Source organism: Bacillota bacterium, assembly GCA_040754315.1.
GTDB lineage: Bacteria > Bacillota > Sulfobacillia > DUSP01 > JBFMCS01 > JBFMCS01.
Window position 1 is genome coordinate 1 of the sequence record JBFMCS010000013.1, and the last position, 57,671, is coordinate 57,671.

General features: G+C 61.5%; 60 protein-coding genes and 3 pseudogenes (1 of these 63 running past the window's edge). 14 read left to right on the forward strand and 49 right to left on the reverse strand.

Features of this window, described 5'->3' with window-relative positions; genetic code table 11:
• Positions 1-447: 447 nt before the first annotated feature.
• On the forward strand, positions 448-1,800 hold the full coding sequence (locus tag AB1576_02055) for an amidohydrolase family protein (GenBank protein MEW6080576.1): 1,353 nt from the start codon (positions 448-450) through the stop codon (positions 1,798-1,800).
• 16 nt (positions 1,801-1,816) lie between these two features.
• Here the strand turns inward: AB1576_02055 and AB1576_02060 are convergent, their stop codons facing one another.
• Both AB1576_02060 and AB1576_02065 read right to left on the reverse strand, forming a co-directional pair.
• Positions 1,817-1,954, reverse strand: a complete 138-nt coding sequence (locus AB1576_02060) for an oligopeptide/dipeptide ABC transporter ATP-binding protein (GenBank protein ID MEW6080577.1) — start codon at positions 1,952-1,954, stop codon at positions 1,817-1,819.
• Between the two features lie 37 nt (positions 1,955-1,991).
• Positions 1,992-2,174, reverse strand: a pseudogene (locus AB1576_02065) (ATP-binding cassette domain-containing protein).
• Between the two features lie 330 nt (positions 2,175-2,504).
• Here AB1576_02065 and AB1576_02070 point away from each other — a divergent pair.
• The 5 genes from AB1576_02070 (at position 2,505) to AB1576_02090 (ending at position 7,545) form a co-directional block, all read left to right on the forward strand.
• Complete coding sequence (locus tag AB1576_02070; GenBank protein MEW6080578.1) at positions 2,505-3,221, forward strand: FCD domain-containing protein; 717 nt, start codon at positions 2,505-2,507, stop codon at positions 3,219-3,221.
• A gap of 151 nt (positions 3,222-3,372) precedes the next feature.
• The gene (locus AB1576_02075; protein ID MEW6080579.1) at positions 3,373-3,639 is read left to right on the forward strand and encodes a DUF2619 domain-containing protein; all 267 of its coding nucleotides are present in this window, start codon (positions 3,373-3,375) and stop codon (positions 3,637-3,639) included.
• A gap of 66 nt (positions 3,640-3,705) precedes the next feature.
• A complete protein-coding gene (larA, locus tag AB1576_02080; protein ID MEW6080580.1) occupies positions 3,706-4,995 on the forward strand; it encodes a nickel-dependent lactate racemase in 1,290 nt (429 codons plus the stop codon).
• 5 nt (positions 4,996-5,000) lie between these two features.
• Positions 5,001-6,410 carry an FAD-linked oxidase C-terminal domain-containing protein gene (locus AB1576_02085; protein MEW6080581.1) on the forward strand — a complete coding sequence of 470 codons (1,410 nt, stop codon included), beginning with the start codon at positions 5,001-5,003 and terminating at the stop codon, positions 6,408-6,410.
• 46 nt (positions 6,411-6,456) lie between these two features.
• Positions 6,457-7,545 carry an arginase family protein gene (locus AB1576_02090; protein MEW6080582.1) on the forward strand — a complete coding sequence of 363 codons (1,089 nt, stop codon included), beginning with the start codon at positions 6,457-6,459 and terminating at the stop codon, positions 7,543-7,545.
• Between the two features lie 318 nt (positions 7,546-7,863).
• Here AB1576_02090 and AB1576_02095 read toward each other — a convergent pair whose 3' ends face one another.
• The 9 genes from AB1576_02095 to ytfJ all read right to left on the reverse strand — a co-directional run bounded on the left by AB1576_02095 (position 7,864) and on the right by ytfJ (position 17,129).
• Entirely contained in the window at positions 7,864-8,796 is a 933-nt protein-coding gene (locus AB1576_02095; protein MEW6080583.1) for a site-specific DNA-methyltransferase, read from the reverse strand.
• Between the two features lie 832 nt (positions 8,797-9,628).
• Positions 9,629-10,561 (reverse strand): LysM peptidoglycan-binding domain-containing protein, encoded by a 933-nt coding sequence (locus tag AB1576_02100; protein ID MEW6080584.1) that lies wholly within the window; start codon positions 10,559-10,561, stop codon positions 9,629-9,631.
• Positions 10,562-11,023: 462 nt separating this feature from the next.
• Positions 11,024-11,560, reverse strand: coding sequence for a nucleoside recognition domain-containing protein (locus tag AB1576_02105; protein MEW6080585.1), 537 nt, complete (start codon positions 11,558-11,560; stop codon positions 11,024-11,026).
• Positions 11,554-12,138 carry a nucleoside recognition domain-containing protein gene (locus AB1576_02110; GenBank protein MEW6080586.1) on the reverse strand — a complete coding sequence of 195 codons (585 nt, stop codon included), beginning with the start codon at positions 12,136-12,138 and terminating at the stop codon, positions 11,554-11,556. Before AB1576_02110 ends, AB1576_02105 begins: the two co-directional genes overlap by 7 nt.
• 546 nt (positions 12,139-12,684) lie before the next feature.
• Positions 12,685-14,031 (reverse strand): UDP-N-acetylmuramate--L-alanine ligase, encoded by a 1,347-nt coding sequence (murC, locus tag AB1576_02115; protein ID MEW6080587.1) that lies wholly within the window; start codon positions 14,029-14,031, stop codon positions 12,685-12,687.
• A 42-nt stretch (positions 14,032-14,073) separates the two neighbouring features.
• On the reverse strand, positions 14,074-14,994 hold the full coding sequence (ligD, locus tag AB1576_02120) for a non-homologous end-joining DNA ligase (protein MEW6080588.1): 921 nt from the start codon (positions 14,992-14,994) through the stop codon (positions 14,074-14,076).
• A complete protein-coding gene (gene ligD / locus AB1576_02125) occupies positions 14,995-15,912 on the reverse strand; it encodes a non-homologous end-joining DNA ligase (GenBank protein MEW6080589.1) in 918 nt (305 codons plus the stop codon). It lies immediately after the preceding gene.
• The gene (locus tag AB1576_02130) at positions 15,909-16,691 is read right to left on the reverse strand and encodes a Ku protein (GenBank protein ID MEW6080590.1); all 783 of its coding nucleotides are present in this window, start codon (positions 16,689-16,691) and stop codon (positions 15,909-15,911) included. The genes ligD (AB1576_02125) and AB1576_02130 overlap by 4 nt, the downstream gene beginning before the upstream one ends.
• 27 nt (positions 16,692-16,718) lie before the next feature.
• Positions 16,719-17,129 (reverse strand): GerW family sporulation protein, encoded by a 411-nt coding sequence (ytfJ, locus tag AB1576_02135; protein MEW6080591.1) that lies wholly within the window; start codon positions 17,127-17,129, stop codon positions 16,719-16,721.
• A gap of 211 nt (positions 17,130-17,340) precedes the next feature.
• On the opposite strand from ytfJ, the gene AB1576_02140 reads away from it, so the two are divergent.
• The 3 genes from AB1576_02140 to AB1576_02150 all read left to right on the forward strand — a co-directional run bounded on the left by AB1576_02140 (position 17,341) and on the right by AB1576_02150 (position 20,463).
• Entirely contained in the window at positions 17,341-18,852 is a 1,512-nt protein-coding gene (locus AB1576_02140; protein MEW6080592.1) for a phosphoenolpyruvate carboxykinase (ATP), read from the forward strand.
• 63 nt (positions 18,853-18,915) lie between these two features.
• Entirely contained in the window at positions 18,916-19,380 is a 465-nt protein-coding gene (locus AB1576_02145) for a zinc ribbon domain-containing protein (GenBank protein MEW6080593.1), read from the forward strand.
• Positions 19,381-19,398: 18 nt separating this feature from the next.
• Positions 19,399-20,463, forward strand: coding sequence for a tetraprenyl-beta-curcumene synthase family protein (locus tag AB1576_02150; protein ID MEW6080594.1), 1,065 nt, complete (start codon positions 19,399-19,401; stop codon positions 20,461-20,463).
• Between the two features lie 46 nt (positions 20,464-20,509).
• On the opposite strand, the gene AB1576_02155 is transcribed toward AB1576_02150, so the two are convergent.
• The 4 genes from AB1576_02155 to fliM all read right to left on the reverse strand — a co-directional run bounded on the left by AB1576_02155 (position 20,510) and on the right by fliM (position 23,733).
• The gene (locus tag AB1576_02155) at positions 20,510-21,475 is read right to left on the reverse strand and encodes a polyprenyl synthetase family protein (protein ID MEW6080595.1); all 966 of its coding nucleotides are present in this window, start codon (positions 21,473-21,475) and stop codon (positions 20,510-20,512) included.
• 52 nt (positions 21,476-21,527) lie between these two features.
• Positions 21,528-22,067, reverse strand: a complete 540-nt coding sequence (locus AB1576_02160; GenBank protein ID MEW6080596.1) for a DUF2953 domain-containing protein — start codon at positions 22,065-22,067, stop codon at positions 21,528-21,530.
• Between the two features lie 183 nt (positions 22,068-22,250).
• On the reverse strand, positions 22,251-22,745 hold the full coding sequence (locus tag AB1576_02165) for a FliM/FliN family flagellar motor switch protein (protein MEW6080597.1): 495 nt from the start codon (positions 22,743-22,745) through the stop codon (positions 22,251-22,253).
• Positions 22,738-23,733: a flagellar motor switch protein FliM gene (gene fliM / locus AB1576_02170; GenBank protein MEW6080598.1), complete on the reverse strand. Its 996-nt coding sequence runs from the start codon at positions 23,731-23,733 to the stop codon at positions 22,738-22,740. The genes AB1576_02165 and fliM overlap by 8 nt, the downstream gene beginning before the upstream one ends.
• A 634-nt stretch (positions 23,734-24,367) precedes the next feature.
• Between fliM and AB1576_02175 the strand changes: the two are divergent.
• Together AB1576_02175 and AB1576_02180 are read left to right on the forward strand one after the other, a co-directional pair.
• Positions 24,368-25,029, forward strand: a pseudogene (locus tag AB1576_02175) (ATP-binding protein).
• 251 nt (positions 25,030-25,280) lie between these two features.
• Positions 25,281-25,446, forward strand: a pseudogene (locus tag AB1576_02180) (IS1595 family transposase).
• 394 nt (positions 25,447-25,840) lie between these two features.
• Here AB1576_02180 and scpB read toward each other — a convergent pair.
• The 12 genes from scpB to AB1576_02240 form a co-directional block, all read right to left on the reverse strand.
• Positions 25,841-26,401, reverse strand: a complete 561-nt coding sequence (gene scpB, locus AB1576_02185) for an SMC-Scp complex subunit ScpB (protein ID MEW6080599.1) — start codon at positions 26,399-26,401, stop codon at positions 25,841-25,843.
• Positions 26,373-27,128, reverse strand: coding sequence for a segregation/condensation protein A (locus tag AB1576_02190; protein ID MEW6080600.1), 756 nt, complete (start codon positions 27,126-27,128; stop codon positions 26,373-26,375). The genes scpB and AB1576_02190 overlap by 29 nt, the downstream gene beginning before the upstream one ends.
• A 20-nt stretch (positions 27,129-27,148) precedes the next feature.
• Positions 27,149-28,126, reverse strand: coding sequence for a tryptophan--tRNA ligase (gene trpS / locus AB1576_02195; GenBank protein MEW6080601.1), 978 nt, complete (start codon positions 28,124-28,126; stop codon positions 27,149-27,151).
• Positions 28,127-28,177: 51 nt separating this feature from the next.
• The gene (locus AB1576_02200) at positions 28,178-28,789 is read right to left on the reverse strand and encodes a site-2 protease family protein (GenBank protein ID MEW6080602.1); all 612 of its coding nucleotides are present in this window, start codon (positions 28,787-28,789) and stop codon (positions 28,178-28,180) included.
• A gap of 142 nt (positions 28,790-28,931) precedes the next feature.
• Positions 28,932-30,407, reverse strand: coding sequence for a spore germination protein (locus AB1576_02205; GenBank protein MEW6080603.1), 1,476 nt, complete (start codon positions 30,405-30,407; stop codon positions 28,932-28,934).
• Between the two features lie 4 nt (positions 30,408-30,411).
• Positions 30,412-30,765: a stage V sporulation protein AE gene (gene spoVAE / locus AB1576_02210; GenBank protein MEW6080604.1), complete on the reverse strand. Its 354-nt coding sequence runs from the start codon at positions 30,763-30,765 to the stop codon at positions 30,412-30,414.
• Positions 30,762-31,778 carry a stage V sporulation protein AD gene (gene spoVAD, locus AB1576_02215; GenBank protein ID MEW6080605.1) on the reverse strand — a complete coding sequence of 339 codons (1,017 nt, stop codon included), beginning with the start codon at positions 31,776-31,778 and terminating at the stop codon, positions 30,762-30,764. The genes spoVAE and spoVAD overlap by 4 nt, the downstream gene beginning before the upstream one ends.
• A 103-nt stretch (positions 31,779-31,881) precedes the next feature.
• The gene (locus AB1576_02220) at positions 31,882-32,340 is read right to left on the reverse strand and encodes a SpoVA/SpoVAEb family sporulation membrane protein (GenBank protein MEW6080606.1); all 459 of its coding nucleotides are present in this window, start codon (positions 32,338-32,340) and stop codon (positions 31,882-31,884) included.
• 15 nt (positions 32,341-32,355) lie between these two features.
• Complete coding sequence (locus tag AB1576_02225) at positions 32,356-32,559, reverse strand: dodecin family protein (GenBank protein ID MEW6080607.1); 204 nt, start codon at positions 32,557-32,559, stop codon at positions 32,356-32,358.
• Between the two features lie 6 nt (positions 32,560-32,565).
• Positions 32,566-32,982 (reverse strand): stage V sporulation protein AB, encoded by a 417-nt coding sequence (locus AB1576_02230; GenBank protein ID MEW6080608.1) that lies wholly within the window; start codon positions 32,980-32,982, stop codon positions 32,566-32,568.
• Complete coding sequence (locus tag AB1576_02235; GenBank protein ID MEW6080609.1) at positions 32,979-33,605, reverse strand: stage V sporulation protein AA; 627 nt, start codon at positions 33,603-33,605, stop codon at positions 32,979-32,981. Before AB1576_02235 ends, AB1576_02230 begins: the two co-directional genes overlap by 4 nt.
• Positions 33,592-33,771 (reverse strand): hypothetical protein, encoded by a 180-nt coding sequence (locus AB1576_02240; GenBank protein MEW6080610.1) that lies wholly within the window; start codon positions 33,769-33,771, stop codon positions 33,592-33,594. Before AB1576_02240 ends, AB1576_02235 begins: the two co-directional genes overlap by 14 nt.
• Before the next feature lie 247 nt (positions 33,772-34,018).
• On the opposite strand from AB1576_02240, the gene AB1576_02245 reads away from it, so the two are divergent.
• A complete protein-coding gene (locus tag AB1576_02245; GenBank protein MEW6080611.1) occupies positions 34,019-34,855 on the forward strand; it encodes a DNA adenine methylase in 837 nt (278 codons plus the stop codon).
• Between the two features lie 416 nt (positions 34,856-35,271).
• Here AB1576_02245 and AB1576_02250 read toward each other — a convergent pair whose 3' ends face one another.
• The 22 genes from AB1576_02250 to steA form a co-directional block, all read right to left on the reverse strand.
• Entirely contained in the window at positions 35,272-36,012 is a 741-nt protein-coding gene (locus tag AB1576_02250) for a sigma-70 family RNA polymerase sigma factor (GenBank protein ID MEW6080612.1), read from the reverse strand.
• A gap of 8 nt (positions 36,013-36,020) precedes the next feature.
• Positions 36,021-36,464, reverse strand: a complete 444-nt coding sequence (spoIIAB, locus tag AB1576_02255) for an anti-sigma F factor (GenBank protein MEW6080613.1) — start codon at positions 36,462-36,464, stop codon at positions 36,021-36,023.
• On the reverse strand, positions 36,448-36,807 hold the full coding sequence (locus tag AB1576_02260) for an anti-sigma factor antagonist (GenBank protein ID MEW6080614.1): 360 nt from the start codon (positions 36,805-36,807) through the stop codon (positions 36,448-36,450). The genes spoIIAB and AB1576_02260 overlap by 17 nt, the downstream gene beginning before the upstream one ends.
• Before the next feature lie 69 nt (positions 36,808-36,876).
• Complete coding sequence (locus tag AB1576_02265) at positions 36,877-39,018, reverse strand: acetate--CoA ligase family protein (protein ID MEW6080615.1); 2,142 nt, start codon at positions 39,016-39,018, stop codon at positions 36,877-36,879.
• Between the two features lie 109 nt (positions 39,019-39,127).
• On the reverse strand, positions 39,128-40,270 hold the full coding sequence (locus tag AB1576_02270; GenBank protein ID MEW6080616.1) for a D-alanyl-D-alanine carboxypeptidase family protein: 1,143 nt from the start codon (positions 40,268-40,270) through the stop codon (positions 39,128-39,130).
• 41 nt (positions 40,271-40,311) lie between these two features.
• Positions 40,312-41,607 (reverse strand): thymidine phosphorylase, encoded by a 1,296-nt coding sequence (locus AB1576_02275; protein MEW6080617.1) that lies wholly within the window; start codon positions 41,605-41,607, stop codon positions 40,312-40,314.
• Complete coding sequence (locus AB1576_02280) at positions 41,604-42,785, reverse strand: phosphopentomutase (protein ID MEW6080618.1); 1,182 nt, start codon at positions 42,783-42,785, stop codon at positions 41,604-41,606. Before AB1576_02280 ends, AB1576_02275 begins: the two co-directional genes overlap by 4 nt.
• Positions 42,786-43,328: 543 nt before the next feature.
• Complete coding sequence (locus tag AB1576_02285; protein MEW6080619.1) at positions 43,329-44,351, reverse strand: C45 family peptidase; 1,023 nt, start codon at positions 44,349-44,351, stop codon at positions 43,329-43,331.
• A gap of 401 nt (positions 44,352-44,752) precedes the next feature.
• Positions 44,753-45,640: a site-specific tyrosine recombinase XerD gene (xerD, locus tag AB1576_02290; GenBank protein ID MEW6080620.1), complete on the reverse strand. Its 888-nt coding sequence runs from the start codon at positions 45,638-45,640 to the stop codon at positions 44,753-44,755.
• 225 nt (positions 45,641-45,865) lie between these two features.
• Positions 45,866-46,504: a stage II sporulation protein M gene (gene spoIIM, locus AB1576_02295; protein MEW6080621.1), complete on the reverse strand. Its 639-nt coding sequence runs from the start codon at positions 46,502-46,504 to the stop codon at positions 45,866-45,868.
• A 130-nt stretch (positions 46,505-46,634) separates the two neighbouring features.
• Positions 46,635-47,777: an endonuclease Q family protein gene (locus AB1576_02300; GenBank protein MEW6080622.1), complete on the reverse strand. Its 1,143-nt coding sequence runs from the start codon at positions 47,775-47,777 to the stop codon at positions 46,635-46,637.
• Positions 47,774-48,295: an NUDIX hydrolase gene (locus AB1576_02305; protein MEW6080623.1), complete on the reverse strand. Its 522-nt coding sequence runs from the start codon at positions 48,293-48,295 to the stop codon at positions 47,774-47,776. The genes AB1576_02300 and AB1576_02305 overlap by 4 nt, the downstream gene beginning before the upstream one ends.
• Positions 48,296-48,310: 15 nt before the next feature.
• The gene (locus AB1576_02310) at positions 48,311-49,375 is read right to left on the reverse strand and encodes a DUF3866 family protein (protein MEW6080624.1); all 1,065 of its coding nucleotides are present in this window, start codon (positions 49,373-49,375) and stop codon (positions 48,311-48,313) included.
• 2 nt (positions 49,376-49,377) lie between these two features.
• Positions 49,378-50,088 (reverse strand): hypothetical protein, encoded by a 711-nt coding sequence (locus AB1576_02315; GenBank protein MEW6080625.1) that lies wholly within the window; start codon positions 50,086-50,088, stop codon positions 49,378-49,380.
• Positions 50,089-50,105: 17 nt separating this feature from the next.
• Entirely contained in the window at positions 50,106-50,654 is a 549-nt protein-coding gene (locus tag AB1576_02320; GenBank protein ID MEW6080626.1) for a 2-oxoacid:acceptor oxidoreductase family protein, read from the reverse strand.
• Entirely contained in the window at positions 50,651-51,400 is a 750-nt protein-coding gene (locus tag AB1576_02325) for a thiamine pyrophosphate-dependent enzyme (protein ID MEW6080627.1), read from the reverse strand. The genes AB1576_02320 and AB1576_02325 overlap by 4 nt, the downstream gene beginning before the upstream one ends.
• Positions 51,393-52,469, reverse strand: coding sequence for a 3-methyl-2-oxobutanoate dehydrogenase subunit VorB (locus AB1576_02330; protein ID MEW6080628.1), 1,077 nt, complete (start codon positions 52,467-52,469; stop codon positions 51,393-51,395). The genes AB1576_02325 and AB1576_02330 overlap by 8 nt, the downstream gene beginning before the upstream one ends.
• 16 nt (positions 52,470-52,485) lie before the next feature.
• Positions 52,486-52,707: a ferredoxin family protein gene (locus tag AB1576_02335; GenBank protein ID MEW6080629.1), complete on the reverse strand. Its 222-nt coding sequence runs from the start codon at positions 52,705-52,707 to the stop codon at positions 52,486-52,488.
• 259 nt (positions 52,708-52,966) lie between these two features.
• A complete protein-coding gene (locus tag AB1576_02340) occupies positions 52,967-53,818 on the reverse strand; it encodes a hypothetical protein (protein MEW6080630.1) in 852 nt (283 codons plus the stop codon).
• Positions 53,803-54,480: a glycosyltransferase gene (locus AB1576_02345; GenBank protein MEW6080631.1), complete on the reverse strand. Its 678-nt coding sequence runs from the start codon at positions 54,478-54,480 to the stop codon at positions 53,803-53,805. The genes AB1576_02340 and AB1576_02345 overlap by 16 nt, the downstream gene beginning before the upstream one ends.
• Positions 54,477-55,280: a copper transporter gene (locus tag AB1576_02350; protein MEW6080632.1), complete on the reverse strand. Its 804-nt coding sequence runs from the start codon at positions 55,278-55,280 to the stop codon at positions 54,477-54,479. Before AB1576_02350 ends, AB1576_02345 begins: the two co-directional genes overlap by 4 nt.
• 10 nt (positions 55,281-55,290) lie before the next feature.
• A complete protein-coding gene (steA, locus tag AB1576_02355) occupies positions 55,291-56,415 on the reverse strand; it encodes a putative cytokinetic ring protein SteA (GenBank protein ID MEW6080633.1) in 1,125 nt (374 codons plus the stop codon).
• Positions 56,416-56,562: 147 nt separating this feature from the next.
• On the opposite strand from steA, the gene AB1576_02360 reads away from it, so the two are divergent.
• The gene (locus tag AB1576_02360; protein ID MEW6080634.1) at positions 56,563-57,198 is read left to right on the forward strand and encodes a hypothetical protein; all 636 of its coding nucleotides are present in this window, start codon (positions 56,563-56,565) and stop codon (positions 57,196-57,198) included.
• Between the two features lie 4 nt (positions 57,199-57,202).
• Positions 57,203-57,671, forward strand: the 5' portion of a protein-coding gene (locus AB1576_02365) for a 4Fe-4S binding protein (GenBank protein ID MEW6080635.1). 257 nt of this gene lie beyond the right edge of the window; 469 of the gene's 726 nt are visible here — the first part of the coding sequence; it begins with the start codon at positions 57,203-57,205; its stop codon lies off the right edge, out of view.

Below are 57,671 nucleotides of genomic sequence, written 5' to 3' on the forward strand. Positions count from 1 at the left end.
CTTTTGATGCCCTCACCCCCCAAGAAACACTCTATTGGAGGATTTGACATCCATCCTTTATAATCCTGGTTCCGAAGATTCCGACCATGTCCCTGGATACCCCTCTTCTCATGTGCGGAAAATGGGTGAGTAAGAGTGGGTCGCCTGTGGTCCCTGCGCACCTTGGGTGTTTTCCACCAGCTGGCCAAAGGTGAAGTAGAACTCCTGCACCCACCACCCGGTTGTGATGCGAGAGGCTTTAGCGGGAACGGCTTTTCGTAAGAAGTCCAGTATCCGGCGACCTGCCACCAGGCTGGGCATTGCCACCAGCACCAGGGTCTGTATGACCTAGATTCTTATCTTGCGGATAGCATTTCCCTGGCTCCCACAGGCCGGGGAAAAAGGATTCGGGCCATGTCACCCGAATCCTCAGCTAGCCAAGGGTTGCATAACGGGGGGGTGATCAAGATGCGCACTGTTTTGAAGAATGGCAGGGTTATTGACCCGTCGTCGGGCCTGGATGAGGTGTTGGACCTGGCCATGGAGGATCATCGCGTGGTGGAACTTGGGAAGGGCTTGGCCGCGCACACTGAGGTGGATGTATCCGGGCTGAGCGTTACACCGGGCTTCATCGATGTTCACACGCACGAGGATGAGTCCTACGACGAGGCTATCTACCCTCATACCCAGCGCCAGATGGCCCTCATGGGAGTCACCACCATGGTGGCGGGTAACTGTGGCCTCGGCGTGCGGGACATACCCAGGTACCTGAACCTGATGGAGGGCAAGTGCCTGGTGAACCTGGCCATGCTTGTCCCGTACAACTCCCTCAGGCGTTACCTCGGTTACAAAAGCCCCTATGAACCCACTCCCCCTGGGGAGTTTGCCCGCTTGAGGGGCCTAATGGCCCAGGGCCTCAAGGCGGGGGCCTTTGGATTCTCCTTCGGCCCTGAGTATGATCCAGGGATAACCGATGATGAGATGGTGGACCAGTGCTCGGCGCTCCGAGATCATCCTGGCTCTATGGTAGCCGTCCACTACCGGCTTGACGGTGAGCTGGTGCTAGACTCCATTGTCGCCGTGGGACGGATAGGGGCGGCCAACGGCGTAACCTGCCAGTTCTCTCACATAGGATCGGGTGCCGCGTTCGGCTGGATGAGCCAAGCCCTGGATGTCCTGGAAAAGACCAGGCAGCAGGGTGTCAATATCCTGGCGGACTGCTACCCCTATGACGCCTGGTGCACCTACGCCGGTTCCACCTGCTATGAAGAGCAGAACCTGGAACGGATGGGGCTTGGTCACGACCGCCTGCTGGCTGTATCCGGCAAGTACCGGGGCCAGCGGATGACCAGGGAAACCCTGGCGGACCTCAGGGAGCATGACCCCGAGGTGCGCATCGTAGGGTTCGGCTTGAACGAGCACGAGGTGCTGGACGCCCTAAGGCACCCCCTGGTGATGGTGGCCAGCGATGGCGGCGTTAGGGATGATACGGGACACCCCAGGGTCACAGGAACCTTCCCCAAGGCGCTGGGAAGATACGTGAGGGCGGGAATGCTGGATTTCCACGAGACCCTCAGGAAGATGACCTGTGGGCCCGCCGACCACGTGGGCCTTCGAGGCAAGGGAAGGATTACCCCAGGTTCGGACGCAGACATTTGCGTGTTCGATCCCGATAGCCTGGAGGACAGGGCCACATTCTCCGAACCCCTGCTGGCACCTGCGGGGATCCACCACGTGCTGGTAGACGGCAGGTTCGCGGTGAGGGAAGGCCGCATAACCGAAGAAAGGGCTGGGAGGGTGCTCCGCCTTGCTGCGCGCTGATACCGCAGGGGAAGGCTCACGGCCCTGGGGCCGTGAGGTGGCAGGAAACGAAGTGCTGGGTCCCAATGGACCTGCTCTCAGGCTCCCGGATGGAACAGGTATCCGTCCGGTAAGGACAGCGGGTGTGAAAACGGCACCCTGGAGGTACCTGCATGGGACTGGGAGTGTCTCCGGTCAGCACAATGCGCTCCGCCAAGCGTGCTCTTGCCGGAACCCGACTCCCCCACGATGCCCAGGGTCTCCCTGCGGCGGATTTCGAAACTGACGCCGTCCACGGCCCTGACCCGTCCTAACACCCTGCTGAATACCCCTCCGGTCACCGGGAAGTGCTTGGCCAGGTCCTTTATCACGAAGATGTTCTCGGGCGTCTTCATAAACCGCCTCTCCTATAAGGTCCGGCCCGCCAGCAGCTCACGCGACGCCCATCAGCGCGCACTTCCCTTCCCTGCTAATGGGCAGTGAGATCCAGTGCCTGTCGCTCTTTAGGAAGGGTAGAGCCCCTCCTTCCCATGGCAGATTTCAGGCCTGCCAGCTTCCATCTTGCCTCGCCCCCCCAGTCCTACCAGGGCCCAACGTCCAACTGTAACGGAGCCCCGTGCTCCCTAGACTGAAGGATTCCAGGTTAACCCCCTAGAAGGATACTAGCGCCGTGCGTTTACTTCCACATGGCGCCACGGCCCACGGCATCATACTGGAGGGACTCCATGGACAACCCTGAACTTGAATATACGGTGATGGACATCATATCTCGTGCCGCCGAGCCTGTGGGCTCTTCCGCCCTGGCGCGGGAACTGGCAAGGGTGGGCCACAATGTTAGCGAGGCAACCGCAGGGAGGCTCCTGAGGAACCTTGACGAGCGCGGGCTCACTGAACGCTTCGGCTTCAGGGGTAGACGACTGACACCGCTGGGGCACGCCCGCCGTGAGGAGCTCATGGTGACCCTGGAACAGATCTCCTACGGAAACGAGCTCTTGAACACCCTCAAGAGCACAGATCGGAAGGAACTTGTGGATGTTCTCATTACCCGCAGGGCGGTGGAGGGAGAAAGCGCGAGGCTAGCAGCGGTACACGCGAGCCCTGCGGAAATCCAGCAGATGCTGTCTCTCATCGAGCACCACCAGCAGACCGCCAGCCGGGGCCTGGCTTCCAGCGATGATGTGGAGTTCCACCGCCTCGTTGCACTGGCATCTCGGAACCGCGTGCTCCTGGCTGTCCTTGACCTCATACGCCGGGATGGCCTGCAAGCCCCTGTCCTGGAGTTCATTCGCAAGGAGGTTGGGAGCAGGGTCGTCTCCGACCATACCACAGTGTATCAAGCCATTGCCGCTCGAGACCCCGAGGGGGCGAAGGCAGCCATGGTACAACACATCGATAATGTAATCAGGGATGTTGAGAGATACTGGGCCAAGGTGAGCGAATGACCCTTGGTGTCCCGGTCACTAGATGACCAGATTCCCAAGCCCTCGCCTGCACCCGGTCCGCCCGGGAGACCCTTGGGCCACCATGGGGCCGCCGCGACCATAGACTGAACGGGGTACCCTTGTGAAGCCGGTACCCAAGGGGGGATTACGTGTGCGCTTTGACCACCTCGTACTCGCCATGGCTGGCTTGCGGGTACTCTTTGGCATGATGGGGCTAGGCGGGGCTGCGCTGATGCTCTGGTATAACGACGTGTCGGTAGCTGTCAGGATCAATGCCGTTCTTGGCTCGGTGGGTCCCTTCGTCTTTCTTGGGGTGAGTCTCCTGGGCATCGCTGGCATGGCCGGGGAGATACCCGTGCAACGCCTGGTCCTGGTGGCCGCGGGTGGTACCCTGGTGCTGCTGGGTACCCGCTGGTAGTTGCAGGAACAGCCCTAGGTGCCCACAGGGGGGGGGGCACCTAGGGCTTAAGAGGTGATTACCGTGATGACCCGCCTGCCCTATGGCACCTTCTTCCTAGACCTCGAGGTCCCTCCTTCCTGGAGGGTCATTGAGCCCTTGATGGCGCCAGGGCTTTCCGCCGAGGGTGAGGCCCTGCGTGACGCCCTCCTGGATCCGCTGGGAACACCCAGCCTGCCTTTTGTCCTCCAGGACTCTTCTGACCTGTGCATCGTCATCCCAGACATCACCAGACCCGCGCCGGCGGGAACAATAGTCCGCTCCATCCTTGGGTTTGTTCCTCCCTCGATGAACACATCCATCCTGGTGGGCACCGGCTGTCACCGGGCATGCACGAGTGAAGAACTCGATCTCATGCTGGGAACGGATATTACCGGGAGGTACCAGGTGATTAACCACGATGCATTTGATCCGGGGGGACTCAAAATGGTTGGCCAGACCCCATCGGGCCTCAAAGTGTGGCTCAACAAAGCATACGCCCAGGCTTCCCGCAGGATCTCGGTAAGCCTCATAGAGCCCCACTTCTTCGCGGGCTTCTCCGGAGGTCCCAAGGCTGTTGTTCCCGGTGTGGCCGGCATAGAGACCATCCTGGGCGTTCACTCCGCGCCGCTAATAGGTCACCCGGGATCCACCTGGGGATGCCTGGTGAAAAACCCGGTTTACGCTGCCATCAGTGAGGCTTGCGGCCTTGTACCCCCACACCTGTCCGTGAATGTTACCACCAACAAGAACAGGGAGATAACCGGGGTGTTCGCCGGCGAGGTGTACCAGGCCCACTGGGAGGGCAGTGCCTCCGCTAAGAGGGTTGCCATGCGGCCGGTTACAGACCCCTTCGACATTGTGATCACCACCAATGGCGGGTGGCCCCTGGACCAGAACCTCTACCAGACAGTCAAGGGGCTCTCGGCAGCCCTGCAAATCCTGAAACCCGGGGGGTCCATCGTCTGTGTCTCAGAGTGCCGCTTCGGGCTGCCTGCCGGCGGGAACTTCGAGGCGCTCTTGAAGGCGTCATCCTCCCTGCGACACCTCAGGGCACTCGTGGAGAATGCCGCGGTTACTCAGGTGGATCAGTGGGAGGCCCAGGTCCTGTACGAGATCCTGGAGCGGGCCACAGTATACCTGAAGTCCCGGCTGTCCCCGGGGGAGGCCGCGGCCGCCTTCCTGCATCCCGTGGAGTGCGTGGAGGAGGGGATCGCCCTTGCCCTGCAATCCGCTGGGCCGGATCCTGCCGTGGCCGTGCTGCCGCAAGGGCCCTTCACCATTCCCTACGTGGACAAACCTGCACCAGACGCACCAATGGACCCGGCTAGGAGGTGACGGCATTGCGAGCTCTAAGAGGGATACCAAAAGGTCTCCTGCTGAGACTGGAGGCCGAGGTGGGGCCGGAGAACACGCTCATTTCCGAGGAGGAAAAGGAACCCTACGCCCATGATGAGAGCCCGGGGCTCCGGTTCATGCCCGATGCGGTTGTAAAGCCCGGGAGCGCCGGGGAGGTATCGAGGGTGGTTGAGGCAGCCGCCTCCTGGGGGGTGCCAGTTGTGCCCAGGGGGCTTGGCACAGGCCTGAGCGGTGGCGCCCTAGCGGTACACGGCGGTGTAGTGATATCCCTGGAGCGGATGGACTCCATCCTGGAGATAGACGAGGAAAACCTGGTAGCCGTGGTGGAGCCGGGGCTGGTGGTTGGCCATCTCCACCAGGCTGTGGAGGCCCTGGGCCTCTTTTACCCTCCCGACCCTGCCAGCCTGGAGAGTTGCAGCATAGGAGGGAACCTCGCGGAGAACGCTGGAGGCCCCAGGGCCTTCAAGTATGGCGTCACCTCTCACTACGTGTCTGGGGTAGAGGTGGTGCTGCCCAGCGGGCAGATGGTCCGGTGGGGTGGGAAGGTAGTGAAGAACGTCTCGGGCTATGACATCTCTCACCTCTTCGTGGGATCCGAGGGAACCCTGGGGGTGTTCACCAAGGCCTTCCTGCGCCTGCGGCCCCTGCCCCCCACCCGTTGCGACCTGCTGGTCCCCTTCGCCGATATCGGCCAAGCCATGGGCACCGTGACCAAGATCGTAGCCGGCAAGGGCATTGTCCCGGCACTCCTTGAGTTCTCCGATGGGGATAGCTTCCGCATTGCCCATGAAGCCTTGGGCAAGCCGCCATTCTTCCCTGGAGCCGATGCCCTCCTCATCATTGGCATTGACGGTGACGACGAGGAGGAGGTGGAGCGCAGATCGAGCATCGTGGGGGATCTCTGCCTCCAAGAGGGTGCCTGCGACGTGATGGTGGCCACCACCACAACCCAGAAGGAGCGGCTCTGGGAGGTCAGGAGGAAGCTCCTGGACGTCATCAAGGGGGTTTGTGAGAAGGTGGAATTGGAAGACGTGGTGGTCCCCCGGGCTCAGATCCCCCGCTTTGTACAGGCAGTCAAGCAGGCTTCAGTGGCACATGGCATTCCGGTGGCCGCCTGGGGTCACGCAGGCGATGGTAACGTCCACGTCACCCTTCTGAAGAGGGGAGTGGATGATGCTGCCTGGGAGCTGGGTCTTCCTCGCTTGGTGGAGACCGTAATGGATACTGCCGTCTCCCTTGGCGGGGTGATTACCGGTGAGCACGGGGTGGGGATGGCCAAGAAGGCATTCCTGAAGAAGGCGTGTGGCAAGGCGGAGCTCTCATTGATGCGCTCCCTAAAGAGGGCCCTGGATCCTGCGGGAATAATGAACCCTGGGAAGATCCTGCAGGACTAGCATTACTAGACTGGCCACCTGGGGCAAGGAGGAGGTTTCGCCGAACATGGGGTACGAAGAGGCGTGGGAACGGGCCGCCAAGATCGCCCAGGACATGGCCGCTTGCACTGGCCGCCGCATGAAGAGGATCATACGGGGGGATACGCCATCCTTCGCGGAGTGTGACATTGCCCGCCATCCCCAGGATCTGGAGGGGGCAGATGTAGCAATAGTGGGCTTCCCCTACCAGGGGGTGAAGACCCTTGACCCCCATACGCTGTTACCGGATCAAGCCTCGGTTCCTAGGGGGTCAATCTACTGTCGCGGCGGCGCCGAACTGGCTCCCGAGTACGTCAGGAAGTACTCCATCTTCTACTCCCTCTCCGAGGGCGGAGGCCCCGTCCCTGAGGTGGACCGGGGTCTCCGGATAGCGGACTGGCTGGCGGTGAGGGACTACGGTGATGTTGACGTGGTATCAGGAGATGTTGAGGCCACCAACGCCAACACAGTCTCCAGGGTCGGGGAGGTCTTCCGGGCGGGAGCGGTTCCCGTGGTCATTGGGGGGGATCACGAGGTGTCCACCCCCGTATTCCAAGCGCTCACTCGTGCCCGGCAGGGTAGCGTGGGCGTCGTGGTGTTCGACTCCCACTTCGACATGCACTCCGAGCCGCGGTTCTGGGCTGGGTCCCAGTGGGCCAGGGCCTTTGAGACTGGCCGCCTCGAGCCCGGCAACTTCGTCCAGATCGGGATCAGGGGGACCCGTCACCCCTTGTCAGAGCCCATTGTGGCCCAGGAGCTGGGATACAGGTACTTCACCATGTCTGAGGTGGACGAGATGGGCATTACTGCCGTGTGCGAAGAGGCCCTGGAAAGGATGGAGGGAGTGGACTGCCTGTACCTCTCCCTGGACGTTGATATCATTGATCCAGCCTTCTGCCCGGGCCAGCGCTACCCTGATGTGGGTGGCCTGACCTCCAGGGAAATCTTGAAGGCCCTTCGAATCCTCTCACGGTACGGGTTCACGGCCATGGACACGGCTTGCCTTTCTCCCCTTTACGACCTTAACGGCATTTCGTGCCAGCTGGTGGCCCGGTGCGTCATAGAGGTCCTCGCAGGCCTCGCCCAGGCACGACGCCTGGACCGGGTCCGGTTCTAGGCTCCCCACGGGCGTGGCCAGTGGTTGTTTTCCAACTCCGTCCCTATGACCCAAGTCTGGATGATGGCGTGTTTCAGAGCGCAGTCAAAACCTACCGCCTGTACAGCGGGGTTAGCGAGGACGGGTTACCATCGAAGCGCTAACTAGGCTCATACATCTTCGCAAGATACAGGTCATCGCTGTCCCAGCGGACGGCGCTGCTCATGAAGGTGGCGGGTCTTGGACAGCAGCGTGGCTTGCCCGGGTGCCGGGTAGAAGCGAAGGCGACATGCTCGCTGCAGGACTCACTGGACCCGGCCGCAGGTCACGTGGGCGATTCTATGGGCCAGGCTCTGCCCTTCGGATGACCTCAAACTCCCTGCAACCTTCAATGCCTTCCAGGCGGTCCTGGGTGACCTCTATGGCAGCGGGAGAGATGTCCACTCCGACCCACCTCCGCCCTATCCTCTCAGCTACCACCAGCGTGGTGCCGGAACCACAGAAGACATCAGCCACCAGGTCGCCGGCGCTTGACGAAGCAGCAAGGATCCTCTCAAGAAGGTTCTCATTCTTCTGGGTGTCATAGCCAGTCTTCTCTTGGGCAAAACTCATTATCTGTATGGAGGGCATGTCAACCCACACATCGTCTACGCACTTGCCCGGGGCTTTCCCAGGTTCGCCCCTGCGCCGGTAGCCCGGCTCGTGGGGGATGAATATCTTGGTGAAGCGAAATTCCGGGCCCTTTGAGTAAAAGAGGATCACGTCGTGGTTTCTTGCCCAGTTCTTGGCCCTTGTTTTGAACCCCGAGACCCAGCCGATCCTCCAGATGATCTCCCTGATGAACCGCTCCGGGCCGAACACCTCGTCCATGAGCACCTTAACGTAGTGGCTCACGGTGGGATCCAGGTGAATGTAGATGGAGCCCGTATCAGCCAAGAGGTCGCGGCAGAGTTCCAGCCTGGCCCTGATATACTCCAGGTATTCGGGGAGACCCCCGGGCCATGTGTCCCCGTAGGCATACTTCGCCTCGGTCCCCTGCCGGTAGTGCCGGTCCTTCCCGCTGAAGAAAGGGGGATCCCCGTAGATCAGGTCGACCTTGCCATACAGGTCTCCCCGGAGGGCACTCATGACCTCAAGGTTATCCCCATGGATCAGGAGGTTTCGCCAGCCATCCTGGAGGCTCCCCGAGCCATGCACCACGCCTTTGTCCAGGGAGCCAGTTGCGGGTGTCCTGGTGCTCCCCTTGCCCTGGAAGGAAAGGCTAACGCTCACTGGATCTCCCTCCTCGCCTCCTCCGCTTTCTACACCAGTACCAGGGCCCCTTAGACACGCGAACACACATTCTCACATCTTCGCAATTGGTCCGGGTCAACCCAGATCCTCCAGGCCCCCATGCCCATCGCTAGGTGCTCGCACTCCCTGTCGCAGTTCCCTAAAGCGCGCCGCTTCTAAGGATGACCCCTGCAACCCTCTGCAATGGCAATACCTCCCCTATTATAGCATGGGGGAAGTAAAAGGCGACGGGCCCGCAAGGGGGCAGCATGCAGCCTCCCGCAGAAGGTCTAGACTACCCCAGGGCGCATCAGGACATAGCCTCCCTCGAACTCCTGGATGGCCCCCATCTAGATGACGTGCCTGCGATGACACCCACGCAGCTCTCCAGCAGCCAAGACCCTGAAGCGAACTGGAGGCGCGCCTTCGCAAATCGGCCGCACAGAGCCCGAACCAGAACATGAGGGACGTCTCGGAAATTCCGCACTTACCTCAGGGGTTGGGCCGGCTACTACTCCAGGCCCCCCTCGAAGCCGTGGAAGCGAGTGAGAACTCGTATTCACGAACTGTCCCGGCTAGGTCTGGCGGGTTCTGCAGCCTGCGCCTTTGTGCAGACGTCCAGAAGGTCAATTGACGCGTCCCGGGGGCCGCTAGACCGAGCCCTGGGCTCCGCCTACCGGCAGGCCCAGGGCCCAATCAGCCTACTCTCTACGTGCCCCAGTCTCCTTAACCTTGCTAAGCCACCCGGTGTGGACCTGCGTGCCGGGTGGTGTAGGGGAACAGAGGCCACGTGTCCCCTCCCTCGATCCCAGTCACAGTTGAACAGGACTCTCTAGTACCTGAAGAACACGTGGTTTCCTATGACTGTGGTTACCGGGTGTGACCTCACCCAGCGATTGGTGGTCTTGGCAGGGTTATAAAAGCCGTTAGCCCCAAGGGAGGGGTCACGCCCCCCTATGGCCTCCCTCACCGCGGAGAACGCCGCCTGGCTCGCCGGGAGATTTATCCTCCCGTCCAGAACCGGGGAGTACTGGTAGTACCTCCCGTCGGTCACCTCGTACACCACACCAGGGATGGTCTTGGGGTAACGCGGGTCTTTCACCCTGTTTAGAACGGACGCGGCCACCGCCACTTGGCCCTCGTATGGCTCCCCTCCAGCCTCCGCATGGACCAGGCGGGCAAGAATCTCGATATCAGACGCGCTGAAAGCGCCCTGGCTTGGCTGGGAGGGCTCAGAGCCGCTACCTTCAGCAGGTACCTGTATGGTTCTCCCGGCCTTGAGGTAGTCACCCTTTATGCCATTGGCTCGCCGGAGTTCTTCCACAGTAGTTCCAAACCTCCGCGCTATGAGGAAGAGAGAATCTCCTCTTTGCACAGTATACAGCTGCCTGCCCCCAGCGGTGCTGGACAACACAAGCAGCCACCCTGATTCGATATAGTCGCCTGAGACCTCGTTGGCGGTCCTGAGCTGAGGCACGTTCATCCCCGAGCTCCTGGAAATCAGGTATAGGCTCTCTCCTGACTTCACCCTGTGGGTACTAACCCTGCCATCCGGCACCTGGATGACCTGCTTAGGATGTATGGTATCACCCTTCAGGCCGTTGTTCTTCTTGAGTTCCTCCACCGTGCTGCCGAACCGTCTCGCGATCTTAAACAGGGAATCTCCCGGGCGCACCGGGTACGCCGCCGCCAGCACCGTCCCGCAGAGGACAGCCACCAGCCAGAGTGCCAGAACTACCACCATCATTCTATGGTAACGAGTCAACTTTTGCCCCCCTTTGGCCTCCTGGGCCAAGAGCTGGTAGAACTCACCTCACCTTCCGTGCAATGTTATGTTACCAATGAGTCACTAAATTCGACAGGTAGATGCATGTTTTCCTGCTGGCAACACTATTTTCCGTTAATTCCCTGGCTCACCATGGAGCATACCAGGGGGGGGATTCCAGGCTTCATGGCGTCTAGCCGTGCCCGGAGAGGGTTCACGGAGCGTTCAGGATTTGGGTCAGAATAGGAAGAGGGTGGCAGGAGAGCCAGGGCTGTACGCCCTCCTAGTGAGGTGGGTGAGTTGAAGCCTGTCCGTACGGGGTTGATGGGGCTACAGGGCAGGTGCTGTGGAGGGTGTCTTGTCCCTGGAGCCCCGGGGCTCAGGATGCAACCCAGTGACACCCCGCCCGGTTTCCTGCCTTGAGGCGCCTCGGCGGGGCGCAGGCAGCCCGGTTCCAGCTAACTAGATGAACACCGAATGGCACACGGCCACCGCTGCCAGGAAGGCTGCCATGTCCCCTAGGAGGGCAACGGGAAGGGCGTGACGGGTTCTTTTCACGCCCACGGCGCCAAAGTAGAGGGTGATTATGTAGAAGGTGGTATCAGTGCTCCCTTGAAGGGTTGACGCCAGGAACCCCGTGAAGGAATCCGGGCCCCACTTGCGCATGAGCTCGGCTGTGATCCCTAAGGCCCCGCTGCCGGAGATGGGCCTTATGAACATCAGGGGAACCACCTCCGCAGGGATGCCCAAGGGGTCGGTGAAGATGGAAAACCCCGAAACCAGGATGTCCAGGGCGCCGGACGCCCTGAACACCGAAAAGGCCACAAAGATGCCTACCAGGTACGGAAGGATCTTCAGGGCCAGCCAGAAACCATCGATGGCTCCCTCCACAAAGGCCTCGTAGACCTTGACGCCCTTCAAGAGGCCGTAGAGTGGTATGCCCACCAGCATGATGGGAAATGCCCAGTGCGACAGGGAAGCCAGCGCGTCCATCACCATGACCTGAAACCCCTAGCACGGACAAGGCGGTCCAGGAGCAGAACACAGGCAGTGGCCACGAGGGATGCCACGAGGGTGGTGCCCACTATGGCCGTTGGGCTTCTAGAGTCCAGGGAGGCCCGCAGTGCCACTACGGCACCGGGGATCAGGGTCAGGCCAGAGGTGTTCAGCAGCACGAAGGTGCACATGCTGTCGCTAGCCTCGTCAGAGTCGTTGATCTTCTGGAGTTCCTGCATGGCCTGGAGGCCCAGGGGGGTAGCCGCGCTCCCCATGCCCAGCAGGTTGGCGGCAAAGTTCAGCATGATTGCGCCTACGGCAGGGTGCGCGCTGGGGAGCTCGGGGAACAGCATTGAGGCTAGGGGCCTCATGAACCTGGCAATCGTTTCCACCAGACCGGCCTTTTCAGCTATTTTTAAAAGCCCTAGCCAGAGGCACATGATGCCCAGGAACCCGCCGATGGTCTCCACCGCCGAGTTGGCCGCGGAGAGTGCCCCTGCCGTGACTACCTCTATCCTCCCTGTGCAGGCGGCCACCACTACCCCAATGGCCAGGAGGCCAAACCAGATGGCATTGAGCACGTTGTCTCACCCCTTCCGAAGACAGCATATGAAGGCATGAGCACGCCTAGAAGAACATCGCGGGTTTGGCCCCAAGGCACATGGAACGAATTTCATAAATAATTACCGGCCGAAGGACTAACAATAGTAGTGGGTCTACAGCAGCCGAGCCAAGGTCAATCTGGGTTCTGACTAGGAACTCAGATTGGCCGGGCAAAGATCGCTACAGGTTCATAGGCCTCTTGGGAGTCGGTGGTTCCCTTGCCACTGGATCTGTAGCGGTCGGCGTGAAGATCATCATGGGTCTCCGAGGGGTTTCGGGTAGCCGAAGGGCTATCCGGAGCTCCAGGCCTAGATCCATGGTGGTCGAGCTAAGATCGCCAGGGGACTCGGTCCGGTCTGTGGTGGCCGAGAGGTCATCATAGGCCGTCCCCGACAGTACTCCTGGCGGTCGAGCAAAGGCCGGAGTGGGTTCAAGCCTGAGGGTCAGGAGTAGCCGAAGGTTGCTCCTGGCTCCGGATGGATCCACTTCGACCGGAGCGAAGGTTGCTGTAGGCCCAAGGTTTTTTAAATGCCTGCAGCCAGGCCCTTCAGGATCATGTGCCCCACCTTATGGATGTCTCCTGCTCCCATGGTCAGGACCAGGTCCCCTGGGCGCGCCTCCCGGGTTACCATATCTGCTATGGACTGGAATGATTCACCATAGCGGGCCTGGCCATCTAGGAGCCGTACCAGGTCAAGGGATGAGACCTCTCCTGTGTTCTCCTCCCGAGCGGCATATATATCGGATATGACCACCCGGTCCGCCTCTTTGAGCGACTGGGCGAAGTCATTTAGCAGTGCCCGCGTTCTTGAGAAGGTGTGGGGCTGGAACACACACCAGATCAAGCCCCGGGTCCAGAGGCGGGCAGCCTTCAGGGTGGCTGATATCTCCGCTGGATGGTGGGCGTAGTCATCAACCACCACGACCCCTCGGGATTCCCCCTTTACCTCGAAGCGACGAAGGGCCCCAGTGAAGTTTTCCAGGGCGTGCTGTATATCACTGGCAGGCACACCCAGGTAGACACACGCCGCAGCAGATGCCAGGGCATTGTATACGTTGTGGCGGCCGGGGACGCGGAGCCTCCAGCGGCCGAGTTCCTCCCCGTCCAAGAGTACAGTGAATGTGGGATAGGGCCCTTCGAAACGCAGGTCCGTCGCAGTGAGCCGCCCGGGAGAGGCCATGCTGTACAACAGGGTTTCGCATCTGCACCTCTCGACGATGGACCTTACCTCGGGGTCATCACCATTTCCCACGAGACAGCCCTGGGCAAGGCTTCCAAATTCCCCGAATGCCCGGGCGATGCTAGAGAAGTCCCTGTAGAAGTCCACATGGTCCAGGTCAACGTTGAGGATGATCCCAACTTCGGGGCGCAGGCGGAGGAAGGCGCCTTCATACTCGCATGCCTCGGTCACGAAGTAGCCGCCTGACCCTATCTGCACATTGCCACTAGAGGCCGCCATCTCCCCGCCCACAAGCGCTGTGGGGCATAGTCCCGCCCCCTCCAGGATGGCCGTGATCATGGAGGTGGTGGTAGTCTTGCCGTGGCTGCCCGCAACAGCCACACTGTGGGGGCACTCCTTCATTACCTGCCCTAGCATCTCGGCTCTGGATATAACTGTAAGTCCCAGATCCCTCGCCCTGACCAGTTCGGGATTCCAGGGCTTGGCGGCGGCGGTATACACCACCACCTGAGCGTTATCCACATGGTTAGGGTCGTGCCCGAGCCAGAACCGGGCGCCCTTGTGTACCAGCCGGTCGGTGATGGCGCTCCCCACCATGTCGGATCCCGATACCTCGTGGCCCTTTGCCAGCGCGACCTCAGCGAGCGCGCTCATGCCCATTCCGCCTATGCCCACAAAATGAATCCGCAACCTCGAGACCTTCCCTTCTTCGACGATAGTGATTTTTTCGTCCTAGCGTCCCTTTTTCCTCCTGGCCAGCGCCAGTGCGTCATCAACGGGCTGTCCCGTATCCAGGACGGCTCTGAACAGGTCTCCCCTCTCTCCAAGTCTCCCGGCCATGTTCTTCAGGTGAAAGGCACCGGGCTCCACGGAGGCCAGCTCCTCCCATGTCACGGGGGCCGACACCGGGGCGCCCCTAAGGGGCCTGGGGCTGTAAGGGGCCACCACCGTCTTGCCCATCCCGTTCTGGTAGCAGTCTATGTATATACGGCCCTGTCTGTTTGTCACCTTCCGCTCCAGCGTAGCGCGGTCTGGCATGGATCTGGCCACAAGTCCCGCCAGGAAGAGACAGAGGTCCACAGCGTCCCTGTGGCCGTAACGTCCCGGCGCCAGGGGTACGTATATGTGGAGCCCCTTGGCCCCTGAAGTCTTCGGGAAACCCATGAGGCCAAGGTGGGCAAGGGCATCCTTCAGTACCCTGGCGACCTCCACGGCCTCCCGGAACCCCGAAGGGGGATCAGGGTCCAGATCCAGGACGGCAAAATCGGGGGCCTCCGGCGCATGCCTCCGGGAGAGCCAGGGGTGAACCTCAATGCATGCCTGGTCGCCCAGCCAGGCCAGGGTGGCAGGCTCCTGTGCGAGCACAAAGTCAATGTCTGCCCCGGAGCCATGATGAAGGTAGCCCTCTACCCATGGCGGGCTCCCCCTCATGCGGTTTTTTTGGTAGAAGCACTTGCCGTCAATTCCCGAGGGAAAGCGCCTCAAGCTCAGTGGGCGGTCCCTGAGATGCGGAAGGATGTAGCCTGATACCCGGAGGAAGTAGTCGATGAGGTCGCCTTTGGTGAGACCATCCTCTTCCCAGAGCACCTTGTCCAGGTTTGACACACCCAGGATCCTTCCATGAACCTGTACCATTGCCTTGGTTACCGCCACCTACTGAGACCCCCCAAAAATGCAGTCACTGGGATTCTTACCCGGTCTCAGCCCCTTGTAAACCGGGTGGCGAAGGTACCCGCCAGCAGTCATTTCCAGGTACTCAACCTCGCACACCAGCTCCGGAGCCACCCATACCATCCCGTAGGCATCCCCCGGCGAACCCAGGGCGTCATAGAGCACCCCCTTCAGGGTGCCCAGGCGCCGGGCGAGGTCCTGGCCCTCCCGGGTGCTGATCCCAGAGCCAACCCGACCAACGTACCTCAGGCCCTCAGGATCAAAAAGGCCTAGCGCCAGGGAGGTCACATAGCCCGCACTCCCCTTACTGTACCCCAGGATCACGCAGTCTCGGGACTTGCGATGCTTGATCTTCTGCCAGTGCCTGGAACGTTTTCCGGGAAGGTAGGGACCGAAAAGGGTCTTAGCCATTATGCCCTCCAGGCCTGCCCTGCCCGCCGACGCGTAGAGCGCCCGTCCCTTCTCCATCACGGGTTCGGAAAGGACCAGCGAGCCACCTGCCCGGAGCCGCCGGGAGAGAACCTCCCGCCTTTCAATGAGCGGGGTGTTCATTACGCTCCTGTCCTCGTGCCACAGGATGTCAAAGGCCACGTATACGACGCCGGGATCGTTGTGCTCCAGGTGGCCGAAGTCTGGCAGGCCTTCCTGCAGGGCCACTATCTCCCCGTCCAGGACCACGAGCGCCCGGGAATCCACGTGCTTGTGAAGGGTTCCCAGGCTGGGGTAGCGAGGCGTCAGGTCCTTCAGGTTGCGGCTCTGCAGGCGGGTCTTCCCCTGCGCCGGATCCAGGAAGCACACTGCCCTGTAGCCGTCCCACTTCACCTCGAAGAGGTGCTCTTCGGAGTCAAAGGCCTCGTGGGCCAAGACCGCCAGCATAGGCCGGATGTACTCCGGGGTCACGAACGCACCGCCTGGGCCATTTCCACGCTCTTCTTCAATGCTTCCATCAGGTCTACAACCTTGGCAGCCTGGGGCGCCGCGGCAACCCGCACCTCCTGGCCTTTCGCCTTGAGCCTGATGACCTCAAGTATTCTCTCACTGTACTGGTCCCTGTAGCGCCCCGCCTCGAAGGGCCTGCTCATGGTATCCACCAGGACCGTGGCCATCCTGACCTCTCGCTCGTCCGGCGCCGGGGCCGGCACATCCCCCATAAGCCCGGCGGTGGACCGGATCTCTTCAGGGAAGAACATGGTCTCCATGATCAGGATACCCTCGGGATATACCCGGACACAGGCCAAGGATTCCCGGGCCCTCAGGACAACCCTGGCCAGGGCTATCTTCCCGGATCCCTGCATGGCCTCCCTCAGGAGGCTGTAGGCCTTGAGGGCGCCCGCGTCCGGGCCCAGGAAGTAGGTCTTCTCAAAGTAGATTGGGTCTATCTCGGCAAGGTCCACGAAGTCGGTGATCTCGATGGACCGGCTCCTTTGCGGCCGGGCAGCCTCGAAGTCCCCCTCGTCCAAGAGAACGTAGTGCCCCCGCTCATACTCGTACCCTAGTGCCACCTCTTCACTGGGCACCTCACGGTCACAGGTGGGGCACCACTTCTTGTGCCGCATGGGGGTGGCACAGGCCTCGTGGAGCTCATTGAAGCGCAGTGCCTTCTTCTCAGTGGCGCTGTACACCTTAACCGGTATGGTCACCAGGCCAAAGCCAAGGAATCCCTTCCATATGGCACGCATGGAAAACACCCTCTCCGGGCAGGCGGCTCAGCTGTACTCCCTGGGGTTCTCCCTCCGGGGCGCTACCCGCTCCCCCCTGAGCATCGCCTGGATTTGGCTTAGGATCTGAGGTGCCACATCAATGATGCGATCCATCACAGCCCCTTCCTCCACAGAAAGGAGCCTCACGGTACCCTGGCCCACCACCAGAAAGGCCACGGGCTGCACGGAGACACCGGCACCGCTGCCACCTCCGAAGGCATGCTCGTGGTCGCGGGCGTTGTGCCCGTTGCCCTGGCGGGTCTCGGACTGGGGATCATACTCCGCTCCCCCAGCTGCAAAACCGAATGTTACCCGGGAAACCGGTATTATGACACTGCCGTCTGGTGTATCCACGGCCTCTCCTACCACGGTGTTGACATCCACCATGCCCTTGATGGACTCCATGGCAGTCTTCATAAGGCCCTGGATGGGGTGGTCGACCTCCAAAGGGATCCCTCCGTTTCCTTATGGCGTCATGGCTTTACGCTCTTAATGTCTCTCCGGGGAGACAAAATATGTGGGACCACCGGTCAAGCCGGCGCGTACCACAAGAAGGAAACCGGCTACCGGGGAAGAAAACAGGTTAATCGGCGCCTGAGCGCCAAAGTAATGGAAGGAGGACGGAGAATTGGCTCTTGGCCCCCTCAAGAACCTGCGTGCTGGCATTGTTCATTCTAACCTCACAGTGGATGAACTCCGAGCTCTTGCCAGTAAGGACGAGACCACCACGGAGTACGGCAGTCCCAGCTACATTACCCAAGTGCGCAACCGCAGCGCCAAGCACACCTACGTGGTAACGGATGGGAGAGCCGTTCGCCTTGGCCTAGGCCAACAGGCCATAGAACCTGAAAGGGCTCGGGAGTTGGTCAAGGCTGTCATAGGATACCTGGAAACCCAAGAGGTCATCCGCGTTGACCGGAACATGGGGGAAGGTCCCGGAGCCATTCCCTGCACACTGTATATCACCGCAGGCTTTGCCCAGATAGCCTTGATGTGGCACAGGTCCCTCTTCCCCAGGACGCCGGGAGATCCCCGGATGACCAGCGTCTACGTGCCCCAGTGGCCCGAGAGGCTCATCATGGTTGACCCTGAGGAGGCCGTCACCCTCATACTTGGCACTGACTACTTCGGTGAGGCCAAGAAGTCATTCCTGAGGATGGCCATGTACCTCGTCAAGAAGGAAGGAAGGCTGGGGGTACACGCTGGAGGAAAGGTACTCAGGGTCTCCAAGCCCGGGGGCCTTGATCCCGTGGGAATGCTGCTGTTTGGGCTGAGCGGCACCGGCAAGACGACCCTGACAGTGCACGACCACTCTCTCAAGGAACCTGAGGGTGTCATCATCCGGCAGGACGATGTCATGGTGATGGACCTGGGCGGTTCGGCGACAGGCACTGAGGACAGCTTCTACATCAAGACAGAGGGGCTTGAACCCTCCCAGCGAGTGCTCTACGATGCAGCAAGACACCCTGAGGCTGTCCTGGAGAACGTGGCGGTAGGCCCAGAGGGCAAGATAGACTTCCTGGACTACAACCTGACCACCAATGGCAGGGCTATCGTACCCCGCGATGCTGTGGAGGGTGCTGACTCCCGTATCAATTTGGACAGGGTCGACAAGGTCATCTTCATCACGCGGCGCCAGGATGTTGTGGGCCCAGTTGCCCGCCTCTCACAGGAACAGGCCGCAGCCTTCTTTATGCTAGGGGAATCCATAGAGACCTCGGCGGGAGACCCTAGCCGGGCAGGACAGTCCAAGAGAGAGGTGGGCACGAATCCCTTCATCATAGGCCCCGAGGGCCGCGAAGGGAACAGGTTCCTGGAGATACTTAGAGCAAACCCGGCTGCCGAGTGTTTCCTCATGAACACCGGGAGCGTGGGACCTGCCAAGATACCCGTGGCAGCCAGCTCTGCCATTATCCGGGAGATAGCCAGGGGTACTGTCACCTGGAGGGAGGACCCCGTGTGGGGTTACTGGAGCCCCAGGGAGGTGCCAGGGCTCGATCTGGCTCCCTATGACCCTGCCCGATACCTGTCTCCCGGGGAATACCGGGAACGGGTCAAGAGGCTCAAGGAAGAGAGGATTGCTTGGCTTGGCGCCTTCGAGGACCTGGACCCCTCCATCATCCGGGCCCTGGGTCGGTGAACCTGTTCAGGTTGTACCCTCCCTAGGCATAGAATGGTGGTGGGATACGGGGGGGTGCGAAGGATGCGCGGCCAAGTCCTGGTCTTGATCATGGTTTTCTTTGTCCTTTTCGCCTTGGGAACGCTCTGGGGGGTGTATCCCTCCGGGGTGGCCCAGGATGATGAACCTGTCTCAGGCGACCTAGGTGGCGCCGTTAGGCCCAAGGCAGGCTCCTGGCCGGAGCGCCTCCTGGAGCGCCTAACGCCTCACCTGGGCTTCCTGGCACTCCCAGCCTTGGTGGCGGCCTTCATGGGGGCGATGGCGGCCCTGGCCATGGCGGTCATGGCCCTCGCTGCCCTGTTCTCGGGTGGGAGGAGGGAGGCAACCGCTGAAAGGTGCCCAGCCTGCCGGGCCAATGTTTCCCGCAGGTCGCGCACCTGCCCAATGTGTCACACGCGGCTATCCCCGCTCGGCCACGGGGAGTACCTGGAAGACACTCACACCCGGGTCTGGAGGGGGTTCGGCAAGGAACCCCCAGGGGACAAATAGCACAAAGGAGAGTGAGCAGTGCCGCTGACCAGCATCTTTCGGACCACGTCCGTACTCGTCTCCTTCACCTTCTCCTCCTTGCCCCTGGTGTCCAGGTTCCTAGGGGAGTGGAGGCAAAAGGCCCAGGCCATCCCTGATGAAACCTTGCGCCGCCAAGCACTGGCCAGCATCGACACCAAGCGCTTTCACTGCCAGGGGGGCTCTTGTTACGCTGTGCCGGCGGGCCGCCTTGGGACTGAGGTTGTCCGGGCCATCGTCGCACTCCAGACTATCTCGGACTACCTGGACAACCTGTGCGACAGGGCCGGGGTTCTAGACGAGGCCTCCTTCCGCCAGCTTCACCTGGCTATGACCGAGGCGTTGACGCCGGGGGACCCCATCTCCCCCTACTACGCCCTCTATCCCTCGGGCAACGACGGGGGTTACCTGGAAGAACTCGTCAGCGCAACCCGGACCTCTTGCCAGAGGCTACCTGGCTTCGACATGGTTTCCGGGCGTGCCCTGGTCTATGTCTCCCTTTACTCGGACCTCCAGTCCCTCAAGCACCTGGAGCCCAAGGAGCGAAGCGGAAGGCTCCAGGACTGGCATGTCAGGAAGGGCCTCGCCTGGCCGGGCATACACTGGTGGGAATTCGCGGCGGCCTGCGGCTCCACCCTGGGGATCTTCGCCCTCCTGGCCTTGGCCTCCCAGCCCGGCTCCAAGAGCGAGGTGGCTGAAGCCCTGTGCCAGGCCTACTTCCCCTACATCTCTGGCCTTCACATACTCCTAGACTACCTCATCGATATGGAGGAGGATGCCAGGGAGGGAGACTTTAACCTGGTAGCGCCATACCAAAGCGCCTCCGAGAGAGGGGAGCGCCTGGGGTTATTCGTGGAGAGGGCCATGGAGGGGGCGGCCCTCCTGCCCGATTCCCACTTCCACCGCACGGTGGTGAGGGGGCTCCTGGCCATGTATCTTTCCGATCCCAAGGTCAAGGAGCAAGGCCTGGTACCACTTGCCAGGGAGCTGGCTGCACGGGGAGGACCTGGCACCTCCTTCATGACAGGGGGATGCCGGGCCCTCAGGGCAGCAGGGGTAATATAGCCTGGAGCTGTCACCTGGCCTTGCGCCCTCTGGCCGGCCCGGGGTATCAGGTGTTCCTGCTCATGATGTTCACGGCTATGGCGTGAAGCCGGGACCTGCCAGGGCAGTCGGGCAGGACCTGCAGGGCCCGAGTGGCCCGGGCTATGCACTCCCGGGCAACCCCCATAGCGCTGTCCACTGCTCCTGATTCTACTGCCGCCGTCCTGATGGCCACAATGTCATCCCGGGAGAGGGACCCCTGGTCTAGAAGAAGCCTTGCCTTCTTCCCCCTGTCCCCGTCCCCCAAGAGGTGTACTATGGGAAGGGTGATCACTCCTGAGGCTAGGTCCAGCCCTGAGGGTTTTCCCAGCTGGCTGTCATCGCCCACTAGGTCCAGGATGTCATCGGTAATCTGGAAGGCGAGGCCGATGCCCTGCCCGTATGTGCCGAGTCCCTCAATGTGCTCGGGCGGGGCCATCCCAACCATGCCGCCGGCGCGGCAGCATGCCTCCATGAGGCTGGCTGTCTTCTTCCTGCAGTGTTCAATGCACTGTTCTTCAGTGATGTCTAGCCCGAAGCGCTGGCCCATCTGGCTCATCTCGGCCTCACACATGGCCGCCACGGCACTGGACATGACTGCCAGCACATCGAATAGCCCTTCCCGGACCAGAAGGGAGAAGGACTTGGCGAAGAGGAAGTCCCCGGTAAGCACCGACAGTCGAGAACCGAACACTGAATGCAGGCTGGGCTGGCCGCGGCGATCCTTGGCCCCATCCAGTATGTCATCGTGAATAAGGGAGGCTGTGTGGACCAGCTCCGCTGCGGCCGCCGCCACGGCCGTGCGGTGTGGCTGTGAGCCATACATGGAGCCGGAGTTCCAGACAAGGAGGGGTCTGAGGCGCTTGCCGCCCAGGCGCACCAGGTAATTGGCCATGTTCCTGGCGTGGAGGTCACAACTGGCGATGGCTTGCTGCAGCTGTTCTTCAACGGCCTGCAGGAACTCAGGTGCGGCCATGGGGCCTAGGGTCTGCATGTTCCACCTCCTCAAGAGATAGTATGCGCTTTTTGCTGCCAGCAGGGCCCTTTCAGATCCCCCGTGGCAGGCCGCGGGGATCCTCTGCTGGAACTCCCTTGCCGCTCCTCCAGGCCTGCCAGGAGAGGTAAAGGAGACGGCCCATCTTGATGGTAAAGGAAAAGGATGCCCGTGCCTCCAGCACCTGCCCCTTGAAGTCAGGGTATACCTGGATGCGCACCAGCTTTAGGGGTATGCCCAGGTAGCTCGAGAGTAGGGGAACTAACGGGCCTATCACAGCCCAGATGGAGCCAACCGTCATGCCCGTGGCAGCGGCATCCCCCAGCCCAACACGAATACTCAAGGTCACTGCCCTCCAGGAAAGCCCACGGGAGATCCTCTTTAGGTACATTATGTCCCAGGCATCTTTGGAGGGTCCCGGTGACACTGTTCGACGTCCTGGGTTGAAATCCCTGGAGAACTTGAGGAAGCCGAGGACTGTTACACTTGCCTTGGGGCGGCCAGCGCCCGGCCAGCTAAGGCGCACGAGGAAAGACACCGGGAGATGCCACAGCGCCACGGCGACCAGCGCGAGGATGAGGGTGATGAGCAAGGAGGACCCTCCCAGGGGGAAGCCTTTCTCTTCCATGTTTCCCCACTGGTAGGTCCCTCATACCAGGGTCCCGATGGCCCGGCGGTGATGCGGTGAGTTCCGGCTAGGCGGCACCCAATCTTGGCAATGACTGTCTCCCCCAGGGTTTTAGGGGCACTCCGGGCGCCCCACCCTCCTTTGCCCCTAGCGAGCAAGGCCCTGGAGCCTCTGACGGGGTGAGACCACCTCCTTGATGTGGATTCCGTAACGATCACCCACCACAACGATCTCTCCCTTGGCCAGTAAGTGGCCATCGACAAAGACCTCGGCTGGGGCCCTGATACCCCTATCCATCTCCACGACCCTCCCAGGAAGGAACCCCAGGACCTCACCTACAGGGAGCATCGTGTCAGCCATTGTGACGGTGAGAGTGACAGGAAGGTCCAAAAGTCGTGGCAAGAGGTCTTCACGGCGCCCGTTGCCCCCTTGGCCACGGGGGTCCACGGGGCATTCTCCCGGCCGGGCTGCAGGCTCCCTGCGCTTGGTGGATGCCATAGGCTCCCTGGGTTCTTCCCCACCAGCCGGCCTTTTCTTAGCAGGGCCCTTGGCCACCGGTTTGCCCGGGTCCCCTGCCTTATTTCCCATCTGGGCGAGGAGGGCATCGATGTCCTCCTGGCTGAGCGGTCCTCCATCAGCCAATCCTCTCACCTGCCTCTTCCAGGTTCCCCGCTATCCTGATCGCGAATTTCTGCCCCACCCTCCCGGGTTGCCCAGTGAACTTGGGCCGGCCCTCCACCGTGAGGCGTATAGGGCTGTCGCAGCAGTTCTCCAGCGCTATGACGTCCCCGGCCTGAAGGTGAACCAGCTCTTTCAGTGTCAGCCGGGCGGCTCCCAGCTCTGCCTGCACCTTCACGGGGATCTGCTTGGCCAGGGCTTCTGGCACCTTCTCCGCAGCATCCTCCCGGGATCCCCGGTTCAGCCAGTGCTTGGCGGAGAGCATAGGAAGCACGGGCTCCAGGCAATAGTAGGGCACGCACAGCCTCATGGGCGCCTCGTGCTCTCCCAGGCACACCTGGAAGATGATGGAGGCAGTGACCTCCTTGGAGGAGAGAAACTGCGCGTGAAAGGTGTTGGAGGCTACTATTTCCACGTAGGGATCAAGCTCGACGGTACCCTTCCATGCTCGCGCCAGGTCATTCATGAAACCGTTCAGCAAGACCTCTATGGTGGTCTGCTCTATTTCTGTGAGCGCCCTGAGCTCCACAGGGGGGGCACCAACGCCCCCGAATACCCTGTCGATAATCCTCATGCCGATCCCCAGGTCGAACTCAAGGAGGCACTTCCCCCTGAGGGGAGGCATAGCGAAGATGCACATGATGGTAGGCTCAGTGACACCATTCAGGAATTCCTCGTAGTTGGACTGCTCCACCGTTAGGACTTTGACGGCGATGGGTGCCCGCATGTGCCCCGAGAGGCTGAGGCTGGCCATGCGGGCGAAGTCATCATGCAGCATGTAGAGGGTACGAACCTGCTCACGAGCAAACTTGTCGGGGCTCCTGAAGTCATAGACCTTGATGGAACGGCTCTTAGACGAATCCGGACGAGCCTCCGCCTCCACGGTCTCCTCTTCCTGCTCAACCAGGGACTGGACGAGGGCATCTACCTCGGTTTGACTCAGGATGCCCACTAGATTTCCCCCTCTAGGCTCTTTGGCGCCACCAGATCTGGAGCCGGCCGTAATCACACTCAAGCGGTACATGCAAGCCACTGTTCTTCACTGCGGGAAAAACCATAGCCTTGCTCCTATAACGGTGGGGCTATCCGGCGCACTGGTAACCGCCCTGTTTCAGGTTTCTACATAGTTATTCGTCGAAGATCCCGCCCCAGTTTAGGGGCTCCCAGCCTCCTAGGCGCCACCCAATGATCTACCATCTATCGATAAAATGCGTATTTCGGAGTAAAACGGCCACCTGTTTCGGTGGCTAGCGGGATACCGGCCTCGCCACCGCTGAACTGCTGGAAGCCATCATGGCCTCAAGACCTCATCCTGAGCAGGGTTATCATAGCTGCCTGGGGATCATCCGGCTTGCTGACCGGTACTCACCCGAGCGACTGGACGCAGCCTGTAAAAGGAGCCCTGCTATAAAGAGTTACTCGTACAAGAGTGTGAACTCCATCCTCAAGACTGGACTAGATAAGGTGCCCCTTAAAGAGGAGATTTCTAAGCCCGGGCCCGCCCACCAGAACATCCGTGGCCCGGAGTATTACCACTGAGGGAGTGAAGAACCGTGCTGCAACAGACACTTGACAAGCTTACCCGGATGAGGCTTTCTGGAATGGCTCAGGCGCTCGATGAGCAAATGGCGCAGCCTGAAATCACGAGCCTTGCCTTCGAAGACCGCCTCGGAATCCTCGTTGACCGGGAGTCTGACCTGCGAGAAAATCGACAACTCGCTCGTAGTCTGAAAGAGGCTAAACTAAAGCAGCAAGCCTGTGTTGAGGATGTGGATTCCGTCATCCCCGGGGCCTAGATCGCTCGACCTTCTTCTCCCTAGCCGCAATAAAAGCGCCACAACGTCATTATCACCGGACCTGCGGGAGTGGGTAAGACCTTCGTTTCCTGTGCCCTAGGAAACAACGCCTGCCGGTTGAGATTCTCGGTACGCTATTGGCGTACCTCCCGGCTTCTCGGGGCCATTACTGTCGCACGGGCCGACGGAAGCTGCGACACTCTCATTCGTAAACTCCAGAAAACCGATCTCTTGCTCCTGGATGACTGGGGCATCGCTCCTCTCTAGGTAGCAGAGGCTCGGGATCTACTCGACATTCTCGAAGATCGCAACCAGACCCGCTCCACCCTCATCTCCACCCTGTTAGCGACTGGCATGCCCTGCTGGCCGATCCCACCCTTGCCGATGCTATCCTCGATCGCTTGGTACATAATGCCTACAAAATTGAACTCAGGGGGGAATCCATGAGGAAACTTCTCTCAAAACTTGACCGATTTCGGCCACCCGGATACATTATCCATAACAACCGGCGTCGCTTCGCTCCGACCCGGCCGGAAACCCCGGAACAGATGGCCGATTTCACCGGAATGCGCAATAAGAAGAGTTTTGCCCGTGGGTGCTTTTGTTTCTTGTCCTGAAAAGGCTTCAAACAAGCGGGTTTCCGTGATGAGCGAAGGCGCTTGTAGGCCGAGGGAAGGACGCCACAACCAGGCTGCTCCCAAGAGTCCACCGCGTTGCTGCCCTCACGAAGCGCTGGGTTATGGGTACAACTCAGCGACTACCTGGACTACTATCTCGATGAGTTCACCTTCCGCTTCAACCGCCGGACCTCCAGAAGCGGGGGCAATCTTTTCTATCGGCTGGTGCAGCAGGCAGTACAGTGGATCTAGCCACTATGACAATATTGTTAACGTGCTACCTCCGTAGGGGTGTTTCCAGCAGCAACACTAGATATAGGGTGTGCTTGAGTCAACTACATATCCCAGTAGATTTATTCAATATCAGAAACCTGAGCGAGAAGAGAACTTGACATAACGGACTATAAGATAGGGGCGGTTTAAACCTCCAAAACTTCCTCCAAAGGCAACGGGCGGCGGGTTATGCGGGAAAGATCAAGGGGGATTAAGCCCTGCCGCAGCAAGGAGGTGAAGGGCGTCGCAAAAGACGGCAAACAGGGGCGGCGCGATAGCCAGCCGTTTGTGCAGATGAGCCAATCAGCCCAGAAACAGGCGAATCTTCTCTTCCGTCAAGTAATTTGAAAAATGACAGGGAGTGTGCATTGCATCAATTTACATCAGATTGGCCAGTGCCGGTTTTTTCCTCTCTTTCCATCTCGGAGGCCTCGGCTTCCAGCTCTGGGAGGTCCTCAGCACTCCTCAGACCGAAGTAGTGAAGGCACCTGCTGGTCACTCCGTAGAGAATTGGCCTGCCAATGGCGTCCTTCCGTCCGGTCTCTTCGATAAGGCCCCTCTCCTCCAGGGTTTGCAGCGCCGTCTCACAGCGTACACCGCGGATGCTCTCAATCTCGGCCCTGGTTACCGGCTGGCGGTAAATGATAATGGCCAGGGTCTCCAGGGCTGCCTGGGAGAGGGGCGGTGGGGGCTTGGGTCTCCCCAGGCGTTCCACAAAGACGCCGAACTCCGGTTTGGTGGTGAGCTGGTATCCCCCGGCCACCTCTTGAATGCCTATGCCACGGGTCTTGGACAGGGAGGACCTGAGCTCGGTGATGTACACCAGCGTCTCCATCTCGGTGACCTCCAGTATCCTGGCCATCTCCTCCAGTGGGAGGGGCTCAGCGGCGGCGAACAGCAGCGCCTCAATGGCCTCGGGGCCCTTCTCTGCCACGGTTCTTCCCCCCTTGCCTTGTTGAAAAAACCATCTCTATCTCGCCGAAGGGCTCAGGCTGGCTTATGAGGACCCGCCTGAGGCGCACGAGTTCCAGGACTACCAGGAAGGTAACGATGACCTCCAGCCTGGTGGCCTTCTCCCTGATGATCTCCCTGAAGGGAACTGGGATGCCCGGGCTCCGGCTGAGCCTGAGTACCACGTCCCGCATGGTCCTGCGGAAGCTCACCTCTTCGCGAGGTATCTCCGCCCAGACCTCCTCGGCGGCACCGATGGCCTGCTGGAAGGCCGTGGACAATGCCTCCAGTGTACACCCTTCCAAGAAGCCCAGGTCAGGCCATTGCCTGGCAAAGCCCGGGAAGGGCCGGGTGTGTCTCATGGCCTGCTGGGATTCGAGGAGCCGCAGGTGGGCAGCTAGAGCCTTGAAACGCTTGTACTCCAGGAGCCTGTCCACCAGTTCCTGCCGTGGGTCGTCCTCGTCCTCCAGGGTGACGGGGGGCCTCGGCAGGAGAGTACGGGCCTTCAGGTCCATGAGGGTCGCTGCCATGACCAGGAACTCACTGGCCGCCTCCAGGTCCAGTCGGCTCATGGCCCCCAGGTACTCAATGTACTGGTGCGTTATGGAGGCCACCGGGATGTCCCTGATGTCCACCTTGTTCTTCTCGATGAGGTGAAGGAGCAGGTCCAGGGGCCCCTCAAAAGCCTCCAACCTTACGGCATAGGTCATACGGCGCCCCTCCCTGGCGGCTAGAGCCTCATGGCCTCCCGTACCTCTCCCATGGTCTCCTGAGCCACCGCCCGCGCTCTACTGGCGCCCTCCTCCAAGACGGACCGGACCAGATCCGGGTCCGCCGCAAGGTCCTCGCGCCTAGACCTTATGGGTTCCAGGAACTCCCCCATGAGCCTGCCAAGGTTCTTCTTACACTGGACACAGCCGATTCCCGCGGACCGGCACTCCTCGTCCAGCTGGGAGAGTGTCTCCTTGCCGAACACGCCGTGGAAGGAGTAAACGGTGCACACTTCGGGGTGCCCGGGGTCGTTTCGCCTAACCCTGGCGGGGTCAGTTATCATCATGGATACTCGATCAAGGATCACCTCAGGGCTGGCAGCCAAGGGGATCTCGTTCTGGTAGCTCTTGCTCATCTTCCTGCCATCTATCCCAGGAAGGAGCGTGACCTTGTTCAGTATGGCCTCCGGCTCGGGGAACACCGGCCCGAAGAGGTTGTTGAACCGCCTGGCGATCTCCCGGGAGAGTTCCAGGTGTGGCAACTGGTCCTCCCCAACAGGCACCCGGGTTGCCCTGTACATGAATATGTCAGCGGCCTGGAGCACAGGGTAGCCCAGGAAACCGTAGGTGGCAATCTCCCTGCCCTCAAGCTCCCTCAGCTGCTCCTTGTATGTGGGTACCCTCTCCAGCCAGGACAGGGGTGTCACCATGGAAAGGAGGAGATGGAGCTCGGCGTGCTCCTTGATATCAGACTGCCGCAGTATGACGCTCCTTTCAGGGTCGATGCCCGCAGCCAGCCAGTCCAGGACCATCTCCCCTACGTTTTCCCTGAGATCGCTGGTGTCTTCGTAGCCTGTGGTCAGGGCGTGCCAGTCCACCACGCCGAAGAAGCACTGGTAGTCGTCCTGAAGCCTGATCCAGTTGTCCAGGGCCCCAAGGAGGTTCCCCAGGTGGAGCCTCCCGCTCGGTCTCATCCCGCTGAATATGCGCTCTTTCATGACTTCTCCACTCCCCGGCATGGTGTGAGTGACGTGTACCCCTAGATTGCGTTACAGTGTTATGAATCCCCCTGTGGAAAGCTCCAGGGCCAGGAGGATGAGGTTTACCACCGGTCCTATGATCCGCTGGAGGATCCCCGTCCACAGCAGGGCGAGAAGCACAACCCAGCCGTAGGGCTCGATCTGGGCAATGTAGCGTCCTGCCGAGCGAGGCAACAGCCCCGCCAGGATCTTCGAGCCGTCCAGGGGCGGTACTGGAATGATGTTGAAGGCGGCCAGCAATACGTTGTAAAGGAGAAGCTGGCTCACTATGGGCCCGGCAGCGCTCAGGGACACGCCTGTGAGGCGCAGCACCAGCATGGTGAGAAAGGCCAGGAAGAGGTTCATAGCGGGCCCTGCCATGGCCACCAGGACCATCCCCCTCCTCGGGTCCCGGAAGTTGTAGGGATTTACGGGGACAGGCTTAGCCCACCCGAACCGGAAGAACCACAGGGCCAGGAGACCCACGGGGTCCAGGTGTGCCAGTGGATTCAGGGTGAGACGGCCACTATAGCGGGGGGTTGGGTCTCCGAGAGCATCAGCCGCTTGCGCGTGGGCGTACTCGTGAAACACTATTGCCACTAAGAGGGCGGGCAAACGGTAGAGCATGGTAGGGTCCAGCATCCAGAGGCCTCCTTGTAGGTACTGCCGATATTAATACGCCACCCGGGGGCTGTTTCCTGTATAACGTGCTGGTCAGATCTGCCTCCCCAAATTCTCCTTTCTCCCCAGGCGGCCCGCTTACGCGGTGTCCTCCCTGGCAGGTTCAGGAATCCCGTGGTGCCTTGTCGGGCTCCTGCGGTTTCAGGGCCGAGGGTCTTCCCGTGTCCACTGGTATGGGTCTCCGGACAAGGACAGACTTCAGGGCCGCCCAATCAAAGGGTATAAGAGGCCACAGGTACGGCACACCGAAGGACCGGGTGAAACCCAGCAGCACCGTGAGGGCGAGCAGGCCGCCGGCAAGGCCCAGGATCCCAAAGACCCCCACGGCCCCCAGGAGAGCAAGACGAGAGAGCTTCACCGCTAGCGCGAACTCCAGGCTGGGCGTGCCGAAGGTCCCCAGAGCTGCCACGGCCACGTAAAGAATGGTTTCTGATGCCAGGAGACCTACGGAAATGGCAATCTGGCCTAGGAGTATTGCGCCAATGAATCCCAGGGCGGTTCCCAGGGCGGCGGGCGTGTGGACTAGCGCTATCCTTATGAGGTCCACACCTAGCTCGGCGATGAAGAACTGGGCCAGGAGGGGTATGTTCCCTTGACTCCTAGGGCCTATGAAGTCCAGGGCTTCCGGAAGAAGCTCGGGCCTCAGTGCCAGCGCTACCCACAGCGGCGGGCCCACAAGGCTCAAGGCGATCCCCAGGAATCGCACCCAGCGGATGTACACGCCCACCAGCGTGTTTTCCCGGTATTCCTCGGCGTGCTGCACGTGGTGGAAGAGTGTGGCAGGGAGTATGATGACGCTAGGGCTTGTATCCACCAGCACTATAACATGCCCCTCCAGAAGGTGCACAGCCGCTACGTCGGGCCTCTCGGTGAACCTCACGCGGGGGAAGGGGTTCCACCACCCCCATGGTCCCACCAGGAATTCCTCCACTGTCTTCTCGGCCATGGGAATGGCATCCGTCTGTATCCTGGCGATCTGGTCCTTGACCTTCTTGACCAGGTCCAAGTTACATACATCCTTCAGGTATATGACGGCCACGTCAGTCTTGGAGCGTCGCCCCACCCTGATGGCCTCCGCCCTGAAGCTGGGGTCCCGCAGCCTGCGCCTGATGAGCACCGTGTTTAAGACGAGGGTCTCAACCATCCCGTCACGGGAGCCCCGCACAACCCTCTCCAGGTCCGGCTCGTCAGGCTCACGGCCGGGGTACTCCCGGACATCTACCATGACCGCATGGCTGTCACCGTCCACCAGGATGGCCACCTGACCTGCTAGGACCTCAGTGATCAGGTCATCGTAGGTGTCAACCTCCTTGGCCTCGGCGTAGTTCAGGTATTCCTTCATGAGCCTCTCTGCAGGGTTGGGAGCGAGGTCACCCTGTTTTAGCTTGAGCAGACTCTCTATGACCCGCTGGAGCGCAAGGTCGTTGATGAGGCCATCCACCCATATGAGGGCGGCATCCTTCTGGGCGATCCTTAAGCGTCTCTCCCAGAGGTCGAAGGACTCACCTATACCCATGGTCTGGGTCAGAAGCTCCATGTTCTTCCTTAGGCGCCTTGACATCTTTCCAGCCAGCGGCAACCCTTCACCCCCTGGGGTTGAACACCAGTGCCATGATATACCCAAAGATGATAGCGGAACCGATGCCCCCCGATGCCGCCGCCAGGCCCCCGGATAGCACGCCTGGCAGGCCCTGGGCGGTGACGGCGTCCAGGGTCCCCTGCACCATGACATGACCGAAGCCTGTGAGGGGTACCGTGGCCCCGGCTCCTCCGAACAGCACCAGCGGCTCGTAAAAACCGAGGGCGCTGGCCAGGGCCCCCAGGATCACGAAAAGCACCATGACGTGGGCTGGGTGGACCTTGGTCACGTCCATGAATACCTGGGCCAAGGCACAGAGGACCCCGCCCACAAGAAAGGCAGCGAAGAACGGGTTCATGGTCCTGGAACCTCCACCACCACGGCTTGGGCTATGCAGGGTATGCTCTCTCCCTGCTGGACGGAGGTGGGGCTATGGAGGGCCCCCGTGGCTACCACCAGGACCCGGGCCAGCCCTCCCTCAAGGAGTCCCTTGTAGATGTGGCCTGTGAACGCAGCGGCCACGCAGCCGCAGCCACTCCCGCCGGCATTCACGTCGGTTTGATCCCGGGGGAATATGAGGAGGCCGCTGTCCTGGTGAACACGGCTGACATCCACCCCCTCCCCCTCCAGGAGAACCCTCATGGCCGCGGTGCCTACCTGCCCCAGGTCTCCCGTAAGTATCAGGTCGTAGTCCTCGGGGGTGCGCCCGGTGTCCTGCAGGTGCTGCCATATGGTGTCCGCCGCCGCGGGCGCCATCGCCGAGCCCATGTCATTGGGGTCCGTGCCCCCAAGATCAACGACCTTCCCTATGGTGGCCATGGAAATCACTGGGCGGTTGCCGTACCCCACCAGGGCTGCCCCCGACGCCGTGACTGTCCACTGAGCGGTGGGTGCGCGCTGGTTCGCGAACTCCGCGGGGTACCTGAGCTGCCTCTCAGCTGTGTCATGGTGGCTGGAGGTGGCCGCCAAGGCATACTTGACGTACCTCCCCTCCACGGCCATTGCAGCGATAATGAGGGCCTCCACCATTGTCGAGCAAGCCCCATAGAGGCCCAGGAAGGGTATGGAGAGGTTCCGGGCGGCAAAATTGGCGTTGATGCACTGGTTAAGCAGGTCTCCAGCAACGAAGAGGCCAACATCGGTTTCTCTTAGTCCCGCCTTCTTCAGGCAAAGCTGGGCGGCCTCCTCCATCATGCGGCACTCTGCCTTCTCCCAGCTGTCTTGGCCCGACAGGGTGTCTTCCTTGATGATGTCAAATGAGTCCCCCAGGGGCCCGCGGCCTTCCAGGGGGCCCACGACTGAGGCCGTCTCAAGAATACTGGGGGGCGCCGGGAAAACCATGGTCTGCTTGCCCTTGAGCTTGAGATCCATGCTATGCCTCCCCCCGGGGAACTGTCCCCCTAGTTGTTTCCGTCTCTTTCGTAATACTCAAGGCACCGGGGGCCCGCCCCTTTTGGCCGGCCCCCGGCCAGGTTCAGGGCCTGAACCATAGCAGCCAGTACACCAGTCCAATGGCACTGGAGGCAACGGTCACGAAGACCAGGACAGGCCCGGCTATGGTGAACATGCGAGCGGCAACCCCCAGAACGAAGCCCTCCCTCTTGAACTCCAGCGCTGGCGCCACGATGGAGTTGGCGAACCCCGTTATAGGGAGAGCGGCACCCATGCCGGCAATGCGACCCAGGTGGTCATATACACCGAGCCCCGTGAAGAAGGCCCCAAGGAAGATCATGATCACCGAGGTAAAGCCTGATGCATGCCTTAGGGTCAACCCTTGCGCCAGGAGCGAGCTGAAGAACACCTGGCCCAGGGCCGAGATGGCTCCCCCCGCAACAAAGGCTTTCAACGCATTTTGCATGATGGGCCTTCGGGGAGTGACCCCCCCGCTGAGCTTCTTGTAGCACTTCTCCTGTTGCTTTGTCGCTTTGGGCACCCGATGCCGCCCCTCCTACTCCGAGTAGGCCACCTTGCAGTCCGCCTTGAACTCGTGTATTCTCCCACCCTCTACGTTTGCCGTCATGTTAATCACCTCAACGGCATGAACCCTGGGCACACTCCTTAGGGCCTCCGCCACAGCGTTCTCCACCGCATCGGACCAGTCTTTCTTAGACGACCCCACAACCTCCATCACCTTGGCACAAGTCATCTCCATTCCTCCTTAACGTATGCCCGGGAAAACCCACTGGAATAGGGATCCCAGGGTCTTGCCGGCGAGGAGTGCCCCCACCAGGTAAGGCATGCTATCCTCCACCCCGAGCCTGCGACCCACCACGGGCAGCACATTCAACACCTCGGCCACAGCTGCCGTCAGGAGTCCCACACTCACCCCTGTGAACAGACCCACAGCGACCATCGTCACCTCTGGCATCCTCATGCTCAGGTCCAGCGTGTCTGCAAGGGATGCGAGGAGCGCCCCCAGCATGATCGAGGTCTCATAGGTCCTGACCCTGTGAGGGGTGCCTGTGAGCCTGGCGAGTCTCGGCACGATGTCCAGAAGGCTCAGCAGTGCTACCAAGCCTGCGCCGGTGGCCAGGCCCTCCGCCATGGCAACCAGGCCAGCCAGTGCCTCTTTCAAGGTGTGTCTTCCCCGGCCCGTTCCTCCTCCCTCGAGGCGATGCACTGCTGCACATTCCTATCGTAGAGGAACATTTCCACCTCCAGTGGGCTGGGCTCGTCACGCCCCATGAGCCAGCGGAAGTGGTTGAAGAACAGGCCAATCCCCAGGCCGATCCCCAGGGAGTAGGGAACCTGCATGATGAGGGGCCTCGTAACAGCCTCTCCGGTAATAAACCAGTAGAGCCGGGCCTGGGCCTGGGCCATGCTCACCTCGGAGTGGAAGTTCATTATTGCCAGTCCGGAACCCAGGAAGAGCACTGTAGCCACCAGGACTGTCTTTACCAAGGCAAGAAGGGGGCGCCGGGTTTTCCTCGCCTCCACCAACACCACGACCTCGTCCTCGCCCAGGAGGGACACCTGCACATCCGGGAGGGAGGACATAACCACCCTGGCAATATCCAGGGCTGACAGCACCAGCGCTCCCCTGTGGCGGCCACCCGCCTTGGCAACGATGAGGCCGCGCGCCTTCTTGGCCAAGCCGGGCTGGCCGGCGACCTCTGCCAAGCGCCCGATTGTCAAGAGGGATCCCGGTTCCGCGCTGACCTTTCCCCTAACCTTAAGGATCACCTCATGGCTGGGCAATTGCCTTCGCCTCCTCGCCCCCACCAGCCAGGACCAGCCTGGAACGGGATGGCAGCTCCGGTGCCCGGGGGCCGTCGGTGGCAAGGTGCCAGAAGGCCAGCACTGCCGCGGCGATCAGCGTAATCACGATGAACAAGGCGATGATCCGGGACCTTGGCTGGATCATGGCAATCCCCTCACCCTCCAGCGCTAGACCTAGTATTCGTCGCGGCCCGAGATTTAATCCGGCCGGGGCATGACAGTGGCGGTGTGCCTGGATACGAGGGCTATTAGGCCAGAACCTAGCGCTTTAGTCATGGGGAGTTGGGGGAGGAAGACCTTGGATGAGCATCGAAACTGGATGAAGGACTAACTAGTTTTCACCCAAGAGGCGTTTTGCCCAGATTAGGCTGGAGGCCGGGGAGGGCCTTGCTGTGAAGGATGCAGAGACACTCAAGGCACCTGTGAGGCCCAAACCCTTCCTCAAGTGGGCGGGCGGGAAGGGGCAACTACTTTGGCAATTGGAGAAATACTTCCCTGACACCTTCAAGGGGTATCACGAGCCTTTCCTGGGCGCCGGAGCCGTATTCTTCCACCTCAATCCAGGCGAGGCCTACCTCTCGGACCAGAACGAAGAACTTATTAATGCCTTCCTCGTGGTCAGAGATCACTTGGAGGAATTGGTGAGGCTCCTTAGACTCCACAAGAACAACCCTGAATACTACTACTTTATGAGGGGATTGGACTCGACCTCGCTGGGGCCCGTGGAAAGGGCGTCCCGCTTCATCTACCTCAACAAGACTTGCTTCAACGGTCTTTACAGGGTGAACAAGAAGGGACGGTTCAATGTGCCCTTCGGCCGCTACAAGAACCCCAGGTACGCCGATGTTGATGTACTGGCCGCAGCCAGATCAGCCTTGATCAACACCAGGGCCATCGATGTGGCGGATTTTGGGATAGTGCTGGGCAGGGCAGCTCCGGGGGATTTTGTCTATTTTGATCCCCCCTACCAGCCCATCAGCGAGACCTCAAGATTCACCAGCTATACTCCCGGCAGTTTCGACGCCTGCCAGCAAGAACGCCTTGCCCGCGTCTTCGGAGATCTGGACACCCGGGGATGCCGCGTCTTACTGAGCAACTCCGCATCTGAGTTCATCAGAGACCTTTACAGGGGCTTCAGGGTCGAGACTGTCAAGGCCAAGCGATACATCAATTGCGACAAGAACCGGCGCAGCGATATCGATGAATTGGTGGTCATGAACTATGACTGACACAGGGAAAAGGATCCCAGCTGGCTGCAGACACCACAAGTATGCTGGAGAGTCTAGGACTTCAATACTTGACGGAACAGCGATCACACCATGGGAGTATCACAATTGGCAGGCAGCGATGTGTTGACGTGACTGTCGTAGAAAACGCGGGAAAGTGCAAGGCATAAAGCGTGGCTGGCAAAGTAGAGGAGAATCTCTTCAGGTCATAGAGGAGGCCAGATTGGACCATCAATGATTGCCTTCCCGGGCTATGGCTGGTCTCCTGACCTCGTGAGGCACGCATGCTACCCGGCGCCGTCAGCCTTGAATACCTCGATACCTGGCTTTCCCTGTTCTTCCGGTATGAAAGGACGAGGCAGCAAAAGTCCTTCGCCCTAGTCCCTAATCCTATCCGGCATGAGATAGGCGAGTCCCACCTAGTCTCCCCCTCCCAGGTGAAGCCTGGCATTCTCCAGGGCAGACTTCTCTATCCTGGATACCTGAGCCTGGGAGATCCTTAGCGCCCGGGCGACCTCCTCTTGGGTCTTGTCCCGCAGGTATCGCAGGACTAGCACGGCCCGCTCCCGAGGCTCCAGCTCTAAGAGGACCTCCTGGATAGCCACCCCTGTAGCCCAGAGGCTTTCTGACTGCGAGGTATCGTGGACAACGTCCTCTATGCCTGGACTGTCATCCCCGGAGGCCAGCGAGGCTGGCCGTCTAAGGCCCTCCCACGCGGCCACCAGGTCATGAGGGGATACCCCAAGATCCGTTGCGACCTCCAAGACTGAGGGCTCCCGTCCTAGGACATTCGCCATCTCCTCCTGGCGCACCCAGGCCCTCCTTGCCATTTCCTTGGCTCCCCTGGGAACCCTAAGGGGTGACTGGTCCCTGATGTGCCGGCGTATCTCGCCGATTATCAAGGGCAAGGCGTAGGTGGAAAAGCGGGTCCCGAAGCCCTCATCAAAGCGATCCATGGCCTTCAGAAGACCAATGCAGCCCACCTGGAACAGGTCCTCAGGTTCGTGGCCCAGCCTGTCAAACCGCCTGACGATACCCCATATGAGCGGGGAGTTCTCTGTAACGAAGCGAGCCCGCGCCTCCTGGTCTCCCTTCCTTGCCCGGGCAAGGAGGTCCATCTGTTCCCGGTGACCCGGGACAGAGGGTTCAACGCCTGCCAAGGGTTATCTCAGGAGGCCTGCTCGCGGCCGGCCTTCTCAGCCTTGCGCGTCATGGTGACCTGTGTCCCCTGCCCGGGAGTGGAGGACACCTCTACTTGGTCCATGAAGGATTCCATGAACACGAATCCCAGGCCCATGCGGCCTGGTTCCGTAGAGAAGGAGGGCTGGCGGGCCTGGGCTATGTCGGCAATGCCACGACCCCTGTCGCGGATCACGACGTGCAGCAAGCCCTCCTCCAGGCTGGCTGTGACCAGCACGTCTCCCTCACTGCCAGGGTAGGCGTGTAGCACGGCATTGGAGACGGCCTCGGACACTGCTACCTTGATCTCTTCGATCTCCGTGAGGGTGAAGTCCCCCTGGGCGGCAAAGGCCGCCAGCGCCACCCTGGCAACCCCCACGTTCTCGGGGAAGGCCCTTATCTCCAGCCTCATGCGGTTAGGCTCCAATGCCAGCGCCCCCCTTCAGCATATCCAGGGCCTCCCCTTCGGAGGAGGCCACAGGGATTATCCGCTGGATCCCTGAGATCTCTAGCATTGGCCTGACCCTGGCCTTGAGCCCTGCCAGGATCATGCGCCCCCGGCACTGGGAGACCCGCCTGTACCGTCCCAGTATCGCTCCGAGGCCTGAGCTGTCCACAAAGGCTACGGAGGCCATGTTCACAACTAGGTCCCGGGCCTGGCTACTTTGGAGCGCGTGATCTACTTGCCGGCGGAATTCCTCCGCCCCGTACAGGTCTAGATCACCATCGATCCTGACACAGAGTACCGAATCCACCACTTGCCACCGGATCTTCAAGACATCTCCCCCCTGGGGTTTTCCTGTTAGGGGGTTCGACGCCCTCCAGGTAATTCCTGCCGTCCCATGTTATTCCAACGTTACCAGGGCATCCACAGCCAGGACGCCCTTACCCTCTTCCAGCACCACCAGGGGGTTCACGTCTATCTCGAGAATCCCCGGGCACGCCGCAGCCTGGGACACAGCCTGCACAGCGTGGAACAGCGCGGTCTTGTCGCCCGGTGTCATGCCCCTGAGCCCGTTCAACACCGCCATTGATTTCACCTCTTCCACCATCTCCTGAGCCTCCTCAGGCAGCAACGGGGCCAGCCGGAAGGAGGCATCGTTCCAGATCTCCGCCAGGAGCCCTCCAAGGCCTACCATGACAACCGGGCCGAACACGACCTCCCTGATGCCGCCTAGGATAACCTCTGCAACCCCTTTGACCATTGACTGTACCAGAACACCGTGGATGCTGGCGCCGGGCACCCGGGAGCCAGCCTCCAGCACCTGGCCCACGGCTTCAGACAGGTCCTCGTCACCGGCGATGTTCAACCGGACACAGCCAGCGTCGCTCTTGTGAGGTATGCCGGGGGATACCACTTTCACTGCCACTGGATAACCTACCCGTCTTGCCACGGCCAGGGCCTCCTCGGCCGTCTTGGCCACTCCCCAGGGCGCCACTGGAACCCCGTAGGATTCTAGTAACCTGGCGGACTCAGGCTCGGTGAGGGCACGCCTGCCGGCGCACCGGGCCGAGTCTATCACCGCCTGGGCGGCCCCTGGGACCGGGGCGGTGGGGGGCCTTTCCCTCATGGCGCCCGAACGGGTCGCCACCCGCCTGCACATGTTCAAGAAGGTTTTGCCTGCCCGCTCTGGGTTATTGAATGTGGGTATCCCGCTCTCCTCCAGGATCCTCCTGCCCTCACGCACCCACTTGCCCACCATGAGGGTAGGGAGGAACGGTTTCTTCAAGGGCAGTTCCATCTCGCGGAGGATGAAGTTGACCACCTCCTCAGCTCCCATGTGAGCTGTGGGGAAGTAGAGGAAGACGGTGCCGCCCACACCCTCATCCGCCATGAGGAGATTCACGGCCTGGCCAAACTGCCTGGCTGTGGCGGAGGCGGTCATGTCGGTATGCCCCTCCGGCCTGCACACAGCGGCGATGGGTGGGAGCATGGACCTGAGGGCATCCTTGGTGTCAGGGGAGACCGTGGCCATTCCCATCCCCTCCCAGGAAGAGAAGAAGTCCACTGAGTAGACACCAGGCCCCCCAGCATGAGTTAGAACGAACACACGGTCATTGGGTGGGTCAGGCAGGCGGTCGAAGGCCCTCAGGCTGTCCAGGAGATCCTCCACGGTCTGAACCCTTACCACACCGTGCTGCCGGAAGGCACTGTCCCAGATCCTGTCCTGCCCTGCCATGGCGCCGGTATGGGATCGCGCCGCCTCTACCCCCTGGAGCGTGCGCCCAGTCTTCAAGACAAGTACGGTTTTCTCCCTGGCCACCTTGCCCATGGTTTCCACCAGGCCCCTCCCGTCCCTGACGCCCTCGAGGTACATCCCTATTACCCGGGTGCTCTCATCCTCCTTGAGGTACTCCAGGACCTCTCTCACATCAACGTCGGCGGTGTTCCCTAGGCTCACGAACTTGCTAAAACCCACCGGCGCGGCGTGGGTGGACCATGATTGCACCAGCCAGGCACCTATAGCCCCGCTCTGGCTTATTACGCTTATGCCGCCCTGCTGGTAGTCCGTACCCAGGAGGAAAGTAGTATCCACACCATTAAGGGTGTCTATCACCCCGATGCAGTTCGGGCCCATCAGCCTCACTGAGACCTCCCGGCATGCCCTTGCCAATGCCTCCTGACGGGCGACACCTTCGAGGGTGCCCTCCTCGGCAAACCCCGCGGTGGTGCAAACCACACCTCCCAGGTCCCCCCGTGTCCTGGCCCTCTGCTGCATGTCTACCACGAAGGAATCCAGCACGCGCAAGGGAGCACACATGACTGCCAGCTCAACTGGGCCTGGAATGGAACTGATGTCCGGGTAGCACTCAAGTCCCATGATCTCCCGCTCTCCAGGGTTTACCGCAAACAGGCTCCCCCGGTAGCCTGCCTGCATCATGGCCTTCAGTACCTGGTGGCCGGGTTTGGACGGGTCACGGGATGCGCCCACCACAGCGCAGCCCTCTGGGTTGAAGAAACACTCCAAGGCAGGCTTGACTTTCACATTCGATCCCCTTCCCCAGCAAAGAATGACCGAGCCAAGGGCAATGTATTCTTTGCCAAGGCCCGGTGTTCCTTCTGGAGCAACCAAGTTTTGCTGTATGGAAGTCTGCTTACGGAAACGCCCAGAGCCCCTGCAGGTACCTCCACGCCAGGGGAAACAGTGTGACCCTGGGCACATCCTCGGCTGCCACCAGTGTTACCCGGGCCTCATCCTGCCCCTCCACGCTGATGACAAGCTCACCCAAGGGCTCACCCCTCTTCAGAGGGGCCAGGACTGAGCCAGGCACCTCCACCCGCTGTTCAATGGTGACGTCCCTCCCCTTGGGGAGGGTGAGGGCGAGATCCTCTCCGGCCAGGGCATCCACCTCTTCTGAGACACCCAGCCACACCTTGACCCTGCGTATGGCATCACCCTCGCTTGCCACGGGGTGGGCCTGGAAGTGAGCGAAGCCGTAGTTGAGCAGGGTCCGGGTATCCTGGAAGCGCATGTCCGAGGTGTCCGCCCCCAGTACCACACTGACAAGACGCAGGTTATCCCGCTTGGCCGTGGCGGCCAGGCAGTACTTGGCTAGGGATGTATGGCCTGTCTTCAGGCCATCGGCCCCGTCGTAGAAGATTACCAGGCGGTTCCGGTTTACCAGCCACGTGGCACCGTCTCGCAGGTATTCCTCATAGATGCGGGTCATCTCCAGGAGCCCCGGAAAGGTCGTGGCGTAGCGGCAGAGTATTGCCGTGTCCCTTGCCGTGGTGTAGTGGCCCTCTTCGTCTAGGCCGTGGGGATTTCTGAACAGGGTGTTCTCCATGTCCAGCGCCCGGGCCTTCTCATTCAGCATGTGGACAAAGGCCTCCTCACTGCCCCCCAGGTATTCCGCCACGGCCACGCTGGCATCATTGCCTGATGCCACGGCGATCCCCAGGAGGAGGTCCCTGAGGGGAATCCGCTCTCCTACCTCGAGGAAGATGGTCGTGCCGCCATAGGAGGCAGCCCCGGGGCTCACCACCACCATGTCATCCAGGGAGGCCCTGCCCTCTTTGATGGCCTCAAATGCCAGGGCCAGGGTCATGATCTTGGTGAGGCTTGCCGGCGCCCGGGGCTCATCGGGGTTGTGGGCGACAAGGAACTGCCCGCTCCCGGCATCCATTAGCACTGCGGAGGGGGAATCAAGTTCCATGCCCTCGGGGAGCCCCGGCCCGGCGTTGACAGGCAGAGTCAGGGCCACAAGGAGCATCACAGCGATAGCGATCTTCGCCAAAGGAATCACCCCCGGCTATCTTGCCCGGGGGCCGAGGGGTATTATGCGGGGACACAGCCCAAGAGGAGCGGCGGTGGGTCTACTGTCTCCTCCGAAAACGCAAAGGCATCGCCAAGCCGGGCCAGGGCCTCAGCAAGGCCGTGCCCCTGCCTGTGGTGTACTAGGCAAAGCCCTTCTCCCTCGCCTACCCTGTCCCCTATCTTCCTCAACAGGACCACCCCTACAGCGGGGTCCACGGGCTGGTCCTTCTGGGTGCGCCCCGCGCCAAGGAGCATGGCGGCTTCTCCCACCGCCCGGGCGCCTATTGACTTGACAAACCCGGAGACAGGGCTCTTCATCTCCACCACCGCCCCCGCCCTGGGGAGATAAGACCCTGTCTCTCCCGTTCCCAGGGTCCCCCCCTGGGCGTGTACCATCTGCCGGAACCTGTCCAGGCCCTGGCCATTGTAGAGTGCATCCTCCAGGGAGCCCCGTGCCTTGGTGGGTTCCCACCCGGCCAGCCCCAGCATCCTCACGCCCAGGTCCAGGCAGACGGCCTCCAGGTCCTGGGGCCCCCGGCCTGCCAGGCATTCCAAGGCCTCCTTGACCTCCAAGGCATTACCCACGGCCCTGCCCAGGGGCTGCTCCATACCGCTGACAACCGCGCTGGAGCGGAGACCAGTCCTGGTGGAAACCTCCACCATGGTCCTGGCCAGGGAAAAAGCACCCTCTAAATCCCTGGCGAAGGCTCCATCCCCTGCCTTGATGTCAAATACCACCCCGGCTGCTCCAGTGGCAAGCTTCTTGGATACCACTGAGGAGACTATCAGCGGGATGCTGTCCACGGTGGCTGTAACATCCCGGAGCGCGTACATCCGCCCGTCAGCGGGGGCCATATCCTGGCTCTGGGCCAGGATAGCAAAGCCCACCCGGTCAAGGATCCTGAGGAACCCCTGCCGGTCCATGCCCGGCCTGAAACCGGGTATGGACTCCAGCTTGTCTATGGTGCCCCCGGTATGGCCCAGCCCCCTGCCAGACATCTTGCCCACCGGGACTCCGCAGGCGGCAACCAAGGCACCCACCACCAGGGTGGCCTTGTCCCCCACACCCCCTGTGCTGTGTTTGTCCAGGAAGAAGGGCATCCCTTGGGGGAGCGGCCCCCCCGATGTGGCCATCCGTAAGGTGAGCTCCAGGGTCTCCTCCAGGTTCAACCCCCTGAGGTACGTGGCCATAAGGAAGGCGGCTGCCTGGCAGTCGGGAATGATGCCAGAGGTTATGCCCTCCACAACAAAGGCTATCTCCCCTGGCCCAAGCTCCAGCCCATCCCGCTTCTTCGCTATTATGTCAACGGCTCTCAAGTGTCCCCCTCCCCCTCCAGATCCCCCAGAAAGCCCTGGCCTGGCCCCTCCCAGGGAACCCCCAAGGCCTGGCAGGCAAAGGCTCCGAGGTCCGCCAGGGTGGCTCTGGTCCCGAGGTCTGCCTCCCTCTTGCCCCCCCTGGCCAGGATGGGGACGTACTCCCTGGTATGGTCGGTCCCGGGAAAGGTGGGGTCGCACCCGTGGTCAGCAGTGACTGCCAGGTAGTCTCCGGGCCTTAATGCCTTGAGGAGGCGCTCCAGCCCCTGGTCAAACTCACGGAGGGCCCCCCAGTAGCCTTCGACATCGTTCCTGTGTCCATAGAGCATGTCAAAATCGATGAGGTTGGCAAAACAGAACCCCAGCCCGTTCTGGGCGAAGTCCTCCAATGCCCGGATGCCCTCGAGGTTTGACCGGGTGGGTACACTCCTGGAGATGCCCCGCATGGCAAAGAGGTCCCCGATCTTGCCAATGCCTGTCACAGCAATACCAGAATCCACCAGGCGATCCAGGACCGTCTCGTGAGGGGGCGCCGCGGGAAAGTCCTTGCGCCTCACGGTTCTGCGGTAGTTGCCGCTTGTCCCTGTAAAGGGCCGGGCTATGACCCTTCCCACAGCATGAGGACCAGTGAGGGCATCCCGCATGGCCCGGCACAGTCCCCACAGGGCCTCCGGGGGTAAGACGGACTCGTGCGCGGCTACCTGGAACACGCTGTCGGCGGAGGTATAGACGATGAGGCGGCCCGTAAGCACGTGAAGGTCCCCCAGTTCCTGTATGATCTCAGTGCCCGAGGCTACCTTGTTTCCCAAGGCTGGCTTCCCGGCTGTTCTGGCAAAGGTCTCCATCACCTCTAGGGGAAACCCCTGGGGATAGGTGGGGAATGGCCTCTCCAGTATGATCCCCATCATCTCCCAGTGCCCGGTAATGGTGTCCTTGCCGGGCGAGGCCACGGCACACCTGCCCCAGCCCCCTGGGGACCTGAAGGCCTCCGGTGACACACCAGGGAGCGAAAGGACCCTGCCCAGTCCCATAGCTGCCAGGTTGGGAAGGTCAAGGCTTCCCACACGCAGGGCGAGATTCCCCAGGGTATTCGCACCGGAATCACCGTAGGAGGCAGCGTCGGGCATCTCCCCCACACCGGCGCTGTCCAGAACAACCATGATTACCCGGCGAACCTTCATCCTCAGCTGCTCCTCCTGACCAGGCTCCTGCTATGTGTGTTCTCATGCCCCATTACAGGGGGAGGCCCAATATGCGGCAAGCCTTGAGAGCATCGCTCTACCTCGAACTTCCCAGTGCTGGATGCAAAGGGCCGGGGCGGGGATGGCAAGGCAGAGAGAACGATCAGTGCGCCTCTTCCATCCTGCTTACCGCAACAGTGCCGTTGTGACTACCGGCAGGCACCCTAGGAGCCCCTCGTGGCTGGGCACCTAGCGCATTGTGATGACGGCATCCCGGTGCCGTCTTGGCCCGAAGCCCTAGCCTGGCCCGTGGTTTGCCTAAGGACTCCCCACATTGGGGAGGCTGGGGTCAAGACCAGGCTCGTGGGGGATATATCGCACATGGAAGCAGAGGGCCCACACCTGTATGGCTCCAGTGTCCGTCCACGCCTCCAATGCCCCTAGGGCCTTCAATGCCCTGCTCCCACCTCTTTACAGGCGGGTGCCAGATGCGATACGCTATAATGCAACCGGTTCTGGGCTTCACCCAGTCCCGAGAACGGGTTAGCCAAGACCTGTGTAGAGCTGGAAATCGCCTAAACAGGGATTCCCCTCCGTTACCCACACATGGAAGCAGCGGACGTCAAAGACTAGCGAGAAGATAGTGGCCCTCACTGTTATTCCCTCTCCCTGCGGATGCCTGCAGATGGAGTAGGGGTATTCCCCGTGGTCCCGCAGGACCTCCGTAATGGCCTTTACTGGGTTCTCATTCATTTCAAGAGTCTCCCTGAGCTCTCTGCACCGGGAATACCTCGAAAGCGATGACCTGGAGGGACCCCGCTCCAAGGGGGCCATTGCCGGTGAGACATAGTGGTTAGTGTGGAAGGTACTCCGGTCCTCCGGGGCAAAGTGGTGTTGACAAGCGGACGTCTCGAGGTTGCCCAGCCTGCCCTCGGCTGAGACCAACAGGTGGTTATAGCCGCCCGCCCTCCGAGGCGGTAGCGCTCTGGCTATTGCCTCGTCTATGTTCTCGGCCTCCAGCACCGCCCGGGAAGAGAACATAATTGGAACGCCCGGTCGTCTATCCCGGCAGGACACACTATTAATTCCCTGGGCAACGCCGCATTCGTTCATCCCAACGGCCGGGAGGAAGGGGGCCGCTGTCACGCTGACGAACTCCGGCTTGCCCTTGGGCCGCCCGTGGATGAGGATGGCATGATGAGAATCCTCCCGGTACCAGTCCTCGTTGTGACCTAAGTAGGCCTCGCCTTCTCGGAGAAAGCCAAGGCTGGTGCAGGCACTGGGCGCCGGTACGGTAAGGGCCTCCTCCAAGGAATTCAGGAGGAATAGAGTCTCGAAATCCTGCCCCGACCCGCGAGCCATCCCCATAATCTCCTCAACGTAGCCAGGGAAGTCCTCTCCGGCGGCCTCAAGATAGCTCGCTGGAATGACCCATCCCTCTGGTAGCCCCTCCTCCACCAGCACCAGGCGATAGTAGTCCACCGCCCTGGATATCTTCTCCCGGGCCGCCCGGCCGATAGCAAGACCCATGTCGAAGTGATTGCCTTTAGCGACTACCAGATCCACCGCACTAGCCTCCTTGAGGCCTCCCTGATGCCGTCAGGCAGCCAATTTGCTAGAGCCCGCAAAACAGGCAGCCGTTCCAGAGACACTCCCAAGAGGGTTCATGGTCCGGAGGGTCGCGCATTCGGCTCATACAGCCCGCTTGGGTCCTCGCTCAGTGAAGGCCCCTTCAGGCTTTCTCCGGTTGGCAGGCGTTTCCCTCCCCCATGCCGGCGTTTGCTGGACACCACCAAGTGGCGCAGCCCGGCGTGGACCCGACGGACACCCTTGCCTTCGGCTAGAGGGTGTGCGGAGTCACCCTCCTCACGGGACTTTCACCCGCTAGTACTCGCCCATGCCGGGCGCAAGAACAGAGCGGCATCAGGTGCCGCTCGGGTCTAACGCCCAAGTGATGATTATTACGATTACGCCCGGGGGTGAGTCCTGGCGTAGACCTCTTTCAGTCTTCCCTTGGTGACATGGGTATACACCTGGGTCGTAGAGATATCTGCGTGCCCCAGCATCTCCTGGACCGACCTCAGGTCGGCGCCGTTCTCAAGGAGGTGGGTGGCGAAGGAATGCCGGAGGGTGTGAGGGGTAATGTGCTTCTTGATCTTCGCGACATCCGCATACTTCTTGACTATCTTCCAGAAGCCCTGGCGGGTGAGCCGGCGCCCGTGATGGTTCACGAAGAGCGCGGGCTGGTCGGGCTGCTTCAGGAGCCTGGGCCTGCCGCGTTCGAGATACTCGCGGGCATTCCTCTGGGCTATGGATCCCAAGGGGACTATGCGCTCGCGAGCGCCCTTTCCTGTACAACGCACAAAACTCATGTCAAGGTTGACGTCCCCAAGGTCAAGGGAGATGAGCTCGGAAACCCTGATCCCCGTAGCGTAGAGGAGCTCCAGCATGGCCTTGTCCCTCAAGCCGGCGGGGGTGGCGGAGTTCGGCTGTTTCAGGAGGGTCTCCACCTCCTTCACCGTAAGTACCTTGGGCAGTCTCTTCTCCAGCTTGGGTGATTCCAGGTTGGAAGTGGGGTCGGCCTTAACATACTCCTGCTCCAGGAGAAACTGGTAGAAGGACTTCAGCGCAGCCAGGCGCCGGGCGATGGTGGCCGCGGCCTTCCCCTGCTTCTTGAGGTGAAGCAAGTATGATATGATTGTAGCCCGCTCGGCATCCTTAAGTGACCCGCCTCCGTCGTTCTCCAGGAAGGAGGAGTACTGGCGCAGGTCGCGGGAGTAGGATTCCAGTGTATTATCGGCCAAGCCCTTCTCTTTGCCCAGGTAATCAATGAATTCCAGTATGAGGTTCTGCACTCCGGGCATCTCCTTTACGGAAAAAGAATGAGAACGAGGGGAATGATCCTCCCAAAACCCCTACTACCAGTATTGTCCAACGTATTCTCGCCTATTCAACATAATAACGGAAAATCCTTCCCGAATTGCTAATGTCCACCACATGGGGGCTATTTGCTCAAGGCCGCGCCAGTAGTATGCCTATGTGGACAAAAGGCGATTTAGAACCCAGGGGCAGCAGCTCACTCAGGACAGCAGCCGGGAAACCCAGGTCATCAGGGGGGGCACCAGGTAGGCCTCTATTACGCACGAGACCACCAGGGCCACGCAGCAGGCCAGGGCGATCATGCTGTAACGGGTGAACTCCTTAGCCAGCGGGATCCTGCTGGAGCGACGTCTCACCAGGTACAGGGAGAAGGAGACTGAGGAAATGGCTAGCACCAGCAGGGCGGGCACTGCCAGCAGGTTCTGGGGGAACACAGAGGCCAAGGAGAGCACAACACCCTTCCACCCCATCTCGAAGGCCAGGAAACCCACGGTGAACCCCAACAGGAACCCGCGAACCAAGGTGATGAGGCAAACCACGGGAATGCCCACCACTGTGAGGCCTAGGAGCCACAGGGCACCCGCAGTCTTGAGGCTTCCCGCCAGGGACTTGGACAGGATGCCGGAGGGGTTGAGCTTCCAGGGTTCGTGGGCCATGCCGTAGACGAAGTTGTCAACCAGGGCGTAGAGCTCCTGACGCTGTCCCGCCTCAAGGTGATTCACAGCCAGGGCGCCAGCCACCACCCCCATGACTAGGAGGGTAACAATCCCCAAGGTGAGGATTACCCCCTCCCCCAACTGTATATCCCACTGCTCCTCCCTGGATAGCCCCCACGCCATAGTCCAGCCAACCCCCCCTCGGACCTCTGGTAGATGGTATGGCACGGGAAGGACCGTTATGACCGTACTCCCAGGGAAAGGAGGCAATCTGGCACAGGCGAAACGGCGGGTAGGTTACGGAAGCCCGGGGTTATCGCACCTGGCCGTAGACCCCCCCGCCCCCCGGCGTCACCTCGCGCTGGCCCCTGAGGGCGCTCCACAGTCCCGAGGCCAGGGGTTCACCCAGGGCCTGGAGGATTTCCTGCCTGGTGGCTTTGTGCACGATTGCCATCTCACTGCCGAAGAGATTGACGAGGCGTTCTAGGGTTCTGGGACCCACGCCGGGCACCATGTAAGGGGGTATGAGGTGATGGTAGGGGGGCCGGGATCCCGCGGCTCCCTGGGGCTTGCCTGCTATTGCCGTGACCCTGTCGAGCACCCCTTGAACCAGTGCGTGCCGCCCGCACCGGGGACAGGCAAGCACCGGCGGGGGTTCCAGGAAAGTGGTATCGCAGCCATGGCAGTGCGAGCGGTGATACTTCCCCAGGCGCGGGTCAAGACCGAAGTTGGCTATGACAGCGCGCCCACCCTCCTGCCTCAGGGCCTTTGCCAGCTCGCAGAAGCTCGCTGTTCGGACTTCTAACAGGTTGTGTTCCCTCCCAAGGGCCCTCAGGGAGTGGGCATCGGAATTGGAGAGGAATGTCACACCCTGGAGCTCTTCAATGCCCCCTACCATCTGGGTGTCGGCGCTGAGGCCTAGTTCCAGGCCAGTAATGAACCTGAGCCGGTCCCCCAGGCGGCCCTCAGCCGCGTAGTAACCCCTGAAGGGGGTAAAGGCGTGGGCCTGGACTATGACTCCCAGGGGCGATGCCTCCCGGAGGAACGCGTCGCCATCCCCCACCCGCTGGACGCCTAGGGACGGGTTCCGGGCATGAGAGGCATACCACCGGCCAAGGCCCTTGAGGCTCTCCAGGTCAGGAACGTAGACGAGGGCGTGGACAGGGTGCGCATGGAAGAGGACCTCTACCTCAGCCCCAGGGATCAGCGTAACCGCATCACGGAAGCGAAAGCCTCCCTCCTGCAGCCCCTGGAGCTCCCCTCCGTCAATGAGAGCCTCCATTTCAAGAAGGGGCCCCGGGCAGGCCATATCCACGATTCCCACCATCTCCAGGCCCTTTGGACTGTGGCAGGACTCGAGGACCCTCCTTAGTGTGAGGTCCCCAGAAGCGGTGACCTTTACCGGGCCGCTGCCGGCTCGTCCTAGGTGGACATGGAGGTCAGCCAGGCACCTCATGGCAGCCTTGCCCAGAGGAGGATGCCCGTCACGGTCTTGGCATCCCGGATCTCGCCGCAGGCTACCATCTCCAGGGCTCTCTCGGGGCTGAGGAGGTGCACCACCACCTCCTCATCGGAGCCAGGGCTGGCGCATCCCCTAGCTAGGTCCTGGGCGAAGTAGAGGTGAATGACCTCGTTGGAGAAGCCCGGGCTGGTGTAGAAGGACAACACCTTCCTGATGGTCCCCGCCTTGTAGCCCGTCTCCTCCTCCAGTTCCCTCCTGGCTGTGCACTCCGGGTCTTCCCCGGGGTCGATCTTCCCCGCGGGGATCTCTAGGAGTTCCTCTCCCACAGCGTAGCGGTATTGCCCTACAAGTACTAGGCACCCCCCGGGTTCCTGGGCAACCACCGCCACAGCCCCCGGGTGATCCACCACCTCCCGGGTGGCGGTCAGGCCGGATGGCGTGGTCACTGTGTCCACGCGCAACGCCAGCATGCGCCCGCGGAACACCTCATGGCCCTCCAGGAGCCTCTCCACAGTGCTCAAGATGGGTCACTCCTTCCTTGCCAGCCGCGCAGCGAGCCTACCGGCGGCTCCCGCCGCGAGGAACAAAAGGGGTTCTGCACTGGGGTCCCTGCCCATGGAGGTGCTCGGCACCCCAAGTTCCTCAAGGAGCCTCACGGCGGCCTGGCCGTCATCCAGTATGATCCTGTGCTTGGACGTGATCCCCCCCCGCCAGAGTGCCGCGGGAATTGGGGTGCCCCTGGCCTCCAGGGGCAGCGCCACAATGCAATGTCCCAGGAACACCCTGCCAAGGACTGTCAGTGTGTGATGGCTGAGTCCCTGGTGCCGGGGCCTGGGATCGGAAAAACCCACCCTGGGCACGGCGATGGGCCTCCCCCCCAGGGCAACGGCAGCGTTCAGTGCCTCGCCCTGCTGCAGGGCAGTGGTGCCCAGGGGCGTGCCCGTTCCCACCACGCCGGGACCTATGGAGACTATAGCCACATCCACCCGTGCTGCCATCTTCGCTGCCAGGAGCGCACTGTGAAGATTGACGGCCTCCATCTGGCCGCCGAAGGCGTGGCCTGCCGTGATGGTGACGTCCAGGAGACCTGCATGCCTCAGGGCCCGTACGTTGTCGCTGAAGGCCATGGGCAGCGCGCCACCGTCGGTCATGATGTAGGCCACCCGCAGGTGCGGGCTTCTGGCCTTTATGCCGGCCGCAGCAGGGCCTACCTGACTGTGGAGGCTGGCGGCCACAACGGGCATACCCCCGAGGTCATCCTCATCAAGCAGAAAGCCGTGGAAAGGGCTTTCTGGGCTCTCCACGGCAAGGCACGCTACCTGGAGGGGAGTGTACCTCATCTTCATAACGTGTCCAGGGATCCGGGCCTCGGGGGTCCTGCCCTGGATCCAGTGGACGAAGTGGTAGCCCCCAGTGCCCAGGCCAAGCCTGGCAGCGGTTGTGTTCAGGACTACCGTGTCCCCTGGGAGGGCCCGGCCGGTGAGCACCGGGTAGTTGAGGGCCCTCTCGCTCTTGCCGTCCACCTGTACCTCTAGTTCCTCGATGTCATCCTGTTCACGGAGTACCCGGGCCACCCTTCCGGGTCGCCACATGATCACTGGGAACTTTCCCCTCCTAGCGCCCCTGCCACCCGCCGGCCCTTTAACACCAGCTTGGATATCCTCCGGTTCACCGCGTCCAGCACTGACTTCACCACAGCCTCGGATGCGTCGGCGCGTACCGGTACGGCACCAACCAGGACTTCTTCGTGCCCCCGCTGGGAGACAAGAACCACAACTGAGAGGGCCACATGGCGGCTCCCGGTGTTCAGCACCTCCACGCTCTCCAGGGTGATACCATTCCCCGGGTCCACCGCTCGGTTCAAGGCATCAATGGTTGCCTCTCCGAACACACGGTGGACGAAGTTCTTGGCGCACGGTCCCTCGCACTCGCCGCGGCACACAACCCCCTCCTGGTCCGTGCGCCCCAGAGTGACGCTGGCCTTAATCCTCCCGCTCACAGTATCCGCCGACATCTCAACATTAATGAGCTTCAGTCTAAAAGGGGCAAGGTGTCCACCAGTGCCCGCGATCTGGGCGACGCTGATCTTCTTATGGTCCACGTAGAGGCCCCACTTGGCCGCCATGGAACTCTCAACGTCCCTGACGACCTGTTTTGGGCTCCTCGCATCGCTGGCCAGGATGTGTACTTCCTCCACCGCTCCCCAGTCATTCACCACGATCCTGGCGCTTATGACACCGGGCAATTGGACCAGGAGGTTCTCTATCTCATCTACGGTTACGACACTCTTGGTCCCTTCCTGCATGGACCCTCTCCTCCTCCTTAGGTGAGACTGGGCTCAGCCTGCTCGGCAACCATGACCAGTGCCTTTTCGTTCATGGGTATCATCCTATGGTGTCGCTCCGGAAGAGCCATCCTAAGCGATTGCAGTACAGAGGCTGTCTTCACCGGGGAATCGGCCCTAATGTAAGCCCCCAGCGCCACCATGTTGGCGACCTTCCCTGAACCCAGGCCCTCCGCTATTTCGTTGCAGGGAACCCGTATGATCCTGATATCGCTTCTCTCGGGCGCCAGGTCTACCAGGGACGTGTTTAGCACCAGGAGGCCCCCCGGCCTCACCCACGACTCGAACTTCTCAAGGGAGGGGTTGTTCATCACTATGACTGCAGTGGGCTCTGTCACCAGTGGGCTTGTAACGGGCTCGCCGGAGATTACCACCATGCAGTAGGCCGTGCCTCCCCTCATCTCAGGCCCGTAAGAGGGCAACCATGATACGTTCTTTTCCTCCAGCATCCCCGCATAGGCCAGGAGGGTGCCCATGGCCATGATACCCTGGCCGCCAAAGCCCGCTATGAGTACCTCGTGCGTCATGAGCCAGCATCCTTCCAAGACTTGTAAACCCCCAAGGGGTAGGCGGGGAGCATGTTCTCCTTGAGCCACACCAGGGCCTCCTGCGGGTTCATGCCCCAGTTGGTGGAGCAGGTGGCGACCACCTCCACCATAGAAAAGCCCCGCTCCTCCACCTGGGCGCTGAAGGCCTTGCGGATGGCCTTGCCGGCGGCTCTTACGTGGGCTGGGGTGTCGCAGGCAACCCTCTCTATGTAGCACGCGCCATCCAGCTGGGAGAGCATTTCGGACACCCTTATAGGGTATCCTGACACCTTAGCCTCTCGTCCCTTCTGGCAGGTGGTGCTCCTCTGGCCCACCAGGGTGGTGGGAGCCATCTGCCCCCCTGTCATGCCATAGATGGCGTTGTTGACGAATATCACGGTGATGTTCTCGCCCCTCATGGCCGCGTGCACTATCTCCGCCGTGCCTATGGCAGCCAGATCCCCGTCGCCCTGGTAGGTGAAGACCGTGTGCTCCGGCAGGACCCGCTTCACCCCTGTGGCGACCGCTGGCGCCCTGCCGTGGGCAGCCTGTATGAAGTCGAAATCCAGGTAGTTGTAGGCAAACACCGCGCAGCCCACCGGCGCTATGCCGATGGTCGTATCCTCCAGGCCCATATCCTCAACGGCCTCTGCGATGAGCCTGTGCACTATCCCGTGGGTACACCCTGGGCAGTAGTGCATGAGCGTGTCCTTGATGGAGCGGGGCCTTGAGAACACCTTATCCATCCAGCCCGCCCCCTTCCAGCGACCTGGCGACCTTCCTGATCTCCTCCAGGATCTCGCCGGGCTTCGGGACCACGCCGCCGGCCCTCCCGAAGAAGTGAACAGGGGCCTTCCCACATACGGCCAGCCGGACATCATCTACCATCTGGCCCATGCTCATCTCCACCGCCAGGAACGCCCGGGCACATGGGAGACCCTCCAGGATCTTATCAGGGAAGGGCCACAGTGTGATGGGCCTCACCAGACCGCAGGGGATCCCTTCCTCCCGGGCCCTCCCCACGGCTGCCTGGCATATGCGGGCCATCGTACCGTAGGCCACCACATAGATCTCCGCGTCGCGGGGGCCCCAGACCTCCGAGCGTGTCTCCCTGTTCTTCATATCGTCGTATTTAGCCTGTAGCTTGAGATTATGCTGGTACAGTTCGTCGGGCTGGAGATTGATGGATGTGACGACCCTCTGCGGGCCGCCCTTGCGGCCCGTGGTCGCCCAGGGCTTCTCAGGGAAGGGCCCCTGGACCATCTCAGGGAACTGCACCGGCTCCATCATCTGGCCCAGCATACCATCGCCCAGGATAATCACGGGGTTACGGTACTCGTCCGCCTTCTGGAAGCTAAGGCCCGTGAGGTCCACCATCTCCTGGACCGAGGCAGGCGCATACACCAGGCAGCGGTAGTCCCCGTGACCACCACCCCTTGTAGCCTGGTAGTAGTCGGACTGGGCCGGCTGGATCCCTCCGAGCCCGGGGCCTGCCCTCATCATGTTGACGATTACGCAGGGCAGCTCCGCCCCCACCATGTAGGAAATGCCCTCCTGCTTTAGGCTCACACCGGGGCTTGAGGATGAGGTCATCACCCTCCCTCCTGCGGCGGAGGCGCCAAACACCATGTTAATGGCGGCCACTTCGCTTTCCGCTTGAACAAACACCCCTCCGACCTCGGGCAGCCTCTTGGACATGTACTCAGGTAGCTCGTTCTGGGGTGTGATGGGATAGCCAAAGAAGTAGCGGCATCCCGCCCTGATGGCAGCCTCGGCGATGGCCTCGTTTCCGACGGCCAGGGTAACATCGGCCACGACATTCCCCCCTCTTTCAGGAACGGCCCGGTTTGTAGACCTCGATGGCCACGTCCGGGCACATCCGGGCACACAGCGCGCACGACGTGCACTTGTCCTGTTCAGATACGGTGGCCGGGTGATAGCCTTGCCTGTTGAGGCGATCCGAGAGATAGATGATCTTCCTGGGACATACATCAACGCACAGGCCGCATGCCTTGCAGCGCTCTTCATCAAATACAACCTGCCTGTCACTCAAAAGCGCCAAACCCCCTCAGGGCCGATTCCCAGCGAAAAGGGCCCCTGTTCTCTAGTCCTACCAACCTGGGCTCCTGCATCCCCAAAGGAACTCGGCCCCCTAGCGGGGGGCACGTGTACGGCCTGAGCCTGTCAGCCCGGGCTGCACCGGAGTCTGGTCTGGCTAGACTCTTCCCCGTCGAGAAGGCGGCTCTGGCGGGCCAAAGCAGGTTCCGGAAAACAGGCCTGCGCGAGGGGAACCCTCACCGGCCTTCTCCGGTTTATTCTTCACTGGCTTCATCGATTCCTTTTCTTCCTCTGGTTCCCAGGCTATCAGCCCAGCGAAGAAGTGGCAGGCCCTCTATGAGGCGGGATAGGGAGTGACGCTCCGCAAGGTAGTGGTACAGGAGGAGAAATGACACCACCCAGGGTTTGCCGGCAGGGGGGCCCATCACGAAGATGAAGCCCAGGGCGGCCCCCAGGGCATTTGACCCTACATCACCCATCATGACGCGTCCACGCAGGTCTTGCCCGGCGTAGACCAGCAGGCCTCCGAGGAGGGGGGCGCTGAAGGAGAGGCTCCAGGGCCCCTGCCATGCAAGCAATCCGAGGTAGGCCAGGAAGAAGCCCTTGAGAGCACGCCCGGGCCTCACATCCAGGAGGTTAGGTGCGTTGGTGAAAAGGGCGAAACCCACGGCATCTAGTACCCAAAACCCGGGGCTGGATGGCCTTGAAACGGCCAGTCCCAGGCCAAGGAGGCCACCGGCCAACGCCTTGAGGATGCCGGAGGTAATGTGGCCTTCTCCCAGGGCGCCCAGGTGTCCCCTCCACCCCCGGGGCCCCTTGCCCCCCAGCACATCGTCGACTAGGCCCACCAGGGCCATGGCGCTTACGGCCCCGCTGAACTGGAACAGGGGCAGGGGATCCACCGCCAGCACAGCCATGAGGGGCAGGGATGCAAGCAGCGCGAAAACAAAAAGAAGCCCTGATAGGGCAGGTATCCGTTCCCCGCGGTAGTTCTCCGCCATGGCCACAGGCTTCCTCAGGGCGTCAAGGAGAGGCTCCCGGAGGAGCGTGGAAAAAAAGGCCCCAACCACCAGCCCGATGGCAAAGGCCTTCAAGGCTTGAACCACCGGAGAAGCCCCCTGGAGGCGAACACTAGGATGATGTCCCAGCACTGGCCTGCCCGGTGGCGGAAACCCGGCAGGTCCCTGCCGGTGTTGCGGTGCCTTATGGGCGTGGGCACCTCAACCACCCGGAAGCCCCGCCTTATAGCATCCACTGTGAGGCCCACCTCCACGCCGAACCCCCGGGACAAGGGGGTCACTGCCGTCACCAACTCCTTTGTCAGGGCCCTTTGGCCAGACAGAGGGAACGCCAGGGTCTTGCCGGTGAGCAGCCTGAGGCCCCAGGAGGCGATGCCCCGGGCAACACCCAGGCCGCCTGGACCCAGCCCTCTAACCTGGCCCACGCACATGTCAGCCTCCCCCGCCACCAGCGGCTCCAGGATGGCCCCTGCCCCCCTTGCCTCAGTGCCCAGGTCACCATCGATGAGAAGAACGGCGTCCTCTGTGAGGTCACGCAACCCCAGGCTCAGGGCCCCGCCCTTTCCCAGCCGCCTGGGGGCCCTCCTTACCTCCGCGCCCGCCAGCCGTGCCTCCTGGCCGGTAGAGTCAGATGAGCCATCGTCCACCACCACAACGCCGGTTACCTGCGGGATATCCTTGGCGGCCCTCACTGTGGCCCCTATTGTACCCGCCTCGTTGCGGGCGGGAATGATCACCCTCACTCTCACTGTGGTTCACCCGGTACCGGGAGTGGCCCCAGGGCGTCCTCCCCCAGTCCCCAGTGACCGTCAGAGCCAGCCAGGGCAAATACCATGGCGGCCTGCCCCACTGCCATATCGACACAGTCCACCGTGGAGACGCCCCGGGCAGCCCCTAGCAGCGCGCTGCTATCGAGAGCGGACACGGCCACCACCCGCACCCCGGCCCTGGAGAGGGCTGCGACCACGGTTTCCAGTGAGCGGGCGCTCCTGGCGGAGCGAGGGGCGGACACCCAGACAACTGCCATGTGCGCTGGGAGTAGAGGCCCCCTGAGGAACACCTCCTGGCGCCTGGCCGCCCTGGACAGGCGTTCCATGGCCCACCTCCTGGAGGGGTTAGCCAGCGACTCCACCAGCTCGCCAAGATCCCTCACGTTCAGGCTGTTCTCCGCTTCCAGCACGGCCTGGGCCGAGACGCTGGCACCCGCCGCTTGCAGCGCCCGGGATATGGCCTCCGGGGCGCGGTGGCCCACTTCAAGAATGAGGATTCGCTGTCCCTCCAGGGCCCCGGACACCAGTGTTTCCAGTACCGCCTGGCCCAGGGCCTCCTGGGCCTCCAGCGCCCTGGACATCCTGTCCATCTCCCTAGACTGGGCCAGTGTGGTTGAGCGGAGGTCCCTGAAGCTCTGCTCCAGTTCCTCCACGATCTGTTCCTGCTGCCGGTCCAGCCCCTCCCCACCGGGAAGGGCAGTGCCGATGAGAAGCCCGATGCCCAGGGCAAGGAACACAGCGGTTAGTGACAGGGCATAAAACCTTGGATCCACAGACATGTCGATCCCCCTAGAAGCCCAAGGTGAGCCTGGCCCTGAGTAACACCAGCCTCACCAGGTTCTGAAAGGCGGGGGCCGATGCCCCCAGGGCGGCCAAGGGGAGAGCCGCGGCCAGCACCATCTCTAGGAGGTGCCGTCCCTTAACCCGGCCCTGGTAGAGCTGGCTTACGCCCTTGGCGTCAACCAGGATAGGCCCCACCTTCATCCGGACCAGAAGGGTGCTCCCCATACCCCGTCTCCCCTTCTCCTGGAAGTCCAGGAAGTCCGAGTGGGCTCCCACCACCACGATTAGCCTGGCTCCCTGCTGGTAGGCAAGGAGCAGCGCAGCGTCCTCACTGGTTCCCGGGCAGGGCAGGCACTGCGCCTCCAGTCCCATGGCCCTGAGGCGGCCCAGCCCTGGAGCGCAGCCATCCGTATAGGCGTGGACGATGAGCTCCGCCCCCGACCTCAGGGCCATATCACTTACGCTGTCCATGTCGCCCAGGATTACCTGGGGCCCCAAGCCATGTTCCATCAAGGCATCTGCGCCACCGTCTACAGCAAGGAGAACCGGTTTTTCCTCCCTGACATAGGGGAGGATCGCCCTCAGGTCCTCCCGGTAGGCACGGCCCCTGACCACAACCAGCACCTGCCTGCCCCGGATCGGGGTGCGCAGCGCGATCTCGGGCGGGCCGTCCAGGACTGCCCGGATCTCGGCCTCCGCCCTCTCCAGGGTGTTCCTGAAGAACCTGTCCAGGTGTTCAGGCATGGACTTGGCGGATTGGTCAAGGATCCCCCGCAACAGGTGGTCATCCAGGAGACGGCCCCGTCCAAGGAACTGCCGTCCCCGGAATACCGCGGAGCCCCGGACCTCAAGCCAGTCGCCATCCTTGACCCTCTCGAGAAACCCCGGGCCCAGGCGATCTACTACAACCAGGCCCCCGTTCAGGAGCCGGCCAGGACCCCGGGCAGGGTATCGCCCCGTGGCTGCCTCCCCACAGTCGAGCACCGCCAAAGCCCTTGCCCTCACCAGGGCCTCCGCAGCCAGCTCATCTATGTCGGGGTGGTCCACAACAGCGATCTCTCCTGGCTTCAGCCTCTCCAGAAGCCTCTTGGTGCTGCGATCCACCCTGGCAGCTCCAGAAACCCGCGTCATCAAAGGGTCACCCCCGGTTAGTACTTCCCCAAAATGCCAGACAGAAAAAGCGCCGGCGCCCACGTTCATGCAAAAAAAGGATTGACGGGGACAACACGGGTGGCTATAATATAAGTAACTTAGTAAGTATCCTTGGAGGGTGAAGAGATGCCCTACTCGACCTGCCCTGGACAAGACCGGAGGTTCTGGAAGCCCTCGGACATCCGGTACGAGGTGTGCCCCTCCTGTGGGGCCAGCATCGAGTTCTGGAAGGACGATGTCAAGAGGTCATGCCCCTCTTGCGGCAACGCCATGATAAACCCTTCTTTTGACCCCGGCTGCGCTCGCTGGTGCCCCTACGCTGAGAAGTGCCTGGGGGACGTGGCCGTCACCTACAGGCGGCAGCCCAGCATTGTCAGGGATAGGTTCGAGGCCCAGCTCAGGCGGCACTGGGAAAACCGCAGGGAGCCACTCAACCGCGTCCTTGGGCGCGTGATGATAGCTGAGGAACTCCTGGCAGAGGGAGGCGGCAATGCCCTTGTGGTACTGGCATCGACTTTCCTGGCTGGGCTGGATGGGGACACACAAGCGGAGATCCTTGAGCGCGTCGGCCTCCCGGAGGATGTCAGGGCCCAGGTGATGAAGGTGCTGGAGACCCTGGAGACCGGCCAGGGCGAATCGGATAGTCTTGACCTCATCCTTGACGCCATTGTGCTGGACGACTACCTAAACGGGGATGGTGAGCGGCCTAGCGGGCTAAACACTGAGGTGGCACGGAAAGTTCTGAATAAGAGGGAGGCATAAAGCAATGAAGACGGTGAGAAAGATCGTCCAGATCGATGAGGAAAGGTGCGACGGCTGCGGCCTGTGCATTCCCAACTGCGCCGAGGGGGCTCTGCAAATCATCGACGGCAAGGCCAGGCTCGTAGGCGATGTGTACTGTGATGGTCTCGGGGCGTGCCTGGGGCACTGCCCGCAGGACGCCATATCCATCGTGGAGCGAGAGGCGGCTGAATTCGATGAGGAGGCCGTCCTGGAGCACGTAAGGAAATTACAGGTCAGCGAGTGCCAGGACCTAGCCTGCGGTTGTCCGGGAACTGCCGTTAGGACCCTGAAGCGGGAGAACACATCCCACGGTGTCTCCCCGGACTTGGCTTCGGAGCTGGCTCAGTGGCCAGTGCAGCTCACCCTGGTGCCCGCAGGGGCGCCCTACCTGAAGGGAGCAGACCTCCTGGTTGCGGCGGACTGCGCGCCCTTTGCCTACGCCAACTTCCACA

Bases quoted from the DNA above. Each gene is read 5' to 3' on its own strand.
- AB1576_02055 (MEW6080576.1), top strand. From the start codon at position 448: ATGCGCACTGTTTTGAAGAATGGCAGGGTTATTGACCCGTCGTCGGGC.
- AB1576_02060 (MEW6080577.1), bottom strand. From the start codon at position 1,954: ATGCAGGTACCTCCAGGGTGCCGTTTTCACACCCGCTGTCCTTACCGG.
- AB1576_02070 (MEW6080578.1), top strand. From the start codon at position 2,505: ATGGACAACCCTGAACTTGAATATACGGTGATGGACATCATATCTCGT.
- larA (MEW6080580.1), top strand. From the start codon at position 3,706: ATGACCCGCCTGCCCTATGGCACCTTCTTCCTAGACCTCGAGGTCCCT.
- AB1576_02090 (MEW6080582.1), top strand. From the start codon at position 6,457: ATGGGGTACGAAGAGGCGTGGGAACGGGCCGCCAAGATCGCCCAGGAC.
- AB1576_02105 (MEW6080585.1), bottom strand. From the start codon at position 11,560: ATGGTGATGGACGCGCTGGCTTCCCTGTCGCACTGGGCATTTCCCATC.
- AB1576_02130 (MEW6080590.1), bottom strand. From the start codon at position 16,691: ATGCGTGCCATATGGAAGGGATTCCTTGGCTTTGGCCTGGTGACCATA.
- ytfJ (MEW6080591.1), bottom strand. From the start codon at position 17,129: ATGAAGACTGCCATGGAGTCCATCAAGGGCATGGTGGATGTCAACACC.
- AB1576_02145 (MEW6080593.1), top strand. From the start codon at position 18,916: ATGCGCGGCCAAGTCCTGGTCTTGATCATGGTTTTCTTTGTCCTTTTC.
- AB1576_02155 (MEW6080595.1), bottom strand. From the start codon at position 21,475: ATGCAGACCCTAGGCCCCATGGCCGCACCTGAGTTCCTGCAGGCCGTT.
- AB1576_02190 (MEW6080600.1), bottom strand. From the start codon at position 27,128: ATGACCTATGCCGTAAGGTTGGAGGCTTTTGAGGGGCCCCTGGACCTG.
- trpS (MEW6080601.1), bottom strand. From the start codon at position 28,126: ATGAAAGAGCGCATATTCAGCGGGATGAGACCGAGCGGGAGGCTCCAC.
- AB1576_02200 (MEW6080602.1), bottom strand. From the start codon at position 28,789: ATGCTGGACCCTACCATGCTCTACCGTTTGCCCGCCCTCTTAGTGGCA.
- spoVAE (MEW6080604.1), bottom strand. From the start codon at position 30,765: ATGAACCCGTTCTTCGCTGCCTTTCTTGTGGGCGGGGTCCTCTGTGCC.
- spoVAD (MEW6080605.1), bottom strand. From the start codon at position 31,778: ATGGATCTCAAGCTCAAGGGCAAGCAGACCATGGTTTTCCCGGCGCCC.
- AB1576_02225 (MEW6080607.1), bottom strand. From the start codon at position 32,559: ATGGAGATGACTTGTGCCAAGGTGATGGAGGTTGTGGGGTCGTCTAAG.
- AB1576_02240 (MEW6080610.1), bottom strand. From the start codon at position 33,771: ATGATCCAGCCAAGGTCCCGGATCATCGCCTTGTTCATCGTGATTACG.
- AB1576_02280 (MEW6080618.1), bottom strand. From the start codon at position 42,785: ATGAAGGTTCGCCGGGTAATCATGGTTGTTCTGGACAGCGCCGGTGTG.
- spoIIM (MEW6080621.1), bottom strand. From the start codon at position 46,504: ATGGCGTGGGGGCTATCCAGGGAGGAGCAGTGGGATATACAGTTGGGG.
- AB1576_02300 (MEW6080622.1), bottom strand. From the start codon at position 47,777: ATGAGGTGCCTGGCTGACCTCCATGTCCACCTAGGACGAGCCGGCAGC.
- AB1576_02310 (MEW6080624.1), bottom strand. From the start codon at position 49,375: ATGTGGCGACCCGGAAGGGTGGCCCGGGTACTCCGTGAACAGGATGAC.
- AB1576_02315 (MEW6080625.1), bottom strand. From the start codon at position 50,088: ATGCAGGAAGGGACCAAGAGTGTCGTAACCGTAGATGAGATAGAGAAC.
- AB1576_02320 (MEW6080626.1), bottom strand. From the start codon at position 50,654: ATGACGCACGAGGTACTCATAGCGGGCTTTGGCGGCCAGGGTATCATG.
- AB1576_02325 (MEW6080627.1), bottom strand. From the start codon at position 51,400: ATGGATAAGGTGTTCTCAAGGCCCCGCTCCATCAAGGACACGCTCATG.
- AB1576_02350 (MEW6080632.1), bottom strand. From the start codon at position 55,280: ATGTCTGTGGATCCAAGGTTTTATGCCCTGTCACTAACCGCTGTGTTC.
- steA (MEW6080633.1), bottom strand. From the start codon at position 56,415: ATGACGCGGGTTTCTGGAGCTGCCAGGGTGGATCGCAGCACCAAGAGG.
- AB1576_02360 (MEW6080634.1), top strand. From the start codon at position 56,563: ATGCCCTACTCGACCTGCCCTGGACAAGACCGGAGGTTCTGGAAGCCC.